Genomic DNA, 53,132 nt, shown 5'->3' with positions numbered 1-53,132 from the left:
CGGACACGATCTCAACCGAAAAGCGAGGGTCAGGTCTGACATTCGGACACGATCTCGACAGTCGGATAATCGCGATTTGCTGGCACCGGGTGATCCTGTTTCTGAGCACGATGCCGTTGGGAGTGGCTAGGGCTGAGGTCGTGTCCAAATGTCAGACCTGACCCCGGCTGTGGAAGCGGCTAAGGCTGAGGTCGTGTCCAAATGTCAGACCTGACCCCGGCTGTGGAAGTTCAGTGGAAGTGCTCGCTGCCTGTCGGCGTGTCGTCCGGCATCTCGGCATGCACCAGTTCGCCGGTTGGGTCGGCGAACAGCGGGGAGCCGCAATCGTCGCAGTACTCGGCGGCATAGCGTTCGTTGATGCGCTTGATGTGGGCGATACCGGCTTCGTTCAGATGCGCGACGATTTCGTTCAGCGGGCTGAGCGCATCGTGCGTGATGGCCAGCGGGCCTTCCACCGGCGTGCCGGACTCGTCTTCCTGCCCGTACAGCGGCCAGACGATGCCATACACGACATCGGCGCTCTGGCGCATCGTGAAGGCCACGCGGTATTCGTCGATCTGGATGTCCGGTGCTTCTTCGCCAAAGCCGGCGACGACGGCGCGCAAGTCGGACGGTTCCACGCCCAGCGTGTTCGTCAGGTAATGCACGGCGGCGCGGATCGAGATTGGGCGGATCAGCTTATCGGCTTCGCGGCAGGCCACGTAATACGCTTCCGGCAGCAGCAGCTCAATGCCGCAGCCAGGCATCAGGCGCGCGACGTTGGCGGTGGCTTGCGTGCGCCACTGCTCCAGGCTGCGTTCGCGCTCTTGCACGACGTGCAGCTGGTGCTGCGGCTCTTGCCAGCGGAACAGCGGGTCGCCTGCCGGCGCGACGATCGCGATCAGCATGTAGCGCGTGTCGGCCAGGAACGGTGCGGTTTCCTCTAACTGTGGCGCCGGCTTGATCGTGCCGCCCTTGTGCGCGGCGGCGGCCAGCTTGTGCGTCAGCGCGTAGGTTTCGGCGTGGGTGCGCGGCAGCTGGTCGATCGAGTACAGGGTCGGGGCGATGGCCATCTTCGTGCCGCCTGCGAGCAGGTGGGCCGAGAAGTGCGCGCCGAGCGTGGCCAGCAGATCGGCCGGGATCGCGCCGGTGGCGATCGAGAACCGGGTCCAGGCGAGGATCGGCGCAGCGATCAGGAGCGCCTGCCAGGTGACGTCGACGCCGTCTTTCTGCTCGACCATCATGGCCGATTCGCTGACCGCTTCGACGGTGTCCATCAGCACGTCATACGAGGCCAGATCGTCCCTGAACAGGGCGTTCAGGGCGCTGTCGATGCTGTCCTGGTGATTGGTCTTGAGCAGTTTTTGCAGTTGCGTGTCGAGCTGGCGTTCCCACGCCCGTTCTTCGGCACGGCTGGCAGCTTGCATGAGGGCTTGCGAGAGGCTGACGAGGCGCTGGCTTTCTGCGGAAAGTTTGGGTGTTGAATCTTTGGAAGGACGACGCATGGGGCGAGTGAGTCTCTTGTCAGTTAGTGAATCGAATGTCAGTGGAGCGGGCCGGAGCCGGATAATGATGATAATCCCTTATCCCCGGTATTGTAGTTGATTCGGCCATATGCCATGAACAATGGGGGCCTGGCGCGCCCGGTATGCACCGATTGCACCAAGACGCTTGCCAAGTCCGCCCACACCGACCATAATGAGAACAATTCTCATTCAAACATCAATGAGAAGACGGAAGGAATGTTGGACCCTGCCGGCGACCGGGAAAGCGCCGGCAGATGCTCTTCACGGAGTACCACCCCCGCCGGGAGACCGGATTCGCCCCTCCTGGCTCTGCCAGGGGGGATTTTTTTGTTCGTTGCACCAACCACGATCTCATCATGATGCTGCATATCCCCGGCGTGCTGACGCCAGAACAGGTCTCGGCAATCCGCGCCCGGCTCGACCAGGCGCCGGAGTGGATCGACGGGCGCGAGAGCGTTGGCACGCAGGGCGCCCAGGTCAAACGCAACCGCCAGCTGGGTGAGGGCACGCCGCTTGCGCTCGAGCTGGGGCAGATGGTCAGCGGCGCGCTGATGGCCAACCCGCTGTTCTTCGCGGCCGTGTTGCCACTGCGGGTGCTGGCGCCGTACTTCAATGCGTACGCAGGTGGCGAGCATTACGGGCTGCACGTGGACGGCGCGATCCGGGCCCAGCGCGGCGGCTTGCCGGCGGTGCGGGCCGATGTGTCGACGACCGTGTTCCTGAGCGAGCCGGACGAATACGATGGCGGCGAGCTGGAAGTGGTGGACCTGTATGGCACGCACGAGGTCAAGCTGGCGGCCGGGGACGCGATCGTGTATCCGTCGGGCAGTGTGCATCAGGTGCGGCCCGTGACGCGTGGGGAGCGGGTGGCATCGTTTCTGTGGACGCAGAGCATGGTCAGGGATGACGGCAAGCGGGCGATGCTGTTCGACCTCGACACGCATATCCAGGCGCTGCGGGGTGAACATGGGGATTCGAGCACGACGGTCGGGCTGACGGCGCATTATCACAATCTGCTGAGGATGTGGGCGGAGGTGTAATCGCGCCGCAGAAAACCGCGAAGAACAACAAAAAGGGCTGGAACCCGCGAGGATTCCAGCCCTTTGTCGTTGGACGCAGCCCGCTTGCGCGGGCTGGCCAAACCGCTTACGCCAGCAGCTGACGCAGCACGAACGGCAGAATACCGCCATGCTTGTAGTAGTCGACTTCGATCGGCGTATCGATACGCAGCAGAACGCGCACTTCCTGCGACTCGCCGTTTTCACGGTGGATCACGAGCGTGGCCAGCTGTTGTGGCTTGATCTCGCCTTCCAGGCCCTTCAGGTCGTACGTTTCTTTGCCGGTGATGCCCAGGCTGTCGACGCTGTCGTTGCCGATGAATTGCAGCGGCAGCACGCCCATGCCGACCAGGTTCGAGCGGTGGATACGTTCGAACGAGCGCACGATCACGGCCTTCACGCCCAGCAGCTGGGTGCCCTTGGCGGCCCAGTCACGCGACGAGCCGGTGCCGTATTCTTCGCCGCCGAAGATCATGGTCGGGGTGCCGTCGGCCACGTACTTCATGGCGGCGTCATAGATCGACATCTGTTCGCCGGTTGGCTGGAACTGGGTGATGCCGCCTTCGATTGCCGAGCCGTCCGGACCGACCGGGATCATGCGGTTCTTGATCCGCACGTTCGCGAACGTGCCGCGCATCATGATTTCGTGGTTACCGCGACGCGAGCCGTACGAGTTGAAGTCGGCTTTCAGGACATTGTGTTCCTTGAGCCACTTGCCCGCTGGGCCGTCTTCCTTGATCGAGCCGGCCGGGGAGATGTGGTCGGTGGTGATCGAGTCGCCGAACACGCCCAGTGCGCGTGCACCGGTGATGCCGGTAGCGACCGCTTTCGGGGTCATCTCGAAGTCGGCGAAGAACGGTGGTTCGGCGATGTAGGTCGACTCAGGCCAGTTGTAGACCTGACCTTCGGTCGTCGTGACGCGTTCCCACAGCTCGCCCGGGTTGCCCTTGACGTCGGCGTAGTTCGACTTGAATACTTCCGAGTTCATCGCAAAGCGCATCAGCTCGCCGATCTCTTGCGAGGTCGGCCAGATGTCGCCCAGGTACACGTCCACGCCATTGCTGTCCTGGCCAACTGGCTCGGTCATCAGGTCGCGCGTCATGTTGCCGGCGATCGCGTAGGCGACGACCAGCGGTGGCGAAGCCAGGAAGTTCGAACGGATGTTCGGGTGGATCCGTGCTTCGAAGTTACGGTTGCCCGACAGGATGGCCGAGGCGACGATGTCGTTCTGGGTGATCGCGGCGTTCAGTTCCGGTGTCAGGTCACCCGCATTGCCGATGCAGGTCGTGCAGCCGTAGGCGGTCACGCCGAAGCCCAGCTTTTCCAGGTACGGCAGCAGGCCGGCAGCGGTCAGGTAATTGGTGACCACGCGCGAGCCAGGGGCCAGCGACGACTTGATGTGCGGCGCCACGGTCAGGCCGCGCTCGACGGCTTTCTTGGCCAGGAGGCCCGCGGCCAGCAGCACGCTCGGGTTCGACGTGTTGGTGCACGACGTGATGGCGGCGATCAGGATGCCGCCGTTCTTCACGTTCACGCCGTTGGTCGTGGTGTATTGCTTGTTCAGGTCGTCCGGGTTCTTGTTGAAGCCGTTCTGCGTCGTTGGCTTGCTGAACAGTTCGGTGAAGTTGTTCTTCACGTTGCCCAGTTCGATACGGTCTTGCGGACGCTTCGGGCCTGCCAGCGATGGCGTGACAGTCGACAGATCCAGCTCGACGACGCGCGTGAAGTCGATCTCGCCTTCTTGCGGGATGCCGAACATGCCCTGGGCGCGGTAGTAGCCTTCGAACGCAGCCAGTTCTTCTTCGGTACGGCCAGTGCCGCGGAAGTAGTCCACGGTGGCTTCGTCGACAGGGAAGAAGCCCATCGTCGCGCCGTATTCAGGCGCCATGTTGCCGATGGTTGCGCGGTCGGTGGTCGACAGCGAGCGGGTGCCGGCGCCGAAGAATTCGACGAACTTGCCGACGACTTTTTCTTTGCGCAGCAGTTCGGTGACGGTCAGCACCAGGTCGGTCGCGGTGCAGCCTTCGCGCAGCTTGCCTTTCAGGTTGACACCGATGACGTCCGGGGTCAGGAAATACACTGGCTGGCCCAGCATGCCCGCTTCGGCTTCGATGCCGCCCACGCCCCAGCCGACGACGCCAACGCCGTTGATCATGGTGGTGTGCGAGTCGGTGCCGACCAGCGTGTCAGGGTAGTACACGTCGCCTTGCTTCATGACGCCGCGCGCCAGGTATTCCAGGTTGACCTGGTGGACGATGCCGAAGCCCGGTGGCACGACGCCGAAGGTGTCGAAGGCTTGCATGCCCCATTTCATGAACTGGTAGCGCTCGTTGTTGCGCGAGAATTCCAGCTTCATGTTCAGGTCGAGTGCGTTTGGCTCGCGGAAATGGTCGATCGTGACCGAGTGGTCGACGACCAGGTCGACCGGCACCAGTGGCTCGATCTTCTTCGGATCGGCGCCCATCTTGGCAGCGACGTTGCGCATCGCGGCCAGGTCGGCCAGCAGCGGCACACCGGTGAAGTCTTGCAGCACGACGCGGGCCACGACGAACGGGATCTCGTCGGTGCGCTCGGCGGTCGCTTTCCAGCCAGCGACCTGCTTGACGTGCTCTTCGGTGACCTTCTTGCCGTCGCAGTTACGCAGCACGGATTCCAGGACGATACGAATCGACACCGGCAGGCGCGACAGGTTCACACCAAGGGATTCCGCCAGCGCTGGCAGCGAGTGAAACTGGCCGCTCTGGCCTGCGCCGATCGGGAATTCCTTCAGTGTATTCAGGGTGTTGCGAGACATAATCTCTCCTTCAGTGGAATATTGTTATCAACAACGGTGTTATTTCAACGGCATTAAATAACATCAGGCGACAGGACGGTCTGGATCCGGGAAACCCAAACCACGGCTCAAGTCTTGCTCGCCTCCGGTGCCGCGGTCGCCACGATCGCGGACTGGGTGGCGTTCTTGCATTCATTGGCCAGCTGGCGGTTGAGCTTCGAGTCGAGCAGGATGCCCTTGGACGGAATCCCGATCCAGATCAGGCCATAGTGCGGATTTTCGAAGCGCAAGGCGCCGGTGGTGGTACCGATGCGGGCCAGGCGGTGCAGCCGGGTCTTCCAGCGCAGCGCGATGTGGGCCGCATCGTTGTCGTTCGTGTAGATCGTGATCTTGTTGCCCAGTTCGCAATCGTACTCGGTGGTCTTGGTGTCGGTGATGTCCGGCTCGTCGACCTCGAGCGGGTCAGCGGCCACCGCGGCGGCCGTGACGGCAGCGGCCGTGCCAGCAGCAGCGGCTTTCGCTTTCTTGCTCGATTTTTTGGATGCGGCCTTTGCCGGCTTTTTCGCCGCTTCGGCAGCGAGCACGGCGGAGGCTTTCGGATGCGCTACCGGTGTGGCGGCGTTGGCCGGCGCACAGGCGACGGCGGTGGCAAGGGCAAGTGCGCAGGCAGCAACGATTGGAGAGAGGAGGGTGGCCATGGTCGGGATTATCGGGAGTCGGAGAGGTTGACGATGGCTGCAGCTGCCTCGGGCAGTGCGAGGCCGGCCAGCTTGGCCCGCTGCAACACCGACCAATAGTATCGGTAGCTCGCACGGTCATGCAAGCGGCCGTGTTGCGCAATCGGTCCCCAGCCTGCGGCCATGGCTTCGGTCAGGATATTCGTTGCTTCATTGACTTCGGACAAACGCGGCGTGAACGCCTTCAGGATCGGCTTGATCTGGTCCGGGTGGATGCTCCACATGCGGGTAAAGCCGAACTCGGCGCCAGCGCGCTGGGCGTCGTTCGCCACCGTCGCGCTGTCCTTGATGTCGGTCGTTACATTGTGCGACGCCACCTTGCCATGGGCATGGCAGGCCGCCACCATCTCGAGCTTCGCGCGCACCACCAGCGGATGCGTGAACTGGCCCGGCGTGCGCATCGCGCTCGCTGGAATCGCACCGTAATGGGCCGACACAAAATCCATGATGCCGAACGACAGGCACTCGACCTGCGGCAGCGCCGCGATCGCGTAGGCGTCGCGCAGCGCGCCATGGGTTTCGATCAGCACGTGCACGGGCAGGGCAGCGCGGCCGGCAGCGAGCGCATACTTATTGATCAGCTCGATGGCGCCGCGCACTTCGTCGACGCCATCGACTTTTGGCAGCACGACATACGCCAGGCGTGCCGCAGCGCCGCCGACGATGAGGGCGACGTCGTTGGCAAAGTGGATGCTGGCCGGCTCGTGCAGACGCGCGCCGACACGGTTGAAGCGGTTTTCTTCGCTGTTCAGCAGGCTTGCCACCAGGACGGCGTGCTCGTGCTCGACGCCGGCCTGGGCGCCGTCTTCGCAGTCGAAGGTGATGTCAAACAAGGGGCCAAGCTCTTGTTGCAGGGTCAGCGATTTGCGCATCAGTTTCTCTGAGCCGGCGTAGTGATCGCAGGCTGGGAGAAGAAGCGGCTGGCGTTTGCCCTGGAATAAAACCTCGGAAGGATGCATAGCTTTCAACGCTTGGTTGCATAAAACACCGCCGTGCCGGTTGAGCGGCACGGCGTGGTTGGCGCATGGCAATCGCCATGCGCCTTGTACTGATCAGCCCAGCAGGTGTGCGACGCCGGCTTTTTCTTCTTCCAGCTCTTTCAGGGTCAGGTTGATGCGCTCTTGCGAGAACGAATCGATGTCCAGACCTTGCACGATCGTGTATTCGCCATTCTCGGTCGTGACCGGGAAGCCGAACATGGTGCCTTCAGGGATGCCGTACGAACCGTCCGAAGGGATACCCATCGTGGTCCACTTGCCGTTGGTGCCCAGGACCCAGTCACGGACGTGGTCGATTGCTGCGTTGGCGGCCGACGCTGCCGACGACAGGCCGCGCGCTTCGATGATCGCAGCGCCGCGCTTGCCGACGGTTGGCAGGAAGGTGTTGGCATTCCATTCCTGGTCGTTGATCAGGTCCTTGACCTGGTCGCTGCCAGCGGTGGCGAAGCGGTAGTCGGCGTACATCGTTGGCGAGTGGTTGCCCCAGACGACCATTTTTTCGATGTCCTTGACTGCTTTGCCGGTCTTGGCCGCCACTTGCGACAGCGCGCGGTTGTGGTCCAGACGCAGCATCGCGGTGAAGTTTTTCGCTGGCAGGTTCGGCGCCGATTTCATGGCGATGTAGGCGTTGGTGTTGGCTGGATTGCCGACCACCAGGACCTTGACGTTGCGCGAGGCGACGGCGTCGAGTGCCTTGCCCTGCACGGTGAAGATCTGGGCATTGGCTTCGAGCAGATCCTTGCGCTCCATGCCTGGGCCACGTGGACGGGCGCCGACCAGCAGGGCGACGTCGACATCCTTGAACGCGGTCATTGGATCGGAGTGCGCGGTCATGCCTTCGAGCAGCGGGAATGCGCAGTCGTCGATTTCCATCATGACGCCCTTGAGCGCCTTCTGTGCTTTTTCGTTGTCGATTTCGAGCAGCTGAAGGATGACCGGCTGGTCCTTGCCGAGCATGTCGCCGTTGGCGATGCGGAACAGCAGGGAATAGCCGATCTGGCCGGCAGCGCCGGTCACAGCGACGCGCATTGGGGTTTTAGCCATGATGAATCTCCAAAAGTGGGAATGAAAACGGTTTGCACCGAGGTCGACGCCGAGCATACGCTTGTAGGGCTCAGCTGCAATCAGACTTTAATCAGACTGCAATGATAACAAAAAGCGTCGGCCGGGCTATTCAAAAGTCAATCGCGGGTGTCGCGCGCGTACTCTGGCAAGAGTGCCACCGACTCCCGGTCGGGCATGAGTGTATGCCTGCGTCATCAGGGCTGTCAATTCATATCTTATGTCTTATATAAGACAGATATCTGAATGCCTCAAAAGCTGGACGGTATGTCACTTTTGTGGTGAAATCCCGGTCTATGAATTCCACCTCGTCCAATCCGGCTGCCGACCCTGCCGCCAGCGGCTCGCCGTCCTTCCGGCCGCTGTACCAGCAGATCAAGGCCCTGATCACCAAAAGCCTGCAGGCCGGCGAGTGGAAACCGGGCGAGATGATGCCAAGCGAAGTCGAGTTGGCCGGGCGTTTCAAGGTCAGCCAGGGCACGGTGCGCAAGGCTATTGATGAGCTGGCGGCCGAGAACCTGGTCGTGCGCCGCCAAGGCAAGGGCACGTTTGTTGCCAGCCACGCCGAAGAGCGCGCACATTTTCGCTTCCTGCGCCTGCGGCCCGACGAAGGCCTGCCGCACCATCCCGAAAACCGCTTCCTCGAGGTCAAGCGCATCCGGGCCCCGGCCGAGGTGGCGCGCCTGCTCGACCTGAAAGCGGGCGACGCCGTCGTCTACATCAAGCGCGTGCAGTCGTTCGAGGGCAAGCCGACCATTCTCGAAGAGCTGTGGCTGCCGGGCCAGTTGTTCAAAGGCCTGAGCGCTGAGCGCCTGGTGGAATACAAGGGCCCGATGTACGGCCTGTTCGAAACGGAATTTGGCACCCGCATGATCCGCGCGACGGAAAAGATCCGCGCGGTCGCGGCCGATGCCGCCACGGCGGATTATCTGAAGGTGCCCGAAGGCACGCCGCTGCTGTGCGGCGAGCGGGTCTCGTTCACCTACGGCGACAAGGCAGTCGAGCTGCGCCGCGGGATGTACTTGACGGAACAACATCACTATCAGAACGAGCTGTCCTGATAACTAACTCAGCAGTATAGAAATACTTTGCGGCGGTAAATATCGGCCGCAGCGAAAGTCGGCAAGAGCGACTAAAATAGTTTGGTTTTGGGTGTGCGGCGGACATGACCCGGTCCTACGCCCGCTGTCCCGCCCACCTGGCGTCGCGTGAACGGACCAGGACTGGGAAATCAGCGAAAATCCAAAGGGTTCACATAAAAATTGTTGTCATAAGGGAGGTGTACCATCATGTCCGAAGCCGTGAGAGAAGCAAAGCAGAAGGGGCGGCCGGAGTTCCGCAATATCGGCATCACCGATATCACCGGCAAATATCGCATGCCGCCATCGGCCATTGTGTCGATTTTGCATCGCATCAGCGGCGCCGGCATGTTCCTGGCACTGCCGTTCCTGTTGTACCTGTTCCAGCAAAGCCTGCTGTCGGAATCGTCGTTCGGCTACTTTGCCGGCATCGTTTCGCACCCGCTCGCCAAGCTGATCCTGTTGGGCCTGTCGTGGGCTTACCTGCACCACTTTACCGCCGGCATCCGTCACCTGTTCATGGACAATCACCTGGCCCTGGACAAGGATGCAGCCCAGTCGACCGCCCGTTGGGTCCTGGTCATCAGCCTGGCGCTGACCGCGTTGGTCGGCCTGAAACTGTTCGGAGTGTTCTAAATCATGGCAACCAAGAATAATATCGGCCCGCGCCGCCTTGTCGTTGGCGCACACTACGGCGTCAAGGACTGGCTGGCGCAGCGCGTCACCGCCATCGTCATGGCGGTCTACACGGTCATCCTGCTGGTCGCTTTCCTGACCGGGCAGAATTTCACGTACGAAGGCTGGGCAGGCTTGTTCTCCCGCCAATGGTTCAAGCTGTTCTCGCTGGTGACCTTCCTCGCGTTGTACTACCACGCCTGGGTCGGCATCCGCGATATCTGGATGGACTATGTTAAATCGGCAGGCCTGCGTCTGTTCCTGATGCTGGCAACGATCTTCTGGCTGCTCGCTTGCGCCGCCTGGACCGTGCAAATTCTCTGGAGTGTGTAATCGTGGCAGCTATCAAAACTGCAATTCCTACCCGTCGTTTTGACGCGGTCATCGTGGGCGCCGGCGGTTCCGGCATGCGCGCGTCCCTGCAACTGGCCGAAGCCGGCCTGAACGTTGCTGTTCTGTCGAAAGTCTTCCCGACCCGCTCGCACACCGTGGCAGCGCAGGGCGGCATCGGCGCTTCGCTCGGCAATATGAGCGAGGATGACTGGTACTGGCACATGTTCGACACCGTCAAGGGTGGCGACTACCTGGGCGACCAGGATGCGATCGAATTCATGTGCCGCGAAGCACCGAAGGTCGTGTACGAGCTGGAACACTTCGGCATGCCGTTCGACCGTAACCCGGATGGCACCATTTACCAGCGTCCGTTCGGCGGCCACACCGCCAACTTCGGCGAAAAGCCGGTCCAGCGCGCCTGCGCAGCAGCCGACCGTACCGGTCACGCGCTACTGCACACGCTGTATCAGCGTAACGTCCGTGCCCGCACCCACTTCTTCGTCGAATGGATGGCGCTGGACGTGATCCGCGACGCCGAAGGCGACGTGGTCGGCGTGATGGCTCTGGAAATGGAAACCGGCGACGTGATGATCCTGGAAGCGAAGACCACCATCTTCGCCACCGGCGGCGCAGGCCGTATCTTCGCTGCATCGACCAATGCCTTCATCAACACCGGTGACGGCATGGGCATGGCGGCGCGTGCCGGCCTGCCGCTGCAGGACATGGAGTTCTGGCAGTTCCACCCGACCGGTGTGGCGGGCGCTGGCGTCCTGATCACCGAAGGCGTGCGCGGCGAGGGCGGTATCCTGATCAACAGCAACGGCGAACGCTTCATGGAGCGCTACGCGCCGACGCTGAAGGATCTGGCGCCACGCGACTTCGTGTCGCGCTCGATGGACCAAGAGATCAAAGAAGGCCGCGGCTGCGGTCCGAACAAGGACCACGTGCTGCTGGACCTGCGCCACATCGGCGCCGACACCATCAAGAAGCGTCTGCCTTCGATCCTCGAAATCGGCCACAAGTTCGCCAACGTCGATGCGACCAAGGAACCGATTCCTGTCGTGCCGACGATTCACTATCAGATGGGCGGCATCCCGACCAATATCCATGGTCAGGTCGTGGCACCGGATGGTACGGGCGGCCAGAAAATCGTCAATGGTCTGTACGCGATCGGCGAATGCGCCTGCGTCTCGGTCCACGGCGCGAACCGCCTGGGCACGAACTCGCTGCTCGACCTGATTGTGTTTGGCCGCGCAGCCGGCAATCACGTCGTCGCATCCGACCTGAAGAAGAAAGTCGCCAAGCCGATGCCGGCTGATGCTGCCGACTTCGCGCTGGACCGTCTGAACCGCCTCGAAACGTCGACCGGCACCGAAAAAGTGCAGCACGTCGCCAACGATATCCGCGCCACGATGCAGAAGTACTGCGGCGTGTTCCGTACCGACCAGCTGCTCACGCAGGGCGTCAAGGAAATCATGGTGCTCGACGAGCGTCGCAAGAACGTGTCGTTCAAGGACAAGTCGAAGGTGTTCAACACGGCCCGCGTCGAAGCGCTCGAGCTGGATAACCTGATCGAGACCGCGAAAGCGACCATCGTGTCGGCCCAGGCGCGCAAGGAATCGCGCGGCGCCCACGCCCACAGCGATTACGAAACCCGTGACGACGCGAACTGGATGAAGCACACGCTGTTCTTCTCCGAAGGCAACCGCCTCGAGTACAAGGGCGTTGTGCAAAAGCCGCTGACGGTCGAGACCTTCAAGCCGAAAGCACGCACTTTCTAAATATTTTGTGGCTACCGGGCGATTGTCGCCCGGCGGCCGTGATGAGATAGGTAAAAACATGGCACGCACTGTCCAACTGAAGATTTACCGCTACGATCCGGACAAGGATTCGAAGCCTTACATGCAAGACGTTTCGGTCGAGCTGCAAGACACCGACAAGATGCTGCTGGACGTCCTGCAGCGCATCAAGGCCGATGTCGATGACTCGCTGGCGCTGCGCCGCTCGTGCCGTGAAGGCGTGTGCGGTTCGGACGCAATGAACATCAACGGCAAGAACGGCCTGGCCTGCACGACCAACCTGAACGAGCTGACCCAGCCAATCGTGCTGCGTCCTCTGCCAGGTCTGCCGGTGGTGCGCGACCTGATCGTCGACATGACCAACTTCTTCAAGCAGTATCACTCGGTCAAGCCGTACCTGATCAACGAGTCGATCCGGCCTGAGAAAGAGCGTTTGCAGTCGCCTGAAGAGCGCGAAGAGCTCGACGGTCTGTATGAGTGCATCCTGTGCGCCTGCTGCTCGACTTCGTGCCCATCGTTCTGGTGGAACCCGGACAAGTTCGTTGGTCCTGCCGGCCTGCTGCAAGCGTACCGCTTCATCGCCGACTCGCGCGACGAAGCGACCAACGATCGCCTGGACAACCTGGAAGATCCGTACCGCCTGTTCCGCTGCCACTCGATCATGAACTGTACGGATGTGTGCCCGAAGGGCCTCAATCCGAACAAGGCGATTGGCAAGATCAAGGAACTGCTGGTGCGTCGCGCAATTTAAGCGATGCAATGCGTGCGGCGCCGCAAAAGGCGTCGCACGCGTTCCGGTGTCCAGACGTGCGTCGAGCGTTGCGCTCGACGAATGTGTGCATTACCGTAAAAGTACCGTACTGCCGAATCACGGCAGCCGGAGTATGATGTCGAACCAACAACGGATTTTAATGTGATTACACATCAAGCCGATCCTGCCAACCGTTCGCGCCTGCGCTGGCGTGCACGTCGTGGCCTGCTCGAGAACGATCTGATCCTGACGCGCTTTCTCGACGCGCACGAACAGGAACTGACCGACGACGAGGTCGATGCGCTGACGCGCCTGCTTGATCTGGCTGACAACCCGTTGCTGGACCTGCTGCTGGGGCGCAATGAGCCCTCCGGCGAGCTCGACCTGCCGCACGTGCACGCCTTGCTGGCGAAGCTGCGGCTAGCGTAAGCGAACTATGGGCACCCGATTCGCCTACGCGGCACGTCGCGACGCCCCCCGGTTTCGTTTTATTTTGTAGACCCACTCCCACAAGAAGGAAGTGCCATGAACATCTCTGATACCAAAGCCACCCTGTCGTTCTCGGACGGCAGCCCGTCGATCGACATGCCGATCTACAAAGGCACCATCGGCCCGGACGTCGTCGACATCCGCAAGCTGTACGGCGCGACCGGCAAGTTCACGTACGATCCTGGCTTCATGTCGACCGCCGCCTGTAACTCGAGCATCACCTACATCGACGGTGACAAGGGCGAGCTGCTGTACCGCGGTTACCCGATCGAGCAACTGGCCGTCAACTGCGACTTCCTGGAAACCTGCTACCTGCTGCTGAACGGCGAACTGCCAAACGCAGAGCAAAAAGAAGTGTTCACCGACACCGTGACCAAGCACACGATGATCCATGAGCAGATGAACTTCTTCTTCCGTGGCTTCCGCCGTGACGCGCACCCGATGTCGGTGCTGGTCGGTACGGTCGGCGCGCTGGCGTCGTTCTACCACGACTCGCTGGACATCAACGATGCCAAGCAGCGCGAAATCTCGGCAATCCGCCTGATCGCCAAGCTGCCGACTCTGGTCGCAATGGCCTACAAGTACAACGTCGGCCAGCCGTTCGTGTACCCACGCAACGACCTGTCGTACAGCGCCAACTTCATGTACATGATGTTCGCCAACCCGTGCGAAGAGTACAAGGTCAACGACGTGCTGGTACGCGCCCTGGACCGCATCCTGATCCTGCACGCGGACCACGAGCAGAACGCATCGACCTCGACCGTCCGTCTGGCCGGTTCGTCGGGCGCCAACCCGTTCGCGTGTATCGCAGCCGGTATCGCCTGCCTGTGGGGCCCTGCCCACGGCGGCGCGAACGAAGCAGCTCTGAACATGCTGAAGGAAATCGGCAGCGTCGAGAACATCCCGGCCTTCATCGAGAAGGTCAAGGACAAGAACTCGGGCGTCAAGCTGATGGGCTTCGGTCACCGCGTGTACAAGAACTTCGACCCGCGTGCCAAGCTGATGCGCGAAACCTGCCACGAAGTGCTGGAAGAACTGGGCCTGCAGGACGACCCGCTGTTCAAGCTGGCCATGGAACTGGAGCGCATCGCCCTCGAAGACGAATACTTCGTGTCGCGCAAGCTGTATCCGAACGTCGACTTCTACTCGGGCATCGTGCAATCGGCACTGGGTATCCCGGTCACCATGTTCACCGGCATCTTCGCGATGGCCCGTACCATCGGCTGGATCGCGCAGTGGAACGAAATGATCGCCGATCCAGAGCAGAAGATTGGCCGTCCACGTCAGCTGTTCGTCGGCTCGCCGGCGCGTGACGTGCCGGAAATCGACAAGCGTTAATTCGCCCGTTCGATTGCTAAAAAAGCGGGCTGCGGCCCGCTTTTTTCATGGGCACATGCAGCGAAAATATTCGTTGGCCGACCCCTGGCGTTGCTGCTGAAGAGGTCTATACTGAGCTCATCAGTATAAATTGCCACTATGAAACATCACACGTTTTCCCGATCAGGCGAATCCCTTGGTGCACGCACGCTGGCGCGGCTGGGATTACTCCGCGCAGCCCATGGCCGAGCGGCTTGCGGCATCAGTTCGTAACGCCGCAGCCAGGCGCCGCCATCGTAGCGGCAAGCCGGCTCTTTCAATGCTGATCCTGGAGACTGAAATGAGTGATTCAATGGTTGTTTCGTGGCTGGACCTCGAGCGCCTCGAGCGTGTACTCGACCGGCTTTCGCCAGCGCAGGCCAGGGCGCGCGACGCGCTGCTGGGTGAACTCGAACATGCGCAACTGGTCGAGCCGTGGGAGATGCCGCTCGATGTCGTGACCATGAATTCGCGCGTGCGCTTTCGTGTGGCCGGCGCCAGCGAAGAAGAAACGATGACGCTGAGTTACCCCAACGATATGCAGGACACCGCCGAACGCTTATCGGTGCTCACGCCGGCCGGCATGGCGCTCCTGGGTGTTCGCGTGGGCGGGCGGATGTCGTGGCAGCAGCCGGACGGCCCGCATGAGGCCACGGTGCTCGGCATCGAGCATCAACCCGAACCGGCGAAGCGGTAGTGCCACGGCCTGTCGCGTGCATGTGTAGAATGTTTTCCTCATGATCGTCATCGAGGGAACCACCATGCAACGCTTTTTCGCCGCCTGCTTCCTGTGCCTTTCCTTGTCGCTGGGCCTGGGCGGCGCCGCGCACGCCGCCACCGATCCCACCCTCACGCGCGAAGTCAACGCCTTCGTCGACGGCTGGCACGATGATGCCGCCAACGCACGCACGGCGTACTTCGACAAGATCGCCAGGGATGGCGTGTATATCGGCACCGACCGCACCGAGCTGTGGACGCGCGACGCCTTCAAGGCGTGGGCGAAGAAATATTTTGATGCCAAGTCGGCCTGGACCTTCAAGGCCACGCGCCGCAATGTCTATGCGTCGGCTGACAAATCGCTGATCTGGTTCGACGAGCTGCTCGATACGAAGAACATGGGGCCGGCGATGGCCAGTGGCGTGCTGCGCAAGACCAAGTCGGGCTTCGAGATTGTCCACTACCAGCTCTCGATGGCAGTGCCCAATGCCGTCAACGGCCAGGTCGCCGGCATTATCGCTGGACACGAAAAGCAACCGAAGAAATAAGCAGCCGGCAGTGAGCAATCCTTACATCGGCCGCTTTGCGCCGTCGCCTTCCGGGCCGCTGCATGCCGGTTCGCTGGTCGCGGCCATGGCCAGCTACCTCGATGCGCGATGGCACAGGGGCACCTGGCTGATCCGCATCGAAGACATCGACGAAGGCCGCAGCGTGCCTGGCGCGGCCGAAGGCATCCTGCAATTGCTGGCCGCGCTGGGGATGGCGCACGATGGCGAGATCGTCTGGCAAAGCCGGCGCAAACATTTGTATGAAGCCGCTGCCGCGCGCATCGGGCACGATACGTATCCGTGCGGCTGCAACCGGCGCGAAATCGCCGATTCACGCATCGGCGTGGCGCCTGACGGCAGCGCCATCTATCCCGGCACCTGCCGCCATGGCCTCGGCCCGGGCCGCACGATGCGCAGCCTGCGCGTACGCGTGCCGGTGGCGGGCGAGGATACCATCACCTTTGTTGACCGTTTTGCCGGCTCCGTCACGCAGCATCTGGCCCGTGATGCCGGCGACTTCGTGCTGAAACGCGCGGACGGTTTCTGGGCCTATCAACTGGCCGTCGTGGTGGATGATATCGAGCAGGGCGTGACCGACATCGTGCGCGGCGCAGATCTGCTCGACTCGACGCCACGCCAGATCCATCTGCAGCGGCTGCTCGGTGCACCGACGCCGCGCTACCTGCACGTGCCGGTGGTTCGCAACAGTAATGGGGAAAAATTGTCGAAGCAGACGGGCGCACTTGCCGTCACGGCAGGCGATGCGCCTGCCGCAATCAGCGTGCTGATGGAGACTGCGGCGTTTCTGGGGCTTGTGCTCGACGGGCCAGCGCCAGATTCGATCGAGGCATTCTGGCGCGCCGCGATTCCCGCCTGGGGGCAGCTGCTGGCGGAGCGCGCCGCAGAAAGCTGATCTACTGCGGATTCTGCATGATACTGATGGAGCCGTTTACCTCGAGGAACGCGCACTTCATCTTCGGACGCGGGCAGTCGGCGCCGCGCAGCGCTTCTTCGACATCGTCCTGCGACAAACGGCAACTTTTCATCACATCCTTGAAGAACACGCCATCGCGGCCAATCAATACGGGACTGCCCTCGACGAACGCCTCGAACTTGCGGCTGCGCGATGTCAGGAAAGCAATCAGCACGGTCAGCGCCACGAGCGTCGCAGCGATGACCAGCCCGCCGAGCAGTGATTCGTCGCCACCGGTCATCGAATTGGACACGGATTCGGACAGCAGCATTACCACCAGCAGGTCGAACGGCGTGAATTGCCCGACCGTACGGCGGCCTGCAATGCGCATCATGGCGAGCAGGGCGCAGTAGACGATCGCGCCGCGCGCGATCAGCTCCCACCAGGGTAGATCGAAGTCGAACATGGCGCCTCCAGAGGCATGAAATAGGCGCTGATTGTAATCAATCTGCCAACATCATGACGCCCGTCTGCGCCACACGCCGATTAGTGCCCGGCCAGCATGTCTTCAGCGCCGTCCTTGTCGTGGATGGCAAACCGGGTCATCAAGGTGGCGCTGGCCTCGTTCAAGCCATGCACGATCACCTGCGCACCGGCCCGGCGCAGTTTCAGCACGACCTTGTCGAGCGCGCCGATGGCGGTGATGTCCCAGAAATGCGCATCGCTCAGGTCGATGTGCACGGTCGCGCGCGTCGGGCTGTAGTCGAACGCATGGACGAGCTGGTCGGACGACACGAAGAACACATGGCCACTGACCAGGTAGTGGCGGACTTCGCCGCCGTCCTTGTCAGCCTCGACGCGCGAGGTGACGCCGAGCATCCGGCTGACCTTCTGCGCAAAGAACACGCCCGACAGCAGCACGCCGGCCAGCACGCCCTTGGCCAGGTCGTGCGTGGCCACGGTGACGACGACGGTGGCGAGCATGACGATGCTGGAGCTGGTCGGATGCGCGCGCAGGTTGCTGATCGAACTCCAGCTGAACGTGCCAATGGCCACCATGATCATCACGGCGACCAGCGCCGCCATCGGGATCTGGCGCACCCAGTCGCCCAGGAACACGACCATGAGCAGCAGCACGACGCCCGCCATCAGTGTCGACAGGCGGGTGCGTCCGCCAGACTTGATGTTGATCACCGATTGGCCAATCATCGCGCAGCCGGCCATGCCGCCGATGAAGCCGGTGGCAATGTTGGCGATGCCCTGGCCGACACATTCACGGTTCTTGTCGCTGCGGGTATCGGTCAGGTCGTCGACGATCGTGGCGGTCATCAGCGATTCGAGCAGGCCCACGAGCATCAGCGTGGCCGAGTACGGCAAGATGATCTGCAGGGTCTCGAGATTGAACGGCACGTTCGGGATCAGGAACGACGGCAGGCTGTCCGGCAGCTCGCCCATGTCGCCGACGGTGCGGATGTCCAGGCCCAGCGCGATGGACGCGCCGGTCATCACGACAATCGCGACCAGCGGCGACGGCACGGCGCGCGTCAGGTACGGCAAGCCGTAGATGATGGCCAGCGCGGCCGCGGTGACAGCGTACACGTGCCACGTGACGTTCGTCAGTTCAGGTAACTGCGCGAGGAAAATCAGGATCGCCAGGGCGTTGACGAAGCCCGTGATCACCGAGCGCGAGACGAAGCGCATCAGCCGGCCGAGCTTGATCCAGCCGGCGATGATCTGCAGCACGCCGGTCAGGATGGTGGCGGCCAGCAGGTAATCGAGGCCGTGCTCCTTGACGAGCGAGACCATGATCAGCGCCATGGCGCCGGTGGCAGCGGAAATCATGCCCGGCCGCCCGCCGAAAAAGGCGATCAGTGTCGCGATCGAGAACGACGCATACAGGCCGACCTTCGGGTCGACGCCGGCAATGATGGAAAACGCGATGGCCTCGGGGATGAGGGCGAGAGCGACGACGATACCTGCAAGCAGGTCGCCACGGACGTTGGAGAACCAGTCGTGGCGGATGTGTTGAAATACCATGAGGATACCTTCCCGGGCTGTAACAGCCGAGTGCAAGAAATGGGAGCGCCATGCACGAAGCAGGGCGCAGCAAGACGAACGACAACGCACCGGCGTCGTGATGACGGCGGTGCATGGTCGTGCAATGGGGGAAGGGGTATTACGGGGGTGTTACTGAGCAGAAATAACCACGTGGCAGTCCGCATCCCGGGAAGGATGCCGCGGCCAGCCGCATAACGCGACGCGTGCTGTGAGCACGTTGGGCGCGGCGGAGCTGGGTGGCGGGGAGGGACAATACGGTCATAGCCAGCTATTTTGCACCGCAACATAACATCGGTCAAGTCGCATGCTGCGGTGCGTCCGGTTACCTTGCTACCGGTTTGACGGCAGGTCCATCAGCCGGTGTGGGCGCCGGAGCGTCGGGCATCCCGGCGACTGGCGGTGGTGGCGGCGGCGGTGCGATCCGTTTGGCATGCGCCGGTGGCGCTGGTGGTACCGGCATGTCCTTCAGGGCGCGAGCACCCCGTGCTGGTGGTGGTGGCGGCGGCGGCGCGCCAAGCGGCGGTGCCGGCGGCGCCACTGGTGCCATTGCACCCACTGGCGGTGCCGGTGGCGCAGGCGGCGGCGGTGGTGGCGGCGCGCATTTGCTGCTGGCGCCACGGCAGTCGGGTTGTTCGGCGGCGTGCGCCAGGCTGGCCGACAGCGGCAGGGTGATGGCAAGGCCGAGGGCCAGGCTGGATCGGATGATGCGGTTCATGGTGTTCTCCTTGGTGGGCATGAAACACATCCTGCGCCCACAATGTGGAGAAATCATGGAGATGCCCGAGGGCGTGTGCACGCCATGAAAAATTCCTGGAAGCAAATTGTGCACTCGTCGTTTACTAAACGGCACTAAACTTCACGCAAACCGCCAAAGTTTGTTGAGGCTTCACACACTACTTGTATAAATTTGCGGTACCGGTTTGCACGACCCCTGCGATATGCAGACGAGATGCCCGCCGTTTAGTAAATCTGCGACAGGCTGGCAGGCGACACCTTGAGAACGTGTCGCGCTGGCGATGACATCGGGACGCTTCACGTTGCGATGCGCAAAGGCTGCCGGTTGACGGCCGCCGAAACCAGCTGCCGCCATAAAAGATAGCCCATACAGGGCACGACCAGGAGACACACATGCATTCACACACCCACCGCGCTTCACGGCAGCGCTGCAGCGTCACGCCCATCGCCATGGCCGTCAGCCTCGCGCTGCTGTCGCTGTCGACCGTTCACGCCCAGACCATGCCGGCCGACCAGCCGGCCCAGCCGCCGGCCGCACAGCCAGGCGCAACCCAAACGGTCCCGGCCGCAACCGCAGTTGCAACTGCAGCCACCGAGGCGCCGTCCGCCGACCAGCCTGCCGCTGCCAGCCCGTCGACGGTGGTGGTGACGGGCTTCCGCTACTCCATCGAGAAAAGCCTCGACCAGAAGCGTGAAGCCAATTCCATCGTCGAGGTGGTGACCGCCGAAGACGTGGGCAAATTCCCGGACAAGAACGTGGCCGATGCGCTCCAGCGCGTGCCAGGTGTGGTCGTCACCCGCAGTGGCGGCGAAGGCAAGAACGTCAGCGTGCGCGGCCTGTCGTCCGACCTGACCCTGACCCAGCTGAACGGCAACTACGTCGCCACTGCCGAATCGAATGGCGATCCGTCGCGCTCGTTCAACTACATGCTGATGCCGTCGAACATGCTGGCCAGCGCCGAGCTGTACAAGACGTCCGAAGCGCGCTTCGACGAAGGCGGCATCGGCGGCACGGTGATCCTGCGCACGCGCCGGCCGCTCGACGTCAAGTCGGGCACAGGCTTCGTCAACGCCGAAGGCACCTGGGCCGATACCACCAAGAAGACTGACCCGCAGTTCTCCGGCCAGTACGCGTGGCACGACGAGAGCAACCGCTTCGGCGTGCTGGTCGGCTACACCCAGCAAAAGCGCACCACGCGCACGATGGGCGCGAGCACCGAAAACTGGCAATGGTATGCCGACGACTACAAGGCGCAGCCGCCGGTGGGCGCCGATGGCCAGCCATCGAAACTCAATTCGTTCTGGTGGGGCCAGTCGGGCTTCTACGATCAGTCGGGCAAGTACTACACCAAGTTCGCGATGCCGACCGCGGTCGCGCTGGATGTGCGCACCACCGAGCGCGAGCGCAAGGGCGGGCAGGTCACGCTGCAGTTCAAGCCGCTGCGCAACCTGAACATGACGGCCAACTACTTCCGCTTCGACCTGCAGCAGAATTCGCAGCTGAACCAGCTGAAGGTCCCGGAATGGAATATCGCGCGCTACGACGGCGATGGCAACTGGCCGGGCGGGCGCCTGCTCGACGGCCTCACGTTCGACCCGAGCGGCACCGTCGTCACCGGCGCGCAGTACAGCGCGCGCCCGGGCAAGGCGTACTACTGCAACAGCGCGCAGGCTGGCGCTGCCGGCTTGACCAACACCGGCGGCTTCGGCCCGGACGATTGCACGATCCCGACCCCGCAGATCGCCGGCGGCTACAGCCGCGAGAAGGCGCTGTCGCAGACGGCCGACTTCGAAGTCGAATGGAAGGGCGAGTCCGTCGACGCCACCTTCAAGGCTGGCCGCACCTGGGCCGAGGGCGGCCCGGAACTGCAATTCGGCATGCCGATCAAGCCGCGCCGCCAGAATGCCGACGGCAGCTGGTCGCTCGGTAACACGGCCACGTCGTGGGATGTGAGCGGCAAGCCAACGATGACGTTTGCGCCGGAACTGATGCAGAACCTGCGCAACGGCATCGGCGAGATCGACCTGGGCTCGACCTCGTCGTCCTGGACCCGCAATAGCACCGAGCAGAACTACGCACAGGCCGACCTGACCTGGCACGCCGACAGCAACTGGCTGGACTCTGTCCAGTTCGGCGCCAAGTACCGCGATGGTGGCACCAGCCGCAGCACCGGCAACAACTACTGGGTCTGCAAGGGCGCGAACCCGGCCGACTACGACAGCCGCTACCAGAACGGCTGCGACGCATCGGCCAACCAGTTCCGTCCTGAATTTTTGTACGACGAATCGCTGGGCAACCTGACGGGCGGCCTGAAAGCCAGCGCTTTCCCCGGCATCAACTATCCAGCCTATATCTCGTACCTGAACCAGACGTATGGCGAGATGCAGACCCGCAACGAAGAAAACTTCATCTACAACGTGGATGAAAAGATCACGTCGATGTACTTGCAGGGCAATTTCAAGACCGACCGCCTGCGTGGCAACCTGGGTGTGCGCGTCGTGCGCACCCGCCAGCATGCCGATTCGACCGACAAGGTCGACTACTACAACGACTACTTCTTCGACGGTCCTGACGGCACGCCGGCGCCATGCCTGGCCGGTGGCTTGCCAGCCGCTGGCGCGCCTGCCGGCTCGGGTTGCACGAGTGGCTTCACGGTCGTGCCGGACAGCGAAACCAATCCGGCCACCGGCCACGTGTCGACCTATGTGGTCAGTTCGCTCGACCGCACCTACACCGACGTGCTGCCAAGCCTGAACGTTGCGTATGACCTGACCGACACGCTGCTGCTGCGCGGCGCCGCTTCGAAAGTCGTGGCACGCCCGAGCTACAACGATATCGGCGCGCCGGGCGCCCTGAGCAACTACAGCCAGGAATACGTCAACGATCGCCGCCTGATCGGCGGGGGCGACCGCCAGGGCTGGTTCGGTTCGGGCAGCAACAAGGATCTGGAGCCATACCAGGCCACGCAGTACGACCTGGGCCTGGAGTGGTACTTCCACCGCGGCTCGGTGCTCGGCGCAGGCATCTTCCGCAAGAACGTCAAGAACTTCGCGGTGCCGGTCGTGCGTGACGTCAACCTGAACCTCGGTGGCGAGGCGATCGCGGTGCAGAACTACGCGACCAGTGCCGGCGGGCGCAACGCGGTGTCGAAAGGCATCGAGTTGTACGGCCAGCACACGTTCGACAACGGCATCGGCTTCCAGGTCAACTACACGTACAACAAGACCAACCAGGCCGCGATCACGCTGGCCGACGGCACCGAGATCGGCACCTCGCCGCTCGTGGGCAGCGCCAAGAACCAGGCCAACGTGACGGTGTTCTACTCGACCGACCGGCTCATGCTGCGCGCGTCGTATAACCGCCGCGGCCTGGTGGTCAACGGCCTGATGAACGGCTTGAACGTGTATGAGGCGCCGTACAGCCAGGTCGACCTGAACGCGTCGTACAACTTCACGCCGCAGCTGAGCCTGACCGCATCGGTGCTGAACGCCACCGAGGAAGAGTCGCACTCGTACCTGGGCAACGACACCAAGTCGCGCTTCTACAGCAACAACTACGCCGGCCGTGTGGCGTATATGGGCCTGAACTACAAGTTCTAGTCCGTATCGATGCTCGCCGGGGTCACGCGTTCAACGGACCCCGGATTGCCTCACAATCAGGTTGGGTTGAACGCGTGGACGGCGTAGCCGTCCACCCTACCGCCTGCAGGACACGCGTCGAACGAACCCCGGGTTTGTCACACGCGTCCAACGACCCCGGGGTTTGCCACACGCGTCCAACGAACCCGGGATTTGCCGCACACGTAGGGTGGACGGGTTCCCCGTCCACGCGTCCAACGAACCCCGGGTTCGCCACACAATCAGGTTGGTTTGAACGCAGGACAGTGTCTCTTTTCCAGGATCACGCCATGAACGACCGGATCAACACGATCTCGACGGCCGGCGGCGGCTGGCGCGCGCTGTGCGCCGGCCTGCTTCTTTTCTTTTGCGCAGGCCTCGCCCTGGCCAACCCATCCGACAAGCTCGTCATCGACGGGGGCTGGCGCTTCCACCTGTTGCCGGGCGACGCACGCGAAGCGGCGCATCCCGACCTCATGCCATGGCGCGCCGCCACGGTGCCGGGCACCGTGCACACCGACTTGCTGGCCCACGGCCTGATTCCCGATCCGTATGTCGGCGCGCCCGAAGCGGGCCTGCAGTGGATCGGCCTGGCCGACTGGGAATACCGCACCGCCTTCGACGTGCCGCGCGCCGTGCTGCAACGCGCGCGCAGCGAGCTGGTATTCGCCGGGCTCGATACCTTTGCCGAAGTCTGGCTCAACGGCGTCAAACTGCTCGATGCGAACAATGCGTTTCGCACCTGGCGCGTGCCGGTGGCAGGCCGCCTGCGGGAACACGGCAACATCCTGCGCATCGTCTTCCGTTCGCCGATCAACACGATGCTGCCGCAGGTCGCCGCGATGCCGCACAAGATCGCCGGCAATTACGCGTCGCCATATGGCGATGAACCGAAAGACGTAATGAGCGCGAATTTCGTGCGCAAACCCGGCTATCACTATGGCTGGGACTGGGGCCCGCGCTACGTCACCGCAGGCATCGGCAAACCCGTCGTGCTGCACAGCTGGGATGCGGTGCGCATCGAGGACCTGCAGCTACGCCAGGACCGCGTCGACGCCACGCGCGCCGATGTTGCCGCCATCGCGTCGCTCGACGCGGTGCGCGCCGGGCGCTTCACGCTGCGCCTGTGGCAAACGGCGCCCGGCGGCCAGCGCACGCTCGCCGCCACGAAGCAGATTGACCTGCGCGCCGGCGCCAACCTCATTGAAATGCCGGTGCGGATCGACGATCCGCAGCGTTGGTTCCCGAACGGCTACGGCAAGCAGCCGCTGTACCGCTACCAGCTCGACATCAGCAATGGCAACAACATGCTTACCACGCACACTGCGCGCACGGGCCTGCGCAGCGTCGAACTGCGGCGCGACCGCGACGCCGCCGGCCAGGGCTTCTACTTCGTCATCAATGGCATTCCCGTGTTCGCCAAGGGCGCCAACACGATCCCGTTCGACATGTTCCAGCCGCGCGTGCGCCGCGAGCAATTGCGGCGCGTGCTGCAATCGGCGGCCGACGCCAATATGAACATGCTGCGCAGCTGGGGCGGCGGCTATTACGAAGACGAAGATTTCTACGACCTCGCCGATGAGCTGGGCCTGATGGTCTGGCAGGATTTCATGTTCGGCGGCGGGATGCAGCCGGCGTACGATCCGGCGTTTCGCGCGAATGTCGTCCACGAGGCACGCGACCAGGTGCGACGCCTGCGCAACCGCCCGAGCGTCGTGCTCTGGTGCGGCAATAACGAGCAGGAGATCGCCTGGAAAAACTGGGGCCACCGCAAGACGCTCGAGCGTGCCGATCCCGTGTTTGCCAGCCAGGTCTGGGACGGGTATGTCGCGCTGTTCGGCGTCGACCTGCGCCGCGTGGTCGCCGAAGAGGGCGGCGGCATCGGCTACTGGTCGAGCTCGCCCGGCAACGATTTGCAGGAGGCGGCCAACACGCCCGGCAGTGGCGACATGCACTACTGGGAAGTGTGGGGCAATCCGGCGCATCCGGTCTCCAATTACCTCGACATCACGCCGCGCTTCATGTCCGAGTACGGGCTGCAGGCCTGGCCCGTGCAGCGCACGATCGACGCGTTCGCGACGCGCACCGAGCAGGGCGTGGCCACGCCGGTCATCGAAGCGCACCAGAAATTCATGGCCGGCAAGGGCAATGAGCGCCTGATGAAGTATGTGCGGGAGCAGTTTGGCGAGCCGGTCGATTTTCCTGCGTTTGCCTACCTGAGCCAGGTGATGCAGGCCGACGGCATCGAGCTGGCCGCGCTGCACCATCGCCGCAGCCGGCCTCACACGATGGGCTCGCTGTACTGGCAGCTCAACGATGTGTGGCCGGGCGCGTCCTGGTCGAGCATCGACTGGTTCGGCCGGCCAAAGGCGCTGCAGTTTCATGCGCGTCGCTTCTTTGCACCGGTGGCCGTCGCGGCACTGCGCGACGCCCGCGGCGCCACACGCGTCAGCCTGCTGAACGACCGCACGCACGCCGTGCAGGGGACCTTGCGCACGCGCGTGATGTCGCTGGACGGCGCCGTGCTGCGTGACACAAGCCAGACCATTAACATTGCGCCGCTGTCGGCGCGCGACACGGGTGCGTATGCTGACGCCGACCTGCTGGCCGGCGCCGATCCGGCATCGACCGTCGCCGTATTCACGCTGCAGGTGGAGGGCGAGCCGGCATCGACCGGCGTCGTCTACTTCGTTCCGGCAAAGGACGTCGCCTGGCGCGACCCTGGCCTGCAGACGACCGTGCACCGCGATGGTAACGGCTACCGCATCGAGATCACGGCAGCGACACTGGCGCGCGGCGTCTGGCTCGATGCCGGCGACGTCGATGCGCAGTTCCACGACAATGCCCTGACCGTGCTGCCGGGCGAACCAGTCACCGTACGCGTGACGTCCACAGCCAGCGACAGCGTGCTGCGCGCCGCCCTCCATGTCCGTTCGCTGCGTGATGCCATGCGCGCGACCAACCCAACTTCCTGGAAGATCACCCCATGAACAAGACCCACACCATCGGCGCCGCCGTGGCCATGCTGCTGGCCAGCATGGCCAATGCCGCCGAACCCCGCACTGCGAACGGTTTTGCCACGTCGTTCGAAGCAAACGAACCCCTTCCTGCCATCGGCACGGGCGAAGGCATCCGTGTCACGCCGGGCAGTGGCCCTGACAAACCGTATGCGGCCAAGGCGAAGACCGGCTACACGGGCCTGCGCGCGCTGCAATATCGCGCGGACGGCAAGGGCGGACGCTTGCCGCTGTTCGCGGTCGATCTGGCGATCAAGGCCGACACGGTCCTGTCGTGGAAGGTGCTGCCCGAGATCGTCGACGGCGACATCGCCACGTCCACCGGCGTGGCGCTGGACGTGGTGCTGGATGATGGCCGCCGCATTTCGAGCCTGGACCTGCGCGACAACCACGGGGTGCGCATCGACGCAGCGGCGCAGGCCAGGTCGAATACCCTGTATCCGCAGCAGTGGGCGCACAAGTCGGTGCGCCTGGGCAGCCTGGCGGGCCGCCGCATCAAATCGATCGAGCTGGCGCTGCAACCCAGCGCGGCTGCCGGCGCCAGCGGCTGGCTCGATGACATCGTCATCGGGGAGCAGACCCGCGCCGAAGCCAAGCGTCCAACGGATCACGTGCTGACCACGCGCGGCACCCAGGCCAACGGCACCTTCTCGCGCGGGAACAATATCCCGGCCACGGCGATGCCGCACGGTTTCAACTTCTGGACGCCCGCCACCGACGCCAGCACCCTGAGCTGGCTGTATCGCTGGAACGAGCAGAACGACGAAAACAACCGCCCGCGCCTGCAAGCGCTGTCGCTGAGCCACCAGCCCAGCCCCTGGATGGGCGACCGCCAAACCTTCCAGATCATGCCGTCGAACGCGATGGGTCAACCCGATCCCGACCGCAAGCGTCGCGCGCTGTCGTTCTCGCACGAGAACGAAGTGGCGCGTGCGCACACGTATCGCGTGGATTTCGACAACGGCATCCGCGCCGAGATTGCGCCAAGCGAGCGGGCGGCGATCTTCCGCTTCCGCTTCCCGCAAGGGGGCGACGCCAACCTGCTGTTCGATAACGTCGATGCACGCGGCGGCCTGCGTCTGGATGCAGCCACGCAGACGCTGCGCGGCTACACCGACACGCGCAGCGGCCTGTCGAACGGCGCGACGCGCATGTTCGTGTTCGCCCGCTTCGACCAGCGCTGGCAGGCCAGCGGCCCCCTTGAGACGGGCCGTCCGACCGGCTACATCAAGTTCAAGGCCGACGGCGGCGAAGTGAGCATGCGTATCGCCACCTCGCTGATCTCGGTCGAGCAGGCGCAAAAGAATCTCGCGCTGGAAATCGGCGACGCCGGCTTCGACACCGTGCGCGATCGCGCGCAGGCGGCGTGGGACAAGGAACTGGGCCGGGTGAAGGTCGATGGCGCCAGCGACGACCAGCTGACCACGGTCTACTCGAACCTGTACCGCCTGTTCCTGTACCCGAACGTCGGCCACGAAAACGTCGGCAGCGCGCAGCAACCCGACTGGCGCCACGCCGACCAGAGCGGCTGGTCGCAGGCCAAGACCGGGGGCGACGACGACAAGACCTCTGCACCGGTCGTTGCTGGCAAGGTGTATGTCAATAACGGCTTCTGGGACACCTTCCGCACCACCTGGCCCGCTTACGCGCTACTGGCGCCAACCCGCGCCGGCGAGATGGTCGATGGCTTCCTGCAGCAGTACCGCGACGGCGGCTGGGTGGCACGCTGGTCGTCGCCCGGCTACGCTGACCTGATGGTCGGCACCAGTTCCGACGTCGCTTTCGCCGACGCCTGGCTCAAGGGCGTGCGCGGCTTCGATGCGCACCAGGCCTATGAGGCGGCGCTGAAGAATGCGACGGTGGTGCCGCCCGTGTCGAACGTCGGGCGCAAGGGCCCGGGCAAGTCGATGTACCGCGGCTATGCCGATGCGTCGGTCCATGAAGGCATGTCGTGGACGCTCGAAGGCGCACTGAACGACTTCGGCCTGGCGCAGATGGCGACCGCGCTGGCCGGCGGGGAGGGTGACACGGCGCGTGGCCGCCGCTACCGCGAAGAAGCCGCCTACTTCGGCGCGCGCGCCACCGATTACATCCATTTGTACGACCCGGCCACGGGGTTCTTCCGCGGCCGTGACGCCAAGGGCGCGTGGCGCGAGCCGGCCAAGGCGTTCGACCCGCGCCGCTGGGGTGGCGACTACACCGAAGCCAATGCCTGGAACTTCGCGTTCACCGTGCCGCACGACGTCGAAGGACTGGCGGGCCTGATGGGCGGGCGCGCGGCGCTGGGCAAGCGGCTCGACACCTTCTTCGCCACGCCGGAGACGGCGCAGGCAGCGTTCTCGGGCAGCTACCGCCAGGTGATTCACGAAATGACGGAAGCGCGCGACGTGCGCATGGGGATGTACGCGCACAGCAACCAGCCGTCGCACCACATCCCATGGATGTATGCGGCCGCCGGCCAGCCTGCCAAGACGCAGAAGATCACGCGCGACATCCTGGCGCGCCTGTACCTGGGCAGCGAGATCGGGCAGGGCTATGCGGGGGACGAAGACAATGGCGAGATGTCGGCCTGGTACACCTTCGCGATGATGGGCCTGTATCCGCTGCGGATGGGGTCACCCGAATACGTGATCGGCTCGCCGGCGTTCGCGCGCACCGACGTGCGCCTGGAAAACGGCCGCACGCTGTCCGTGATCGCGCATAACAACAGCCCGGAGAACGTCTACGTGCAGTCGCTCACCGTCAATGGCAAGCCATGGACCAAACCATGGATCCGCCACGACGACATCGCTGGCGGCGCGACGCTGGAATTCACGATGGGCAGCACGCCATCGACCTGGGGCACCGGGGCAGGTGACTTGCCGGCGTCGCTGACGCCAACGGGCAAGCGTCCCGCAGGCCTGATCGACCGCAGCAAAGGCGCCACGCTGACACTGGACGGCAAGCGCGCGCCCGCGTCGCTGACCGACGACGATGCAGCAACGGCGGTGGACGTACTGGCAGCAGCCAACATCGGTATCACGCTGGCAAAGAGCGCCCGCATCAGCCACTACACGCTCACCGGCGGCAAGGCGCCGCTGGGCAAGGTGTCGTGGACGCTGGAGGGCCGGGACGCCAAGGGTGGCTGGGTGGCGCTGGACACGCGCGAGAACGAAGTCTTTGCCTGGGAGCGTCAGCTGCGGCCATTCGGCATCGCCAAGCCAGGCGTGTACAAAGCGTACCGCTTGCGCTTTGCGCAGGGTGCCGCATTCGAGCTGGCCGAAGTGGAGCTGCTCGAGGCGCGGTAAACACACCGCACTCTGGGGCGCTGCTTGTTTACTAAAACGCGCTAAAACACGGGCAGTTTAGTCTGCCCGCGTTGACGCCCCGGAGGCGCGGCTGTTATAAAACGCACTGGAACAACGCGCGCCGGATGCCATCCGGACGACGCAAAAAACGCCCACAGAGGCGTTTATTAAACCAACGATTGGAGACCGATCATGTCCATGATCACGATGCCCGGTATGCCGGAGGCGCGCCCGTGAGCCAGGTCACGCTGCGCCATATCGCCAGCGCCACCGGGCTGTCCATTGGCACCGTCTCGCGCGCGCTGAAGAACCAGGGCGGCATGACGGAGGCCACGCGTACGGCCGTGCGCGATGCCGCGCTGCGGCTGGGTTACGACTTTTCGCTGCTCAAGAAAGGCCGGATCCGCCGCATCGCGTTCCTGCTGCACAGCCAGCACAACACTCTCACGTCCAGCCCCTTCTTCACGCCCGTGCTGCACGGGGCCGAGGAAGCGTGCCGGCGCGAGGGGATCGCGCTGTCGCTGATCGTCGTCGGGCCGGCCGAGCCCGTACTGGAGCAGATCCGCCTGCACCAGCCTGACGCGATCCTGTGCGCCGGCTTTTTTGAGCCGGAAATCCTCACGGCCCTGCAGCAGACCGGCAAGCCGATGGTGCTGGTCGACATGCACCGGCGCGGTTTCACGTCGATCAACCCGGACAATATCAGCGGCGGCTACCTCGCCACGCAGCACCTGCTGCGCGTCGGGCGCAAGCGCATCGCGATGCTGTCGGGGTCCCTGGCCCACTACAGCATCGGGCAGCGCAACCGCGGTTTCCGCCAGGCGCTGTTCGACGCGAAGATGCATGCCGATCCAAACCTCGAAGTGAGCGTGCCCACCATGGGCGAGGGCGACGACGGCGTGATCGAGGCGATGCGCAGCCTGCTGGCGCTGCCGAAGCGGCCCGACGCGCTGTTCTGCTACAACGACAGCACGGCGCTGGTCGCGATGAAGTACTGCCTGGGCGAGGGGCTCAAGATTCCCTACGACCTCGCCATCGTCGGCTTCGACGACATCGCCGCGGCGGCTGCCGCCATCCCGCCACTGAGCACCGTGCGCGTAGACAAGGAAGCGCTGGGCCGCGCAGGCGTCGATGCGCTGCTCGCCAAGCCCGAGCTTCAACAAACCAACTCTCAACAGCCCGGCTTCCAGCAGAGCGACGTGGACGCCACCCAGATAACCCTGCCAGTCGAGATGATCGTGCGCGAGAGCAGCTACGACGACTAGCGTACAACCACCAGCCCCCACCATGACCACGTTCCCGAACTTTCGCAGCCCGGACCAGCTGCTCGACCACGCACGCCACACGATGCGTTTCTACCACCCGCGCGCGATCGATCCCGCCGGCGGCATGTTCCACTATTTCAAGGATGACGGCGCCGTCTACGACCCGCGCCACCGCCACCTGGTAAGCAGCACGCGCTTCGTGTTCACCTACGCGATGGCGTACCGTCAGTTTGGCGACGCAGCCTACCTGGACGGCCTGCAGCATGCGGTGCGCTTCCTGCGCGATGCGCACCGCGCACCGGACGGCAGCGGCTACGCGTGGATGCTGGACGGGCGCGAGGTCGAAGACGGCACCCAGCATGCCTATGGCCAGGCCTTCGTGCTGCTGGCGTATTCGCATGCGACGATGGCGGGGCTGGAAGAGACGCGCGCCTGGATCGGCGAGACGTTCGACCTGATGGAAGCGCGTTTCTGGAATGCGGCCGATGGCCTGTACGCCGACGAGGCGAGCCACGATTGGAGCACGCTGTCGACCTACCGCGGCCAGAACGCCAACATGCATGCGGTTGAAGCACTGCTGGCGGCGCATCAAGCGACGGGCGAAGCACGCTACCTCGAGCGCGCCTATCTGGTGGCCAGCAACATCACGCAGCGCCAGGCCGCGCGCTGCGGTGGCCTGATCTGGGAACACTACGACGAACAGTGGCAGCCAGACTGGAAGTTCAACATCGACGACCCGGAAAACCTGTTCCGCCCGTGGGGCTACCAGCCCGGCCATTTCACCGAATGGGCCAAGCTGCTCGTGCAGCTCGAAGCGCGCGCCCCGGGCGTTCTGACGGATGACCTGAGCTGGCTGCTGCCGACCGCCGAGCGCCTGTTCAAGGTCGCGGTGGAGAAGGGCTGGGACAACGAGTTCGGCGGCGTGGCCTATTCGCTCGCGCCTGACCTGACCGTCTGCGACAGCCACAAGTACTTCTGGGTGCAGGCCGAAAGCGCCGCCGCCGCGGCGCTCTTGGCCACGCGCACCGGCAACGACGCCTACTGGACCTGGTACGAACGACTGTGGCAATACAGCTGGAGCCACTTCGTCGACCACGAGCACGGCGCCTGGTACCGCATCCTGGACCGCGAGAACCGCAAGCTCAGTGACGAGAAAAGCCCGGCCGGCAAGGTCGATTACCACACGATGGGCGCCGTCTACGACATCGTCGCCGCGATGAAAGGAAACCGTCATGGTTGATGCGCCGTTCATGCTGTGCGCCGGCGAGGCGCTGACCGACATGATCCACCAGGGCGACGAACGCTGGGTCAGCCGCGTGGGCGGCTCGACCTGGAACGTGGCGCGTGCGCTGGCGGTGCTGGGCGAGCCGACGGCATTTGCCGGCGCGATCAGCCGCGACCGTTTTGGCGACGCGCTGTGGGCCGCCAGCGAAGCGGCCGGCCTGGACCTGCGCCTGCTGCAGCGCGTGGACCGCGCGCCGCTGCTGGCCGTGGTCGAGGGCGGCGAGCCGCCGCGCTACTTCTTCATCGGCGACGACAGCGCCGACCTGCATTTCGATCCGGCCGCGCTGCCGGCGGGCGCCTTCGACGGCCTGCGCTGGGCGCACTTCGGCGGCATCAGCCTGGCGCGCGAGCCGCTGGCTGCCACGCTGGTGGCGCTGGCGCGCACGCTGAAAGAGCGCGGCGTGTCGATCAGCTTCGATCCGAACTACCGCAACCTGATGGATGCGCGCTACACGCCGACGCTCGAAGCGATGGCTTCGCTGGCCGACCTGATCAAGGTATCGGACGACGACCTGCGCGGCCTGTTCCCCGGCCTGGGGCTGGACGATGCCCTGGCGCGCCTGCGCGCGTTCAACCCGGCCGCCTACTGCCTGCTCACGCGCGGCGGCCAGGGCGCGAGCCTGTTCCATGGCGACGAGCGCTGCCACGCATTGGCGCCGAAAGTGGCGGTCGTGGATACAGTCGGCGCGGGCGACGCCAGCGCCGCTGGCCTGTTGCAAAGCCTTGCGCGCCATCCGCAGCGCCCCTTGCAGGCGCACCTGCACGCCGCACTGGCGGCCGGCTCCGCCGCCTGCCTGCAGGCCGGCGCCACCCCACCGCCACCGGCGGCCATGCACCAACTGTTCGAACTGCTCGAAGGAGAAGCATCGTGATGCCGCATTTCCGTACCCGTTTCAGTGTCCCCACGCTGGTGCTGGCCTGCCTGCTGCCCCTGGGCGCACAGGTCGCGCTGGCGGCCGACAGCATGCCGGTCAACACCTTCATCGGCACCCAGGATGAAGGCAATACCTTCCCCGGCGCCTCCGCACCATTCGGCATGATCCAGGTCAGCCCGATCGCCGACCACTACGCCGGCTACCGCTACAGCGACAAGCGGATCCGCGGCTTTGGCCACTCGTTCCTGTCCGGCGCCGGCTGCTGGGAGCAGGGCGGGCAGCTGTCGGTGCTGCCGGTCACCGGCACCATCGGCCCGGGCGGGGATTTCGACACCGCCAAGAAAGGCACGTTCGACCACAAGCGCTACGCCGCCGACTACACGCATGACGGCGAAATCGGCCAGGCCGGCTACTACAAGGTCAAGCTGACCAGCTACGGCGGCATCACGGCCGAAGCGACCGCGCTGACCCGCGCCGCCGCCGAACGCTATACCTATGCGCCGGGCACCAAGACCGGCCACGTGCTGCTCAACGTGGCCCAGGCCAACGAGCGCCATGGCGTCATCGGCAGCGAAGTGCAGGTCGTCGGCGAGCGCGCCGTCGAAGGCAAGATCGTCACCCGCAGTTTCTGCGGCGGCGCCAAGTACACGACCTGGTTCCGCATGGAGTTCGACCAGCCGATCGCCGCCAAGGGCGTCTGGGACGATCGCGGCGGCTGGCCCGGCGCTGCCGGTCCAAGCCAGCAGGGCGAAGCCAAGCCGCATGGCGTGTGGCTGACCTTTGACCTGAAGAACGGCCAGGCCGTCACTGCTGTGAGCGCGATCTCGCACGTCGACGCCGAAGGCGCGCGCATCAACCTCGCCGCCGACGGCAAGACCGGCGACAAGGCCTTGAGCTTCGACGCCATGAAGACAAAGGCGCAGGCCACCTGGCAGCGTGAACTCAAGAGCGTGCGCATCAAGGGCGGCAGCAAGGACGACCGCACCGTGTTCTACACGGCGCTGTATCACGCGCTGCTGCAACCGCTGACGGGCAACGACGCCGATGGCCGCTATCGCGGCTACGACGATGCGATTCATACCGCAAAAGACTGGACCTACTACGAATTCTTCTCGCTGTGGGACACCTACCGCGCGCAGAACCAGTTGCTGGCGCTGATCCGGCCCGAGCGCGCGCGCGATATCGCGACCTCGGTGCTGGCGATCCGCGACCAGGGCGGCTGGCTGCCACGCTGGGGCTATGCCAACTTCGAGACCAATATCATGACGGGCGATCCGGTCACGCCGTTCCTCGTCGATCTGTGGCGCTTCGGCGCGCTGAAGGGCCGCGAAGCCCAGGCTTACACGGCGCTGCGCGAGAACGCATTTGGCGTGCCGGCCCACGGCATCCGTCCACAAGGCCGCTCGGGTAATCCGAACTACATGAAGCAGGGCTTCGTGCAGTACGACCGCAGTTTTGTGTCGAAAGGGATGGACACCGATCCGCACCACGGCGCCTCGGCGACGCTCGAATACGCTCTGGCCGATGGTGCGCTGGCCGAGATGGCCAAGGCGCTTGGCCACGAGGACGATGCCCGTGTGCTGGCGCAGCGCGCGCTGAACTGGAAAACGATCTGGGACACGAACGCGGTCGACGAACCGACCGGCCAGCGCGGCTTCCCGCGCCCACGCCTGATCGACGGCAGCTGGTTCGCCGATGTCGGCAGCGGGTTCGACCCGCGCGGCGACCATGGCTTCCATGAAGGCACGGCGTGGCAATACCAGTGGCTGGCGCCGCAGGACGTGCCGGGCCTGGCCGCAGCGATGGGTGGCCAGACGCCGGCCCTCGGCCGCCTCGACCAGTTCTTCGATTACGAGGCCGTGCTGGCCGACCCGAACGCCGTGCGCAAGTCGTGGGTGGTGGGGCCGTACAGCTACTACGCCCAATTCCGCTACAACCCGAACAACGAGCCGGACCTGCACGCACCGTGGATGTACACGCTGATGGGCCAGCCGTGGAAGACGACCACCGTGCTGCGTGCTGCCGAGACGCTGTTTACCAATGGGCCGGGCGGCGTGACGGGCAACGATGACCTGGGCACGATGTCGGCCTGGTACCTGTTCAGCGCACTGGGCATCTATCCGGACATGCCGGGCAGCGGCCGCTTCCTGCTGCACGCACCGCGCTTTGCCGGCGCCGAGATCGACCTGGCCCAGGGCCGCACGCTGCGCATCGACGCCGCGGGCGCCAAGCCCGGCCAGCGCGGTTTCGTCAAGTCGGTCAACTACGGTGGCCGTGCGGTCGAACGCGTCTGGCTCGACTGGGAGCAACTGCAGTCGGGCGGCGCGCTGAAGTACCAGCTGGCGCCGCAGCCGGATGCGCAGGGCTGGGGCACGCGTGCCCGCGACCTGCCACGGCCGCCCGCCGGCATGGCGCGCTAAGCACCCGACCACAATAACAATCATCAGGAGACAGCATGGCCAATATGGCAACGGGCGCGGCACCGGTCGCGCGGCAGGATGGTCCCCCCGGGACGCAACAAGGCAGTAACACGGGGGCGCTCGTCATCGTCACCATCCTGTTCTTCATGTGGGGCCTGATCACGTCGCTCAACGACGTCCTGATCCCGCACCTGAAGGCGGTGTACACGCTGACGTATGTGCAGGCGATGCTGGTGCAGTTCTGCTTCTTCGGCGCGTATGCGATCGTGTCGCTGCCAGCCGGCGTGCTGATTCGCCGCATCGGTTACCAGAAGGGCGCCGTGACGGGCCTGCTGGTCGCTGCTGGCGGCTGTACGCTGTTCTATCCGGCCGCTTCCGGTGGCTACGGCATGTTCCTGCTGGCGCTGTTCGTGCTGGCCTCGGGCATCACGGTGCTGCAGGTCGCGGCCAATCCGTATGTCGCGGTACTGGGGCCGGCGCGCACCGCGTCGAGCCGCCTGACGCTCACGCAGGCGTTCAATTCGCTTGGTACCACGATCGGTCCGGCCGTGGGCGGTGTGCTGATCCTGTCGGCGGCCGGTGCTGCCGCCGTGGCGGGCAGCGATGCAGCGGCGGAAGCAGCCAGCGTACGCGGGCCGTACCTGATGCTGGCCGGCTTGCTGGTCGTACTGGCCGTGATGTTCCTGATGGCGAAGCTGCCGAAGATTGTCGCGGCCGAGGACGATGGCACGCCGGTGGCGGGTGCCGCCGGCTCGGTGCTGGCGCATCGCCACCTGGTGCTGGGGGCGATCGGCATCTTCCTGTACGTGGGCGCCGAAGTAAGCATCGGCAGCTTCCTGATCAACTTCATTGGCGAGCCGCAGATCGCTGGCCTCGCGCACGCCGACGCCGCCCATTACGTCAGCATCTACTGGGGCGGCGCCATGGTGGGGCGCTTCATCGGCTTTGCCGTGATGCGTGTGGTCAGCCCTGGCAAGACGCTGGCGTTCAACTCGGTGGCGGCAATCGTGCTGGTGCTGGTCGGTACATTCGCGCAGGGCGACATCGCGATGTGGGCGATCCTGGCGGTTGGCCTGTGCAACTCGATCATGTTTCCGACGATCTTCAGCATGGCGCTGCACGGCCTGGGCAAGCACACGGGCCAGGGTTCCGGCATCCTGTGCATGGCCATCGTCGGCGGCGCTCTGGTGCCGTTCGCGCAGGGCGCGCTGGCCGATTCGCTGGGCGTGCAGATCTCGTTCCTGCTGCCGGCCGCATGCTATGCGTTCATCCTGTACTTCGGCGCGCGCTACGCGTCGATGTACGCGCCGAAATAGGTTTCACATGTCGTAGCGGTAGCCGAGGCCGTAGATCGAGCGGATCGGCTCCAGCCCTGGCGCCGCCGCGTCGATCTTGCGCCGCAGGTTCTTGACGTGGCTGTCGATCGCGCGGTCGGTGGCGTCGAAATTGTCGGCGCGGGCCGCGTCGAGCAGCTGGGCGCGCGACAGCACCTGGCCCGGCCGGCGCGCCAGCGCAGCCAGGATCGCGTACTCGCTTGGCGTCAGGTCGAGCGCGCGGCCGTGGACCTTGACGCTGCGGGCGCCTTCATCCAGTAACAGCGCTGCCGCCGCTGCGCCTGGGCTTCCAGCCCGGCGCAGGATCGCCTTGATGCGCGCCATCAGTTCGCGTGGGCTGAACGGCTTGCACAGGTAGTCGTCGGCGCCCAGTTCCAATCCCAGCAAGCGGTCGATTTCTTCGACGCGCGCCGTCACCATCACGATCGGCACCTCCGAAAATGCGCGCACCGCGCGGCACAGCGCCAGGCCATCCAGGCCAGGCAACATCAGGTCGAGCACGATCAGATCCGGTGGTGTTGCGCGGATCGCGGCCAGGGCTTGCGCGCCGTCGCCGTGCACGGTTGGGACATAGCCGGCTGCGCGTGCGTAGTCGGCGATCACGGCGGCCAGTTCCGGCTCGTCCTCGACGATCATGATGGTGCTGTTCATGGCGTGTCCTTTTTTTGCAGCGGCAGCGACACGGTCACGCGCAAGCCGCCCAGTGGCGAGTGGGCAAACGCCAGTGCGCCGCCCTGCGCGGCAAGCAGGCGCCGGCTCAAGGCCAGACCGAGGCCGGCGCCGCCATGCGCGCGGCTGCGCGATGCATCGACGCGGTAGAAGCGCTCGGCCAGGCGCGCCAGCGCGGCATCGGGCACGCCGGGCGCGCTGTCGTCGAGCGTCAGGTGCAACTGGCCGTCGTGCACCTGCGCGCTCAGCCGCACCGCGCCGCCGGGCGCCGTGTAGCGCAGGCTGTTTTCGAACAGGTTGGCCAGTACCTGACGCAGGCGGTCCGGGTCGCCCAGCACCTGTGATTGTGCCGGCGCCGGGGCGGTCTTGAAGGTCAGGTTGGCCGCCTGGAAGCGCGCGCCGAATGCTTGCGCTTCAGCGGTCGCCAGTTCCCACAGATCGAGCGGCACGCGCTGGCATGCCAGTTCGCCGACATCGGCCCGCGCCAGCGCATACAGTTCATCGATCAGCTTCGTCAGCGCGTGTACCTGCAGCACCATCGCATCGACAGTGTTTGGCGTGGCCTGGCGCACGCCATCCTGGATTGCTTCGAGCTGCGCGCGCAGCACGGCCAGCGGTGTGCGCAGTTCGTGCGACGTGTCGGCCACCCACTGGCGACGCGCCGCTTCGGCCTGATCGAGCCGCTCGGCCAGCGCATTGAAGTGGCGTGCGAGGTCGCCCAGTTCATCGCTGCGCTGGGCCGGCAGGCGCACGGCGTAGTCGCCCGCAGCCAGCGCGCCGGCGCCGCGCGCAAGGCGGTCGATCGGGCGCCGGAAGTGGCGCGCCAGGGCGATCGCGGCCAGCGCGCTGAGCAAAAGGGCAAGTCCGCCGATCAGCCACAGGCTGCGCTGCAACTGGTCGAGAAATGCGAACGCCATCGCGTCGCTGGGCCGCGCACTGCGTGCGACGCCGAAATAGCCGATGGTGCGGTCATCGACGGTGATCGCGCGCCGGGCCAGGGGCAGGTTGCCCGGCAGGCGGCCGGCAAGATAGCCGCCATTTGCATCGAGCAGGGTGATGCGTGTGTGCAGATCCGCGATGACGCCGGGTGGGGCGGGTGGGGGCGGTGGGAGCGGCGGCATGGGCGGGCCGGCTCGCGTGTGCAGGGGAGCGGCGGGTGCAGCAGGCGCTGCGGGATCCACTGGCGGCACTGGCCTGACCGGCCCAACCGGCGGCACTGGCTTCCCGCGCACGGACTGCAAGCGCGTCAATTCGCCGCCGATCCAGTCGCGCCGGTCGTCACCGGACGGCAGGAACGTCCAGTCGCCATGCTGGCTGTACTGGCGCGCGACGGCGCCGGAGAGCTCATTGAGGCGATCCAGTTCAATCGCCACCGCGTAGTCGCCGAAACTGCCCAGCACATTCTGGCGCAGCAGCAGCACGGCGGCGGCGGCCACCGTCAGCATGGCAAGGAGCACGGAGGCAAAGAGGCGGTGGCCGATGGCGATTTTCACGGGCGGGCAAGGAAGTGGTGACAGCGCATGGTAAGCCATCAGCATCGCGACGCGGCATGTTGAACGTGCACGATGTTTGGCGGCGACTGTTCAGCCTTTTTGGACTAGCCCCTGATCGAATGACCGGCGGGCATCGCCGCGCCCGCGTGATGCGTCGTTGATGTGCCAGCCGGATACCAGCGCGCCCGCAGTTGCATGAACGGCGTCTCAATCACGCGGTACAGCACCCAGCCGCCCAGGATGCCGGCCGCCATGACCGCTGCAATGGTCAAGGACGCGCCGGGATCGATGCGCCTGCTGATCAATTCCGGCCGCAAGGCCATGAACACCGGCTTGTGCACCAGGTAGATGGCGTAGGACCACAGGGCCAGGCTGGCCGCGCCGGGAATGCGCGCCCGGTTCAGGATCGAGCCGGGGCTGAGCGCCGAACAGGTCAGCAGCGCGAAGCTGGCAGCAACCAGTGAAAATCCGAAGGTGGATGCCGCAAAAGCGGTCGGCACGTCGTTCGTTATTCCGTACAGCACAGCGGCCGACATCGCCAGGCCCGCTACCAGCAGCGCATTCCCGTGGCGCAGGATGCGTGCAAAGGCCGCCGGATGGAAATTCTTCAGCATCGCGATGGCGACACCGGGCAGCAATTCGTCGAAGCGGGAAAAGCTCGAGTAGTACACCGGCGCCGCAAAGGCATCCATCCCATCCAGGAACGCCATGCCGCGCACCGTCATGCCGGTGCCGATGGCGGCAAAGAGGGCGCACCAGAGCAGGCGCGGCGAGCGCTCACTGCCCACCAGTACCAGCACTGCCAGCGGGAACACCAGGTAAAACTGCTCTTCGATGCACAGTGACCACGAGTGCGTGAACGTTTCCCCGTAGTTCAAACCGAAGTTCTGGGTAAAGGTAAGGAACTGCCAGACCGGGGCCATGCTCTTGCCAGCGATGGGACTATCCGGCAGCAGCAGGTACACGGCCAGCACCGCGTAGTAATTCGGCAGCGTGCGCAGCAAGCGGCGTGCGAAGAAGGTTTTCAGATTTAGGTGATCGCCACGCGCGGCCGGTGCCAGCAGCTGATTGCCGATCAGGTAACCGCTCAGCACGAAAAACAGGTCGACGCCGGCCCAGCCGATTTTCCCCATGATGCCGAAGGTCGGCGCGTGGCTGACGAAGCCCTGGTAGTGCGACATCAGGACCAGCGCGATGGCGAGCGCGCGCAGGGTGTCCAGCCCGGCGAGCCGGGCGGAAGGGGATTGAAGCTGCGTCATGCGGATGTCTTGTCGAGGTGTCGTAGTGCTTCCGCCAGGGCGGGCATATAGGTGCGGCTGGCGCGCAGCACGCTGCCGTCATGCAGGCGCAGCAGGGCGTCGCGATTGGTCAGCGAGCGCAGCTCGGCGATCATGTCCAGCCGCACGATGGTCGAGCGGTGCACACGGTGGAACTGGCGCGCATCGAGCTGTATGGCCAGGTTGTGCAGGCGCTCGCGAACCAGCCAGGTCTTGCCGTTCGCATGCAGGGTGGCGTAGTCGCCGTCGGCCTCGATGCGCTCGACCTGCGCCACCGGCACCAGCACCGTGCGCGCGCCGACACGCACGGTAAAGCTGCGCAGCGCCGGCGCGGCTGGTGGCAACGTACGGCCGTGGGCGCGATAAGGAAAGGCCTGCTGCGCGCGGTCCAGGGCTTCGTCCAGGCGTTCGTCATCGACCGGCTTGAGCAGGTAATCCAGGGCGGCCAGATCGAACGCCTGCAGGGCGAAGCTGTCGTAGGCGGTCAGCAGGATCGCCATCGGCCGCTGCGCTGGCGGCAGCGTGGCCAGTACCTCGAGCCCGGTCTTGCCCGGCATCTCGACATCGATGAACACCAGGTCGGGCCGCAGCGCCAGGATGCCGGCATGCGCGCTGTCCCCGTCACCGAACTCGCCGACGAGAGCGAAGCCGCTGCGCCGCGCCAGCCTGAGCTTGACCGCCAGCCGGGCCAGCGGTTCGTCGTCGACAATGACGACCCGTATGCTCATGCCGCCGCCTCCATGCTGCGTAGCGGCAGGGCGATACGCACGCCGAAGCGGCCGTCCTGTCCCCATCCCGCCTCGACTTCCTGATCGTCGCCGTACAGGTGGCGCAAGCGTTCCCTCACGTTGGCCAAGCCGATACCGCAGCCCGGCTGGGCCGGCTGCTGACCGTCGTTGCGCACCTCGACCATCAGGCGCCCGCCGACATGCTCAAGACGGATGTCGAGCCGCCCGGGAACGGACAGCGGCGCGATGCCGTGACGGATCGCGTTCTCGACCAGGGGCTGCAGCATCAGGTAGGGCATGACGTTGTCGAGCAGGTCCGGACCGGCTTTCATATTCAGGCACAGGCGTTCGCCAAGGCGTGCCTGTTCGATCTTGAGGTAGGCGTCGAGCAGGGCCAGTTCTTCCGCCAGCGAATGCTCGTGGCGGCCGTCGTGCGCAAGGGTGGCGCGCAGGAAGTCGGCCACGCAGCCGAGCATGCGGTTGGCTTCACGGTTGGACTGGGCCGACACGAGCGCGGAAATCGCGTTCAGGGAGTTGAACAGGAAGTGGGGGTTGACCTGCAGGCGCAGCGCGCGCAGCTGGGCGTCGCGCGCTGCGGCCTGCGCCTGGGCCAGATGCAGGCGCACTTGCTGCAGCGACAGGTAGTAGGCTGCCACTGCATGCACGGCGCAGAACGCGATCAGGGCCAACCAGCAGCCGTCCAGACCCTCGGCCAGTTCATTCCAGCGGTAGTGCTTTTGCAGCCCGAGCCAGATGCCCAGGCCCTGTCCCAGCACGGCGTTCAGGATGGACATGGCGTAGCTGGCGGCCAGCAGCACCAGCGCCATGCGCAGCCACGGCCAGTCACAGCGCCACATGGCGCGCTGCAGCAGCGCCAGCGGAATCAACCACACCAGGCAGGCAACGAAGTACAAGCTGCGGAAGGCCGCAGCATACTCGTAGCCGAAGACAGGCAGCCCGAGGATGGCCATGCAGGCGGCGACCGGCAGGGCGGCCAGCACGGGGACGAACAGGGGCGTTTCGACTTTCATGCCGGCTTTTCGAATTGTAAGGTTGCTATTCTAGCGTTTCAGTCGCCCATGGAAAACAGCATCGAGCTGATCTTCCAACCATCTTCCGCGCGCACCATTTGCCAGCTCTCGCTGCCGCGGTTGGTCACCTTGCCGTCGTCAAGAAAGTCGAAATCGAACCATACCGAGGCGACGGCGCCATTGGTGTCGACCCGCACGTTGTAGAAACGTTCTTCGATCGGCTTGTCTGCCGTCTGGATGAATTCGGCGAACTTCTTCCAGCTCGAAGAAACCACTTTGCGTGCCTTCGGATTGCGCGCCTTGACTTTGGCCCAGACCGCCTCGTCGGCCACCGACAGCCAGCTGTCGTGGTCTTGCAGGAACAGGCTGCCGAGGGTCTTGCCGTCATGAGCGATGATCGCCGCCTTGAATTGATCGATGACCGCGTGGATCGCCGCCACGTCTGCCGCTCGGCCGCCTGGGGCGGTGCCTTCGGCGGCATGTGCGGCACTCGCCAGGCAAAGTGTGAGAAGAAGGGAAGACAGTAGAACGCGCATGGAAACTCCCGGGGGGTGGAAAGTTTCCACCTTAGGCAGCAGTCGCACAGCGGTCCAGTGGAATGCGCCGACCCGTGCATACCCTGCGACGAAAGGGTTGAGCCTGAATCGAGGGAATTTCAAGGAAACCACTGGCTTCTCAAGATGCTCTCGAAAAATGAACGGGCTAGATCATCGCAGAGCCCGTGTCTGAATGTCAGACCTGACCCCGCTATGCGTGACCCCGCTATGCGCGCACTCGTCGCACAAACATCCGCATCAACTTTTTCGCGCAACCGGTGTAGACTGGTCCGCGCTTCAGATCCGAAGCGCTACCGGAGTGCATATGAAAGCAATATGGAATGGTGAAGTGCTGGCGCAGTCGAACGATACGGTCGTCGTCGAAGGGAACCATTATTTTCCCCCCGCCTCTTTAAACCGCCAGTTTTTCAGCGACTCGAGTACAACAACCAACTGTCCCTGGAAGGGGACCGCGAGCTACTACAATATCGAGGTGAACGGCAAGGTCAACAAGGATGCGGCGTGGGTGTACGCCACACCAAAGTCCGCCGCGTCAAATATTACTGGCCACATCGCGTTCTGGAAGGGTGTGGATGTGAAGCCCTAACGCGATGAGCCAAGGCTTGCTACATTACATCATTCTTGGTAGTCGCCAGTTTTGTGCCCGCTATTAGCCAAGCGGAAATCAGTGCTTGACTAATAGCATTAATTTTAATAGCACTACTTAATCCTAAGACGTCTTAGCAGCTTTTCTAATACATTTTCATATTCATCTGGGTCAGAGAAGTCGCCGTATAGTTTTCCCTCTAGAAATCCGGGCAACGGACATTTTTCATAAACCAAAGGCAATACAACGACTTCTCCGCTGGCAATTTCGCGGTTCATTGCTATCTCAAGCTCCTTTTTAACCCATGGAGCATTTACTGACTTGGCCGATAAAACAACCCCAATGTAACGAGTTTGTTTCATCCCTTCTTCAATCTTAGCAATTAGCGAATCACCAATTTCAATTTCCGCTTCGTCTAACCATGCTTTTGGTACGCCACGTTCCAAAAGATCTTTTCGAAGTTGTCGAACGAATGGTTTGTCAGCACTTGTGTGGCTCAAGAAAATTCCATGATATTTTTCTTGATGCAGAGGACCTTTTTCCAATTCCAATGCGTCAAGAATGAGCCTATTTGTGGAATCTTCTGACGAGGGCGGGGTAAGAATCCAACCAACAGTGGAGCCAGCTACGAGTTTACCGCCGAGGCTATAGCCTTCCGGCGTTAACGCAATCGAACTGTATCCCTCATGCTCGTTGTCAGCAAGGCAAAGACTCCATCCAGTTTTTGTCAAGGAATCGAAATATCTGGCAAAAGGGCTTTCAAGGTCGACCATACGTATACGACGCCCCTTTTTGACTTTCAGGTCGCCACGCTTCACCAAGCTCGCTACCACTGGCGCTGCATAGCCATATGAGGTTTCACGGTAGCCGAAGAAATTCATTCGTTTAGGTTGAGAAAGACACCATACGATTGTGGTACCACTCTCGATTGCCGCAACAAGTTCGTTCTCCCGATCCGCACTGTCATACGCCGTATCCAGATCGTATTGGTCATTTTTCCTTTTCAAATCACTAAGTTCGTTCGGTGAGCCGGAGAACTCGCCTGCTGTTCCAAAAAGGAAATGAGAGTAGCTTTCTGGATTGATCACAATAACGTCATATTCGTACAACGGAAATGCAGCGCGATCTGGGTCGATAGTTGGTCGACACAATCCAAAATTTTCGAATTCAACGCCTTCAATTTGGCTTCCTGTGTACTTCAGGCCAACGGTGAGTACTCTTTTCATGGGATATTAAGATCTAAACCTTCGGTTTTTAAAATTTGGGCACAGCCAAATACGCCTGACATTCCGTTCTGATTCTGGCAGGTTGCGAAGTTTTTAAAGGCCTTGTGCCCGGCTACCATCAAGGGAGGGTCTAGGCGTGCGCCCGTGCGTATTCACCCGCCGCGGTAGCCAACCCATCCGACGTAATGAGCGAAAAACCTTGTTGCACAGCGTACGCACGGAAGCTATCAGTAATATCGCTACCCATTGCATTCTTCACGCTGTTCAGCGTCGTTTTCGCTCCTGTATCATCATTTGAGTACGTCACATCAATGACAAGTCGCTGCGATTGATTTTGCAAGGTTGTTCTCTTTAGGTAGGTTGGTAAGATACGCTTCTGGAAAAAAGCGAAACTTCCCGAGAAGCATGTCTGCCTTGGCCTCTTGTGTCAAATGTTATTGTCTTATATCGAAATTTATTGTTTGGTGTGTGACCTAATTGCTCATCCATACTCGAGCCCACCCATAATATGCTCAGTGAGTAATAACCGAAAAGAAAGCGGCTGAGCAGAAAATAAAACTTAATCAGGGCATTAGTACACGTCCCGCCGGTACCGCCCATCGCCCATCATGGCCTCAACCGTGGCCGCGCCCAGCACCTCGACCAGTGCGTCATGCACGCCACCGGCCATCCCCTGCAGGCTGCCGCAGACATAGATCGCCGCGCCATCCTGCACCCACTGGCGCAAGAGGTCAGCTTGCGCGGCAACCAGATGCTGGACATAACGCGCCGTGCTCCCGTCACGCGAAAACGCCAGGTCGAGGCGGGTGAGTGCGCCGCTGTCGCGCCACTCTTCCAGTTCGCCCCGGCACAGGAAATCGTGGGCTGCATTGCGCTCGCCGAACAGAAGCCAGTTGTCGTGGGTACCAGCGTCGATGCGCGCCTTGAGCAGTGCGCGCAGGCCGGCCAGCCCGCTGCCGTTGCCGATCGCGATCAGGGGCCGCAGCGCATTCTCACCCAGCCGGAAGCGTGCATGCGCGCGCACCCGCAGCCGGATCGTGTCTGTCGCAAGCGCGTCCGTGCACAACCAGCCGGACGCTGCGCCCGGTGTCCCGTCGGCGCGCTGCTGCAATCGCACCAGCAGCGTGAGCTGGCCTTCTGCGGGTACCGAGGCAATCGAGTACTCGCGCGGATGCGCCGGGTCAGCCGGCGCGCTCACTTGCGCCAGGTCGCCCGCTTCCCACGCCGGCAGCGCGCCATCCTGCGGCACCAACGCGAGGCGGTACAGCGGTGCGCCAGCGCTGCCGGGGTTGAGCAGCGTGCGCTCGGCGACGCGCCACGCGCCGTAGGCGGGTGCTTCCCAGTCCGGTGCGTCACTGGTACCGGCCAGGTGGCTCAGGCGGTGCTGCCATGCGGCCAGCGCTTCTGGCGCGCCGCGATCGACGTCGATCCGCTCGAACAGGCTCGTTGCGCCGCGCTCACGGAGCCAGGCATCGAGTGCGCGGCCGAAGCCGCAGTAGTTGGTGTACGTGATGTCGCCCAGGGCCAGCATGCCGAAGTGCAGCTGCGACAGGTCCGGCGTCGCGTCCATCGTCTGCGTGGCAAAGCGCGCGGCGGGATCGGGCGCGTCGCCTTCGCCGTAGGTGCTGCAGACGAACAGGATGCGGCTGGCGCCCGATAGGGTTGCCAGGTCGAGCGTCGAGATGCAGGCTGCGCGCGCGTCCAGGCCCCCGAGCGCCAGCGTGGCGGCCGTCCGTTCGGCCAGAAATTCTGCGCTGCCGGTCTGGCTCGCGTAGACCACGAGCCAGTCGGCGGCCACGCTGCTGGGGCGCGCCTTCGCCAGATGCATGCGCCACAGGCCCAGGCACATCGCAAGATAGGCGCCGGACAGCGCCAAGGCGCTGCCCCAGCGCAGCGGTTCGATCGTCAACATCATTGCATCATCATTGGAGCATCATTGCATCATCAAGCGCCAGGCGCCCGTCGTGGTTTCTTTCAAGCCGGCTCCGGCGCGCACGAGAAAGCGCGCCGCAATCCCGCGTTGTTCCGCAAACGCCAGCCCATCATCAGGCCCCAGCACCGTCAGCGCAGTGGACAGCGCGTCGGCCGCCATGCAGGTCGATGCCAGCACCGTGACCGAGGCTAGATCGTGATCCACCGGGTAGCCGCTGCGCGGATCGAGCGTGTGCGCCATGCGCCGCATGCCATATTGAAAGCTGCGCCGGTAGTCGCCCGAGGTGGCGATCGCCAGCCCGTGCAGGGCAACGATCGTCTGCCCGATAGCCTCGCAATCCGGCACGCCCTCGACCTCGACCCACCACGGCTGGCCATCCGGCTTGACCCCGGCGCCGCGCAATTCGCCGCCCGCTTCGACGACGAAATGGCGCACGCTGCGATCCTCGAGACAGGCGGCCATGCGATCGACCGCATACCCCTTGGCGACTGACGAGAAATCCAGGATCGCACCGCCCGGTTGCAGCAGGCGCCGCCCGGCATGGTCGAGCACCGGCTGACGCTCAACTCGGTGCGAAAGGAACTTGTCGACAAGTCCTGCCTGCGGCGCCTGGAACCCCGGCTGGTCATACCGCCCGTGGGCGCCAAAGCCCCACAAATCGACGAGCGCGCCGGCGGCCGGATCGTAAGCGCCGCTGCTGTCGCCTGCCACTTGCAGCGCATATTCAGCGACCGCAAAGAACTGCGGCGGCAGCGCGTGCCAGCTGCCGGCCGGGGCGCGGTTGTAGTACGACAGGAGGGAGTCTTCGTCCCAGTGGCTCATTTGCGCAACGATCTCGTCCAGCTCACCTTGCAGCGCGGCGGTGAGCACGGCGCCATCGGCGCCCGGCGGCAGCATCAGCCGCGCCGACCAGGTCGTGCCCATCGACGTGCCGGCCGTGTTGAACAGCGTGCTGCCACCGGGCGGCATGGCCGCGTCGACGTTCAGGGGAACAAGAATGGTGCGCATCGAGCCCGTGTGCCCTTACTGCGGCAGAACGTCGAGCGTGGCCGTGTAGCTGTAGCGCTTCGCGCCCGGCGCTGGCGGACCTTTCTGCGTCTCGAGCGGGAACTTGGCCGAGAGCCAGTACATATTCGCTTCCGGCACCGTGAACTTGACCTCGCCCTTGGCGTCAGTGGTAAAGCGCAGCTCGCCCAGCGTGCCGCGGTACTTGACGGCGCCCGGAACCATGCTGAACGGGAAGTTCGGCAGCGGCTTGCCGTCGAGCTGGAAGCGGAAGGTAATCGGCTCGCCCGCGCGCAGGTCGGATGGATTGGTGACCGGGACCATTTCGAGACCGACGCCGCTTGGCTTGAGCGCCGTGTCGTTCATGTCATTGGCCGAGACGAAGGTTTCCAGGCGCGTGTGCGTGGTGCTGGTGGTTACGTCGGTGGCGCCGGCCGGCACTTGCGCGCCCGGTGTGCCTTCGACGGCGCGGAAGCGCTTGACCTCGCCGCCCAGCTTGTAGCTGCCCATCACGTTGTTGCTGACAATGGCCAGGCGGTAGGTGCCGTCCTTCGGCAGGCGGATGTCGATCGTGCTGCGGAATTTGCCGAGCACGGCGCCTTCGGCCTTGGTCGTCACGCCATCGGGCCCCGTGATCGTCAAGTTGTCCAGGCGCAGCGGCACGTGGTGGAATTCGAACAGGCCTTCCGAGATCGCGCCGTCGAGCGTGACCCACGGTTCCTTTGCTTCGACCATGGCCGCACTGGGCAGCAGCCAGCCGCGGTGCGCCTGCGCGCTCATCGACATGCCGGCCAGTGCCAGGCCGAGCAGGGCGCCCTTGAGGATACGGTTGTGCATGGGATTCTCTCTGGGTTGTTGTTATTGGAGTTCGAGGGCGACGGCGCCCAGTTCTTCCTTGCCGGCCGCATTCGCTGCGACCTTGCCCTTGCCGGTCCACGTGAACGGCACCTTGACCAGTTCACGCCCGCCCGCTTCGCGCGATGCTTCCACGACCAGCTTGTAGTCGCCGGCCGGCAGTTTGTCGAGGCCGTGCTTGGCGTCGTCGAATTTCATCGTCTGGCTGCCGGCAGGACGCGTGGCGCCGCTGACGCCATCGAGCGGAAACTTGGCGTCACGCCCGGCCTTGCGCCACCATGTGCGCAGGTCCTTGACCCATTTGTCGCCGGCGGCGTCCTTTTTCAGGTCGTACAGCACGGCGAGATTGGCCGCGACGCTCTGGTCGGCGCGTTCGAGCCAGATCGCCACATACGGCTTGTGGTATTCGGCCACGTTCAGTTGCGGCAGGTCGAACTTGACGGACAGGTCGGCGGCCACGGCCCAGCCGGAAACGAGCGGCAGGGTCAGGACGAGCGAGTGGGACAGTTTCATTCTTGGTCTTCTCTCAGGTTGAAAATCGGTGGAACGCTCAGTTAGCAAACTTCAGTGGACAAACAACAACGCCAGCACGGCGGGCAGCACGATGCCGAAGCCGATCACCGGCCAGGTCGATGGCCGGTTGGCCGCGTGGTATTTCATGATCAAAAAGCCCGTGATGCAGAACACGATGCAGGCGACCGAAAAAATATCGATGAACCAGCTCCAGACGGCGCCCGTGTTGCGGCCCTTGTGCATGTCGTTGAGCCACGAGATCCAGCCGCGGTCGGTGCGCTCGAATTCGGCGCTGCCGTCGACCGCGATGCGCAGCCAGGCGTCGCCGCCGGGGCGGGGCAGGGCGATGTAGGCGTCTTCTTCGGTCCATTCGGCGCGCTGGCCGCGTACATCGACAGGGAACACGCTGTTGGTCCAGTCGGCGATGCTGCTGGGCAGCGGCACCTTGGCGTCGGCATGTTCTTCGGCCCACTGCCTGAATTCGGGAACCAGTGGCGCCGGCAACGTGGCTTTCAGGCGGGTGACCTCGGGCGTGGCCTTGATCAGCGCCGCGTTGTTCAGCGTCAGCCCGGTAAAACTGAACAGCAGCATCGCCATCAGGCAGATGGCCGAGCTGATCCAGTGCCATTGGTGCAACTGTTTGAGAAACATGGCGCGGCCCGCGCCCGGGAGGCGCTGGGGCATGCCGCCAGTAGCGGGGGCGGGGGTGGGCGTGCTGGTTGCTTTGGCCGATGCCGGTAACACTGGCGGGACAACATCAGGGGACGGGGCAGAGGTAGACATGCGATAAATGATAACGATTATCATTTACAAGGTCAACGTGGTATTGACGACAACCGCACATTTGCCGGTGTGGTGTGAGTGTTCAAAAACACATTTGGTAATAAATTATTCTAGGAATGTAATCTGCCCTGCATGGGATCATGCGTTACAATCATGAGCGCAAGCAGGCAGGATTTTGCACATGTATCGGTACTGAAACAGTCCTTCCCCCACAACTTGATGTCTTGAAGTGCAATCCGCTAAACGGTCAGGCCGTGTCGCGGAAGGTTAAATAACCCGCCCAACCCTCGCGAAGCGCGAAAAGAAAGGTGAGCAAGAATGATGCAACAACAAAACGCCAACTCATACCTGTTCGGCGGCAATGCCCCGTACGTGGAAGAGTTGTACGAGGCCTATCTGGACAATCCGACGTCGGTCCCAGAAAACTGGCGCGCCTACTTCGACCAGATGCAGCACGTGCCGGCCGTCGATGGCTCGAACCGTCCTGACGTCGTCCATTCATCGGTCATTGCGTCGTTCGCCGAACGCGCCAAGCAGGGCCCGATCCGCACCGTGGTCGCCTCGGCTGACTCCGAACTGGGCCGCAAACGCGTCGCCGTGACCCAGATCACCGCCGCCTACCGTTACCTCGGTTCTCGCTGGGCCAACCTGGATCCCCTGCAGCGCCAGGAACGTCCACTGCTGCCCGAACTCGATCCTGCGTTCTACGGCTTCACCGAGTCCGACATGGACACGGTCTTCAACATCACCAATACGTATTTCGGTCAAGAAACCGCGCCACTGCGCGATATCCTGAACATGCTGCGTGACACGTACACCCGCTCGATCGGTGCCGAGTTCATGTACATCAGCGACCCGACCGAAAAGCGCTGGCTGCAAGAGCGTCTGGAATCGATCCGTTCGACCCCGACCTTCTCGGCTGAAAAGAAAAAACACATCCTCGAGCGCCTGACCGCGGCCGAAGGCCTCGAGCGCTACCTGCACACCAAGTACGTCGGCGCCAAGCGCTTCTCGCTCGAAGGTGGCGAATCGTTCATCGCGTCGATGGACGAAGTCATCCAGCGCGCCGGTGAAAAGGGCGTCCAGGAAATCGTTATCGGCATGGCCCACCGCGGCCGCCTGAACGTCCTGGTCAACACCCTGGGCAAGAGCCCGGCCGACCTGTTCGAAGAATTCGAAGGCAAGCACGCCGACGACCTGCCAGCCGGTGACGTCAAGTACCACCAGGGCTTCTCGAGCGACATCACCACGCCGGGCGGCCCGGTCCACCTGTCGCTGGCGTTCAATCCGTCCCACCTCGAGATCGTCAACCCGGTCGTCGAAGGTTCGGTCAAGGCGCGTATGGAACGCCGTGGCGACCGCAAGGGCAAGGAAGTGCTGCCGATCCTGGTGCACGGCGATGCTGCATTCGCCGGCCAGGGCGTGGTCATGGAAACCCTCAACCTGGCGCAGACCCGCGGCTACGGTACGGGCGGTACGGTCCACATCGTCATCAACAACCAGATCGGTTTCACGACGTCGGATCCGCGCGATGCGCGCTCGACGCTGTACTGCTCGGACGTCGTCAAGATGATCGAAGCACCGGTGCTGCACGTGAACGCCGACGATCCTGAAGCCGTCGTGCTGGCCAGCCAGATCGCGCTCGACTACCGCGCCGAATTCGGCAAGGACGTCGTGGTCGACATCATCTGCTACCGCAAGCTGGGCCACAACGAGCAGGATACGCCAGCGCTGACCCAGCCGCTGATGTACAAGAAGATCGCCAAGCACCCAGGCACCCGCAAGCTGTACGCCGAAAAGCTGGCAGCGCAGGGCACCATCGAAGCCGACGGCGGCGACAAGCTCGTTGCTGCGTTCCGCGATGCGATGGACGCCGGCAAGCACACGGTCGATCCGGTGCTGACCAACTTCAAGAACAAGTACGCCGTCGACTGGGCGCCGTTCCTGAACAAGAAGTGGACCGACGCGGCCGATACCGCCGTGCCGCTCACCGAACTGAAGCGCCTGGCGCAACGCATCACCACGACGCCAGAAAACTTCAAGCCGCACTCGCTGGTCGACAAGGTGCTGGCTGACCGCGCCAATATGGGCCGCGGCGAAGTCAACCTCGACTGGGGCATGGGCGAACACCTGGCCTACGCGTCGCTGTTGTCGTCGGGTTACGCCATCCGCCTGTCGGGCCAGGATGCCGGTCGCGGCACGTTCGTGCACCGCCACGCCGTGCTGCACGACCAGAACCGTGAGCGTTGGGACCAGGGCATCTACCTGCCACTGGCCAATGTGTCCGAGAACCAGGCCAACTTCACCGTGATCGACTCGGTGCTGTCCGAAGAAGCCGTGCTCGCGTTCGAGTATGGTTTCTCGACCGCCGAACCGAACACGCTGACGATCTGGGAAGCCCAGTTCGGCGACTTCGTCAACGGCGCGCAAGTCGTCATCGACCAGTTCATCGCCTCGGGCGAAGTGAAGTGGGGCCGCGCGTCGGGCCTGGTCATGATGCTGCCACACGGCTACGAAGGCCAGGGTCCGGAGCACTCGTCGGCACGTATCGAGCGTTTCCTGCAACTGTGCGCAGACAACAATATGCAAGTGGTCCAGCCAACGACCGCCGCCCAGATCTTCCACCTGCTGCGTCGCCAGATGGTGCGCCAGTTCCGCAAGCCTCTGGTCATCTTCACGCCGAAGTCGCTGCTGCGTAACAAGGATGCCGGTTCGCCGCTGACCGACCTGGCCAAGGGTGGTTTCCAGACCGTGATCGGCGAATGCGACGAGAAGATCGACGCATCGAAGGTCAAGCGCGTGCTGGTCTGCTCGGGCAAGGTCTACTTCGACCTGGTCAATGCACGCAAGGCGCGCGCTGTCACCGACACCGCGATCATCCGCATGGAACAGATGTACCCGTTCCCGCACAAATCGTTTGGCGCCGAACTGAAAAAGTTCCCGAACGCTGGCGAAGTGGTGTGGGTGCAGGACGAGCCGCAAAACCAGGGTCCTTGGTTCCAGATCCAGCACAACATCTTCGAAGGCATGGAAGATGGCCAGCGCCTGGCGTACGCCGGCCGTCCCGCCTCGGCTTCGCCTGCGGTCGGTTATGCCGACAAGCACATCGCGCAGCAGAAAGAACTGCTGGAGACGGCGTTCTCGAAGCTCAAGGGCTTCATCCTGACGAAGTGATCAACAATAAGTAAGACCACGACCCCGGCGCAGCGCGTCGGGGTTTCTTGCAAAGAATAATTACTGGAGTTTTAAATGGCACAAATCGAAGTCAAGGTCCCTGTATTGTCGGAATCGGTTGCTGAAGCGACCCTGCTGTCCTGGCACAAGAAAGTCGGCGAGTCCGTCGAGCGCGACGAGAACATGATCGACATCGAGACCGACAAGGTGGTCCTGGAACTGCCAGCGCCAAGCGCCGGCGTGATCGTGCAACTGCTCAAGGCCGACGGCGCAACCGTCGTCGCCGGTGAAGTCATTGCCGTCATCGACACCGAAGCATCGGCGCAGACCAGCCCGCTGCCAGTGAAAGCCATTCCATCGGCCGCGCCAAACGCACCGATCGCTGCCGCGCCATCGCAAGCAGCCCCGGAAGCGGCCTCGAACCAGTCGAAAGCCGGCGTGGCAATGCCTGCCGCTGCCAAGATCCTGGCTGACAACAACATGAACGCCGCCGGCGTCGATGGTTCGGGCCGTGACGGTCGCGTGACCAAGGGCGACGCCCTGGCCGCCGTTGCCAACAAGCCAGCCGCTGCGCCTGCACCAGCTGCAGCACCTGCACCTGCCAAAGCGCCACTGC

The 53,132-nt window shown here is 63.8% G+C and carries 42 protein-coding genes (1 of these 42 only partly in view); 22 read left to right on the top strand and 20 right to left on the bottom strand.

Going from position 1 to position 53,132, the window contains the following annotated elements:
- Nucleotides 1–230 precede the first annotated feature (230 nt).
- Nucleotides 231–1,484 (bottom strand): DUF2863 family protein, encoded by a 1,254-nt coding sequence (locus NX775_RS05660; protein ID WP_258835080.1) that lies wholly within the window; start codon nt 1,482–1,484, stop codon nt 231–233.
- 377 nt (nt 1,485–1,861) lie between these two features.
- On the opposite strand from NX775_RS05660, the gene NX775_RS05655 reads away from it, so the two are divergent.
- Nucleotides 1,862–2,545 carry a Fe2+-dependent dioxygenase gene (locus NX775_RS05655; protein WP_258835079.1) on the top strand — a complete coding sequence of 228 codons (684 nt, stop codon included), beginning with the start codon at nt 1,862–1,864 and terminating at the stop codon, nt 2,543–2,545.
- 106 nt (nt 2,546–2,651) lie between these two features.
- Here the strand turns inward: NX775_RS05655 and acnA are convergent, their stop codons facing one another.
- The 4 genes from acnA to NX775_RS05635 form a co-directional block, all read right to left on the bottom strand.
- Nucleotides 2,652–5,357 carry an aconitate hydratase AcnA gene (gene acnA / locus NX775_RS05650; protein ID WP_258835078.1) on the bottom strand — a complete coding sequence of 902 codons (2,706 nt, stop codon included), beginning with the start codon at nt 5,355–5,357 and terminating at the stop codon, nt 2,652–2,654.
- A 107-nt stretch (nt 5,358–5,464) separates the two neighbouring features.
- The gene (locus NX775_RS05645; protein ID WP_258835077.1) at nt 5,465–6,034 is read right to left on the bottom strand and encodes a hypothetical protein; all 570 of its coding nucleotides are present in this window, start codon (nt 6,032–6,034) and stop codon (nt 5,465–5,467) included.
- A gap of 8 nt (nt 6,035–6,042) precedes the next feature.
- Nucleotides 6,043–7,032: an HpcH/HpaI aldolase/citrate lyase family protein gene (locus NX775_RS05640; protein WP_258835076.1), complete on the bottom strand. Its 990-nt coding sequence runs from the start codon at nt 7,030–7,032 to the stop codon at nt 6,043–6,045.
- A 93-nt stretch (nt 7,033–7,125) separates the two neighbouring features.
- Nucleotides 7,126–8,115 (bottom strand): malate dehydrogenase, encoded by a 990-nt coding sequence (locus tag NX775_RS05635; protein ID WP_258835075.1) that lies wholly within the window; start codon nt 8,113–8,115, stop codon nt 7,126–7,128.
- Between the two features lie 314 nt (nt 8,116–8,429).
- On the opposite strand from NX775_RS05635, the gene NX775_RS05630 reads away from it, so the two are divergent.
- The 10 genes from NX775_RS05630 (at nt 8,430) to gluQRS (ending at nt 16,793) form a co-directional block, all read left to right on the top strand.
- Nucleotides 8,430–9,194, top strand: coding sequence for a GntR family transcriptional regulator (locus NX775_RS05630; protein WP_183555474.1), 765 nt, complete (start codon nt 8,430–8,432; stop codon nt 9,192–9,194).
- A gap of 228 nt (nt 9,195–9,422) precedes the next feature.
- Nucleotides 9,423–9,848 (top strand): succinate dehydrogenase, cytochrome b556 subunit, encoded by a 426-nt coding sequence (sdhC, locus tag NX775_RS05625; RefSeq protein WP_258835074.1) that lies wholly within the window; start codon nt 9,423–9,425, stop codon nt 9,846–9,848.
- Nucleotides 9,849–9,851: 3 nt separating this feature from the next.
- A complete protein-coding gene (sdhD, locus tag NX775_RS05620) occupies nt 9,852–10,220 on the top strand; it encodes a succinate dehydrogenase, hydrophobic membrane anchor protein (RefSeq protein ID WP_258835073.1) in 369 nt (122 codons plus the stop codon).
- 2 nt (nt 10,221–10,222) lie between these two features.
- On the top strand, nt 10,223–12,001 hold the full coding sequence (sdhA, locus tag NX775_RS05615) for a succinate dehydrogenase flavoprotein subunit (RefSeq protein ID WP_183555471.1): 1,779 nt from the start codon (nt 10,223–10,225) through the stop codon (nt 11,999–12,001).
- 58 nt (nt 12,002–12,059) lie between these two features.
- Nucleotides 12,060–12,770, top strand: a complete 711-nt coding sequence (locus NX775_RS05610; RefSeq protein ID WP_183555470.1) for a succinate dehydrogenase iron-sulfur subunit — start codon at nt 12,060–12,062, stop codon at nt 12,768–12,770.
- A 162-nt stretch (nt 12,771–12,932) separates the two neighbouring features.
- A complete protein-coding gene (locus NX775_RS05605) occupies nt 12,933–13,199 on the top strand; it encodes an FAD assembly factor SdhE (protein WP_183555469.1) in 267 nt (88 codons plus the stop codon).
- 96 nt (nt 13,200–13,295) lie between these two features.
- Nucleotides 13,296–14,597 (top strand): citrate synthase, encoded by a 1,302-nt coding sequence (gene gltA, locus NX775_RS05600; protein WP_258835072.1) that lies wholly within the window; start codon nt 13,296–13,298, stop codon nt 14,595–14,597.
- 319 nt (nt 14,598–14,916) lie between these two features.
- Nucleotides 14,917–15,312, top strand: coding sequence for a nucleoside diphosphate kinase regulator (gene rnk, locus NX775_RS05595; protein ID WP_258835071.1), 396 nt, complete (start codon nt 14,917–14,919; stop codon nt 15,310–15,312).
- A 64-nt stretch (nt 15,313–15,376) separates the two neighbouring features.
- A complete protein-coding gene (locus NX775_RS05590; protein WP_258835070.1) occupies nt 15,377–15,880 on the top strand; it encodes a nuclear transport factor 2 family protein in 504 nt (167 codons plus the stop codon).
- A gap of 10 nt (nt 15,881–15,890) precedes the next feature.
- The gene (gene gluQRS, locus NX775_RS05585) at nt 15,891–16,793 is read left to right on the top strand and encodes a tRNA glutamyl-Q(34) synthetase GluQRS (RefSeq protein ID WP_258835069.1); all 903 of its coding nucleotides are present in this window, start codon (nt 15,891–15,893) and stop codon (nt 16,791–16,793) included.
- Between the two features lies 1 nt (nt 16,794).
- On the opposite strand, the gene NX775_RS05580 is transcribed toward gluQRS, so the two are convergent.
- From NX775_RS05580 to NX775_RS24040, 3 genes are all read right to left on the bottom strand, one after another.
- Nucleotides 16,795–17,259, bottom strand: coding sequence for a DUF421 domain-containing protein (locus tag NX775_RS05580; protein ID WP_183555464.1), 465 nt, complete (start codon nt 17,257–17,259; stop codon nt 16,795–16,797).
- Nucleotides 17,260–17,339: 80 nt separating this feature from the next.
- Complete coding sequence (locus NX775_RS05575; RefSeq protein ID WP_258835068.1) at nt 17,340–18,830, bottom strand: SulP family inorganic anion transporter; 1,491 nt, start codon at nt 18,828–18,830, stop codon at nt 17,340–17,342.
- 343 nt (nt 18,831–19,173) lie between these two features.
- Nucleotides 19,174–19,566, bottom strand: a complete 393-nt coding sequence (locus NX775_RS24040; RefSeq protein ID WP_307732077.1) for a hypothetical protein — start codon at nt 19,564–19,566, stop codon at nt 19,174–19,176.
- Between the two features lie 413 nt (nt 19,567–19,979).
- Between NX775_RS24040 and NX775_RS05565 the strand changes: the two genes are divergently transcribed.
- The 8 genes from NX775_RS05565 (at nt 19,980) to NX775_RS05530 (ending at nt 36,668) form a co-directional block, all read left to right on the top strand.
- Nucleotides 19,980–23,186: a TonB-dependent receptor gene (locus NX775_RS05565; RefSeq protein ID WP_258835067.1), complete on the top strand. Its 3,207-nt coding sequence runs from the start codon at nt 19,980–19,982 to the stop codon at nt 23,184–23,186.
- A 308-nt stretch (nt 23,187–23,494) separates the two neighbouring features.
- Nucleotides 23,495–26,194 carry a beta-mannosidase gene (locus tag NX775_RS05560; RefSeq protein WP_258835066.1) on the top strand — a complete coding sequence of 900 codons (2,700 nt, stop codon included), beginning with the start codon at nt 23,495–23,497 and terminating at the stop codon, nt 26,192–26,194.
- Nucleotides 26,191–29,508, top strand: coding sequence for a GH92 family glycosyl hydrolase (locus NX775_RS05555; protein WP_258835065.1), 3,318 nt, complete (start codon nt 26,191–26,193; stop codon nt 29,506–29,508). Before NX775_RS05560 ends, NX775_RS05555 begins: the two co-directional genes overlap by 4 nt.
- Before the next feature lie 233 nt (nt 29,509–29,741).
- Nucleotides 29,742–30,773, top strand: a complete 1,032-nt coding sequence (locus NX775_RS05550; protein ID WP_258835064.1) for a LacI family DNA-binding transcriptional regulator — start codon at nt 29,742–29,744, stop codon at nt 30,771–30,773.
- Between the two features lie 22 nt (nt 30,774–30,795).
- A complete protein-coding gene (locus tag NX775_RS05545; RefSeq protein ID WP_258835063.1) occupies nt 30,796–32,013 on the top strand; it encodes an AGE family epimerase/isomerase in 1,218 nt (405 codons plus the stop codon).
- Nucleotides 32,006–32,929 (top strand): carbohydrate kinase family protein, encoded by a 924-nt coding sequence (locus NX775_RS05540; RefSeq protein WP_258835062.1) that lies wholly within the window; start codon nt 32,006–32,008, stop codon nt 32,927–32,929. The genes NX775_RS05545 and NX775_RS05540 overlap by 8 nt, the downstream gene beginning before the upstream one ends.
- Nucleotides 32,929–35,352, top strand: a complete 2,424-nt coding sequence (locus NX775_RS05535) for a GH92 family glycosyl hydrolase (protein ID WP_258835117.1) — start codon at nt 32,929–32,931, stop codon at nt 35,350–35,352. Before NX775_RS05540 ends, NX775_RS05535 begins: the two co-directional genes overlap by 1 nt.
- Before the next feature lie 35 nt (nt 35,353–35,387).
- The gene (locus NX775_RS05530) at nt 35,388–36,668 is read left to right on the top strand and encodes a sugar MFS transporter (RefSeq protein ID WP_258835061.1); all 1,281 of its coding nucleotides are present in this window, start codon (nt 35,388–35,390) and stop codon (nt 36,666–36,668) included.
- Between the two features lie 3 nt (nt 36,669–36,671).
- Here NX775_RS05530 and NX775_RS05525 read toward each other — a convergent pair whose 3' ends face one another.
- The 6 genes from NX775_RS05525 to NX775_RS05500 all read right to left on the bottom strand — a co-directional run bounded on the left by NX775_RS05525 (nt 36,672) and on the right by NX775_RS05500 (nt 42,420).
- Nucleotides 36,672–37,337: a response regulator gene (locus tag NX775_RS05525; RefSeq protein ID WP_258835060.1), complete on the bottom strand. Its 666-nt coding sequence runs from the start codon at nt 37,335–37,337 to the stop codon at nt 36,672–36,674.
- Nucleotides 37,334–38,848: an ATP-binding protein gene (locus tag NX775_RS24145; protein ID WP_258835059.1), complete on the bottom strand. Its 1,515-nt coding sequence runs from the start codon at nt 38,846–38,848 to the stop codon at nt 37,334–37,336. Before NX775_RS24145 ends, NX775_RS05525 begins: the two co-directional genes overlap by 4 nt.
- 104 nt (nt 38,849–38,952) lie before the next feature.
- On the bottom strand, nt 38,953–40,107 hold the full coding sequence (locus NX775_RS05515) for an acyltransferase family protein (RefSeq protein ID WP_258835058.1): 1,155 nt from the start codon (nt 40,105–40,107) through the stop codon (nt 38,953–38,955).
- The gene (locus tag NX775_RS05510) at nt 40,104–40,853 is read right to left on the bottom strand and encodes a LytR/AlgR family response regulator transcription factor (RefSeq protein ID WP_258835057.1); all 750 of its coding nucleotides are present in this window, start codon (nt 40,851–40,853) and stop codon (nt 40,104–40,106) included. The genes NX775_RS05515 and NX775_RS05510 overlap by 4 nt, the downstream gene beginning before the upstream one ends.
- A complete protein-coding gene (locus NX775_RS05505; RefSeq protein ID WP_258835056.1) occupies nt 40,850–41,884 on the bottom strand; it encodes a sensor histidine kinase in 1,035 nt (344 codons plus the stop codon). Before NX775_RS05505 ends, NX775_RS05510 begins: the two co-directional genes overlap by 4 nt.
- Before the next feature lie 38 nt (nt 41,885–41,922).
- Nucleotides 41,923–42,420 (bottom strand): Cif family virulence factor, encoded by a 498-nt coding sequence (locus NX775_RS05500; RefSeq protein ID WP_258835055.1) that lies wholly within the window; start codon nt 42,418–42,420, stop codon nt 41,923–41,925.
- Nucleotides 42,421–42,745: 325 nt separating this feature from the next.
- Between NX775_RS05500 and NX775_RS05495 the strand changes: the two genes are divergently transcribed.
- Nucleotides 42,746–43,027, top strand: a complete 282-nt coding sequence (locus NX775_RS05495; RefSeq protein ID WP_258835054.1) for a DUF427 domain-containing protein — start codon at nt 42,746–42,748, stop codon at nt 43,025–43,027.
- 113 nt (nt 43,028–43,140) lie between these two features.
- Here NX775_RS05495 and NX775_RS05490 read toward each other — a convergent pair whose 3' ends face one another.
- The 6 genes from NX775_RS05490 to NX775_RS05465 all read right to left on the bottom strand — a co-directional run bounded on the left by NX775_RS05490 (nt 43,141) and on the right by NX775_RS05465 (nt 49,243).
- Nucleotides 43,141–44,253 (bottom strand): toll/interleukin-1 receptor domain-containing protein, encoded by a 1,113-nt coding sequence (locus tag NX775_RS05490; RefSeq protein ID WP_258835053.1) that lies wholly within the window; start codon nt 44,251–44,253, stop codon nt 43,141–43,143.
- A 571-nt stretch (nt 44,254–44,824) separates the two neighbouring features.
- Nucleotides 44,825–46,168 carry a sulfite reductase subunit alpha gene (locus NX775_RS05485; protein WP_258835052.1) on the bottom strand — a complete coding sequence of 448 codons (1,344 nt, stop codon included), beginning with the start codon at nt 46,166–46,168 and terminating at the stop codon, nt 44,825–44,827.
- Nucleotides 46,169–46,186: 18 nt separating this feature from the next.
- Nucleotides 46,187–47,194 carry an FAD:protein FMN transferase gene (locus NX775_RS05480; RefSeq protein ID WP_258835051.1) on the bottom strand — a complete coding sequence of 336 codons (1,008 nt, stop codon included), beginning with the start codon at nt 47,192–47,194 and terminating at the stop codon, nt 46,187–46,189.
- 15 nt (nt 47,195–47,209) lie between these two features.
- On the bottom strand, nt 47,210–48,028 hold the full coding sequence (locus NX775_RS05475) for a DUF4198 domain-containing protein (protein WP_258835050.1): 819 nt from the start codon (nt 48,026–48,028) through the stop codon (nt 47,210–47,212).
- A gap of 21 nt (nt 48,029–48,049) precedes the next feature.
- A complete protein-coding gene (locus NX775_RS05470; protein WP_258835049.1) occupies nt 48,050–48,559 on the bottom strand; it encodes a DUF2271 domain-containing protein in 510 nt (169 codons plus the stop codon).
- Nucleotides 48,560–48,610: 51 nt separating this feature from the next.
- Nucleotides 48,611–49,243 (bottom strand): PepSY-associated TM helix domain-containing protein, encoded by a 633-nt coding sequence (locus NX775_RS05465; RefSeq protein ID WP_258835048.1) that lies wholly within the window; start codon nt 49,241–49,243, stop codon nt 48,611–48,613.
- 417 nt (nt 49,244–49,660) lie between these two features.
- Between NX775_RS05465 and NX775_RS05460 the strand changes: the two genes are divergently transcribed.
- Complete coding sequence (locus NX775_RS05460) at nt 49,661–52,516, top strand: 2-oxoglutarate dehydrogenase E1 component (RefSeq protein WP_258835047.1); 2,856 nt, start codon at nt 49,661–49,663, stop codon at nt 52,514–52,516.
- A gap of 75 nt (nt 52,517–52,591) precedes the next feature.
- Nucleotides 52,592–53,132, top strand: partial view of a 2-oxoglutarate dehydrogenase complex dihydrolipoyllysine-residue succinyltransferase gene (odhB, locus tag NX775_RS05455; RefSeq protein ID WP_258835046.1) — the 5' end (the start) only. 737 nt of this gene lie beyond the right edge of the window; 541 of the gene's 1,278 nt are visible here — the first part of the coding sequence; it begins with the start codon at nt 52,592–52,594; its stop codon lies off the right edge, out of view.

The sequence above is a fragment of the Massilia aurea genome, from assembly GCF_024753205.1.
In the GTDB taxonomy this organism is placed as follows: domain Bacteria; phylum Pseudomonadota; class Gammaproteobacteria; order Burkholderiales; family Burkholderiaceae_D; genus Telluria; species Telluria aurea.
Note: the sequence above shows the minus strand (reverse complement) of the source record. Positions and strands in the feature narration are given on the sequence as shown.

Bases quoted from the DNA above. Each gene is read 5' to 3' on its own strand.
- NX775_RS05660 (WP_258835080.1), bottom strand. From the start codon at position 1,484: ATGCGTCGTCCTTCCAAAGATTCAACACCCAAACTTTCCGCAGAAAGC.
- NX775_RS05655 (WP_258835079.1), top strand. From the start codon at position 1,862: ATGATGCTGCATATCCCCGGCGTGCTGACGCCAGAACAGGTCTCGGCA.
- acnA (WP_258835078.1), bottom strand. From the start codon at position 5,357: ATGTCTCGCAACACCCTGAATACACTGAAGGAATTCCCGATCGGCGCA.
- NX775_RS05645 (WP_258835077.1), bottom strand. From the start codon at position 6,034: ATGGCCACCCTCCTCTCTCCAATCGTTGCTGCCTGCGCACTTGCCCTT.
- NX775_RS05640 (WP_258835076.1), bottom strand. From the start codon at position 7,032: ATGCATCCTTCCGAGGTTTTATTCCAGGGCAAACGCCAGCCGCTTCTT.
- NX775_RS05635 (WP_258835075.1), bottom strand. From the start codon at position 8,115: ATGGCTAAAACCCCAATGCGCGTCGCTGTGACCGGCGCTGCCGGCCAG.
- NX775_RS05630 (WP_183555474.1), top strand. From the start codon at position 8,430: ATGAATTCCACCTCGTCCAATCCGGCTGCCGACCCTGCCGCCAGCGGC.
- sdhC (WP_258835074.1), top strand. From the start codon at position 9,423: ATGTCCGAAGCCGTGAGAGAAGCAAAGCAGAAGGGGCGGCCGGAGTTC.
- sdhD (WP_258835073.1), top strand. From the start codon at position 9,852: ATGGCAACCAAGAATAATATCGGCCCGCGCCGCCTTGTCGTTGGCGCA.
- NX775_RS05610 (WP_183555470.1), top strand. From the start codon at position 12,060: ATGGCACGCACTGTCCAACTGAAGATTTACCGCTACGATCCGGACAAG.
- gltA (WP_258835072.1), top strand. From the start codon at position 13,296: ATGAACATCTCTGATACCAAAGCCACCCTGTCGTTCTCGGACGGCAGC.
- rnk (WP_258835071.1), top strand. From the start codon at position 14,917: ATGAGTGATTCAATGGTTGTTTCGTGGCTGGACCTCGAGCGCCTCGAG.
- NX775_RS05590 (WP_258835070.1), top strand. From the start codon at position 15,377: ATGCAACGCTTTTTCGCCGCCTGCTTCCTGTGCCTTTCCTTGTCGCTG.
- NX775_RS05580 (WP_183555464.1), bottom strand. From the start codon at position 17,259: ATGTTCGACTTCGATCTACCCTGGTGGGAGCTGATCGCGCGCGGCGCG.
- NX775_RS05575 (WP_258835068.1), bottom strand. From the start codon at position 18,830: ATGGTATTTCAACACATCCGCCACGACTGGTTCTCCAACGTCCGTGGC.
- NX775_RS24040 (WP_307732077.1), bottom strand. From the start codon at position 19,566: ATGAACCGCATCATCCGATCCAGCCTGGCCCTCGGCCTTGCCATCACC.
- NX775_RS05565 (WP_258835067.1), top strand. From the start codon at position 19,980: ATGCATTCACACACCCACCGCGCTTCACGGCAGCGCTGCAGCGTCACG.
- NX775_RS05560 (WP_258835066.1), top strand. From the start codon at position 23,495: ATGAACGACCGGATCAACACGATCTCGACGGCCGGCGGCGGCTGGCGC.
- NX775_RS05555 (WP_258835065.1), top strand. From the start codon at position 26,191: ATGAACAAGACCCACACCATCGGCGCCGCCGTGGCCATGCTGCTGGCC.
- NX775_RS05545 (WP_258835063.1), top strand. From the start codon at position 30,796: ATGACCACGTTCCCGAACTTTCGCAGCCCGGACCAGCTGCTCGACCAC.
- NX775_RS05540 (WP_258835062.1), top strand. From the start codon at position 32,006: ATGGTTGATGCGCCGTTCATGCTGTGCGCCGGCGAGGCGCTGACCGAC.
- NX775_RS05535 (WP_258835117.1), top strand. From the start codon at position 32,929: ATGCCGCATTTCCGTACCCGTTTCAGTGTCCCCACGCTGGTGCTGGCC.
- NX775_RS05530 (WP_258835061.1), top strand. From the start codon at position 35,388: ATGGCCAATATGGCAACGGGCGCGGCACCGGTCGCGCGGCAGGATGGT.
- NX775_RS05525 (WP_258835060.1), bottom strand. From the start codon at position 37,337: ATGAACAGCACCATCATGATCGTCGAGGACGAGCCGGAACTGGCCGCC.
- NX775_RS05515 (WP_258835058.1), bottom strand. From the start codon at position 40,107: ATGACGCAGCTTCAATCCCCTTCCGCCCGGCTCGCCGGGCTGGACACC.
- NX775_RS05510 (WP_258835057.1), bottom strand. From the start codon at position 40,853: ATGAGCATACGGGTCGTCATTGTCGACGACGAACCGCTGGCCCGGCTG.
- NX775_RS05505 (WP_258835056.1), bottom strand. From the start codon at position 41,884: ATGAAAGTCGAAACGCCCCTGTTCGTCCCCGTGCTGGCCGCCCTGCCG.
- NX775_RS05500 (WP_258835055.1), bottom strand. From the start codon at position 42,420: ATGCGCGTTCTACTGTCTTCCCTTCTTCTCACACTTTGCCTGGCGAGT.
- NX775_RS05495 (WP_258835054.1), top strand. From the start codon at position 42,746: ATGAAAGCAATATGGAATGGTGAAGTGCTGGCGCAGTCGAACGATACG.
- NX775_RS05490 (WP_258835053.1), bottom strand. From the start codon at position 44,253: ATGAAAAGAGTACTCACCGTTGGCCTGAAGTACACAGGAAGCCAAATT.
- NX775_RS05485 (WP_258835052.1), bottom strand. From the start codon at position 46,168: ATGATGTTGACGATCGAACCGCTGCGCTGGGGCAGCGCCTTGGCGCTG.
- NX775_RS05480 (WP_258835051.1), bottom strand. From the start codon at position 47,194: ATGCGCACCATTCTTGTTCCCCTGAACGTCGACGCGGCCATGCCGCCC.
- NX775_RS05475 (WP_258835050.1), bottom strand. From the start codon at position 48,028: ATGCACAACCGTATCCTCAAGGGCGCCCTGCTCGGCCTGGCACTGGCC.
- NX775_RS05470 (WP_258835049.1), bottom strand. From the start codon at position 48,559: ATGAAACTGTCCCACTCGCTCGTCCTGACCCTGCCGCTCGTTTCCGGC.
- NX775_RS05465 (WP_258835048.1), bottom strand. From the start codon at position 49,243: ATGCCCCAGCGCCTCCCGGGCGCGGGCCGCGCCATGTTTCTCAAACAG.
- NX775_RS05460 (WP_258835047.1), top strand. From the start codon at position 49,661: ATGATGCAACAACAAAACGCCAACTCATACCTGTTCGGCGGCAATGCC.